The organism is Campylobacter suis (genome assembly GCF_905120475.1).
GTDB lineage: Bacteria > Campylobacterota > Campylobacteria > Campylobacterales > Campylobacteraceae > Campylobacter_A > Campylobacter_A suis.
This window is the reverse complement of record NZ_CAJHOE010000001.1, coordinates 807,073-864,291: the sequence shown is the minus strand read 5'-3', so window position 1 is coordinate 864,291 and position 57,219 is coordinate 807,073. Positions and strand designations below refer to the sequence as shown.

The window sequence follows — 57,219 nt, the reverse complement described above, 5'->3', positions numbered from 1 at the left end:
CAGCTAGAAGACGGCACGGATAAAAGAGTAAGACAGGGTGCATTATTAAAATTATATAAAAATTTAGACTGGGGCGGTTTCTTGCTTATTATTATTCCTTTTTCTATATATTATGATTTTTTACATTATATTTTAATATTGATGATGTTAGTAAGTTTTGCCATGTTGCTATGGACTTTTATGTTTATATATAAACAATCTATTTTATTTTCAATAAATTTCAAACAGTGAGAAAAGCTTTATGAATTTTAGTGTCTTAATGTCTGTATATTTCAAAGAAAATGCTGAGTTTTTAAATAGGGCGATGGTTAGCATTTGGGATGAGCAAATACTTAAACCAAATCAAATAGTTTTAGTAGAAGATGGTAAGCTTACAGATGAGCTGTATGACGTAATAACTAAATGGAAAAACAAGCTTGGAGAAGTGCTAGCTATCAAAACACTAAAAAAAAACATGGGGCTAGGCGATGCTTTAAATAAAGGTCTTGATGAGTGCAAATATGAGCTTGTTGCTAGAATGGATAGCGATGATATATCGGCGCCAAGTCGTTTTGAAAAACAAATTTCTATTTTTAAAAATAATCTAGATATTGATATTTGTGGTAGTTGGATTAGCGAATTTGATAGCGATGAAAACGAAATTTTATCTTATCGTAAACTTCCACAAACCCATGATGAAATAGTAAAATTTGCAAAAATAAGATCACCCATAAATCATCCAAGTGTAATGTTTAAAAAGTCAGCTGTCTTATCAGCTGGAAGCTATCAAAAAATGATATTTTTAGAAGATTATTATTTATGGGTTAGGATGATTATGAATGGTGCGAAATTTTATAATATTCAAGAAGCTTTGGTAAATATGCGAGCTGGCACAAGTCAACTAAGCAGACGAAGTGGCTTAAGGTATGCAAAATATGAATTTGCTCTTTTAAAAGCCATGAAAAATTTGGGATTTTTGAGTAGTTTTGAGTTTATAAAGATGGCAATTATAAAAATACCGCTTAGACTAATGCCAAAATCTATACTAAAAAATGTATATAAGTTGCTCAGGTCTTAGAAATTATTGCCCTCTCTTACCAAATACAACAAGTACGGTTTTTACAATGGTAAGAATTTCTAACCAAAGCGACCAGTGCTTTATGTAGTATAGATCATACATTAGTTTTTGTTTTGTATCATACGCATTTGCACCATATGGGTAATTTACCTGAGCCCAGCCAGTGATGCCAGGTCTTACGAGATGTCGTTCGTTATAATATGGTATCTCTTTTTCATATTCATTTACGAGTATATTCCACTCAGCGCGAGGTCCAATTAAGTGCATTTCGCCATTTAGTATATTTTTATACTGCGGGATCTCATCAATACGAGCCTTGCGCATAAACTCGGCAAACTCAAACACCCTTTCATCGCCTTTTTGCGTATATGGGTTGTGATGCGAATTTTCATGCATTGTCCTAAATTTATAGCATTTAAAAATTTTAGCATTTAATCCAACCCTATTTTGAGCGAAGTACAGCACCCCCGGTGACTGCTCATCTATCTTTTTTTTGACATAAAATTTTATAAAAAAATGTACTATCAAAAGAACAAACGCTCCAGCATAGTCTACCGCTCTTTTTAAAACCAATTCAAAAGTATTATATGGTCTTATATCGTTTAAAAATTTCAAGTCCCTATCGTCATCAGGTATATAGCATTTTTTTAGGTATTTATCTAGCAACTTTTCTATTGTTATAATACGTATTTTTTTATGCTGATGGCGAAATTGAAGCAGTGTTAGATACTTTATCATCTTAGGATCGACGGTAGCTTTTGTGTTTATGATGAGATATTTATACGATCTTGTGCTTATTAGTGTTTCTATATCTTTTCGCACATCGCGCGAGCTTCGGCCAGTAATTTTCACAAAGTCAATTTTTTTAAATTTTACATTTAGTCTATCTATATCTAACTGATCAAATTTATATTTATTACCAAGAATTATCAAAGGCAAATCATACCACCATTTATTTTTTAAGCATTATTTTACTATAATTAAACTTAAATTATTAGTTAATAAAAGGAGGTATTTATGATTGAAAATCATAATCAACAAGCTACTTATCAAGATGATGAAATAGATATATTAGAATTGTTTAAAAAAGTATGGAGATATAAAAAATACATATTAACTATTACTTTTATTTTTGCTACATTATCGTTATTTTATACATCAATAAAAATTCCAATGTATAAAGCTTCAGCACTTGTTGAAATTGGATATTTTAAACATGAAGATACTATGGAAAATATACAATTAGCTAATGCTGATGATGTGGTGCGTAAATTGCAATTTTTAAAAAGCGATAGTAACTTGGAGTATAAAATTACAGCAGTTAGAGGAAAGCGAAATTTCTTAAATATAGATGTTTTTGCTATATCTAATGATATTGCTAAGGCAAAAATATATGAAATAGTAAATAATCTATCAGACGAGCATAAAAATAAACTAAGTGTTTATTTAGATAATAAAAAAATCAACTTAGCAGATGTAGAGCGACAAATAAAATTTTTAAAAGATTATAAAATAGTTGAAAAACAAGAGCAAATAGAGTATATTAAAAATACTCAGTTGCCACGTATAAATCGCCAAATAGCGTATATGCAAGAAAAAACCATACCAGAGGCAAAACGTGCCTTAATGGCAATTGACGATATTGTTTTGCCTAGTATAGAAAAATCATTAGAAATAAACAGTGATAAAATGGCAAGATACAAAAAAGAGTTAGAAAATTTACAGATACATGATAAAGATAGTATGGATAATATTTTGCAAAAACAAATGCTAAAACAAGGTATATATTCTCAAATTTCAAGTATTGAGCAAAATTTATTATCTTTAGAGGGGCAAAAATACGCTCTTTTTTCACAAACTAAGCCAAATGCTCAAGATAGACTTGATAGACTAATAAATATAGACTTAGAAAATCTAAACTCAGAAAAAGACACCATCATGAACGACAAGCTTCTTACTCTTCAGAGAGAGCTTGCCACACTTCAAACTGAAGAGTTAAATAAATTACTAGACCAAAAATCTCTCATTGAACTTAGCCTAAAGCCGTATAACTATCAAAACACAGCCATAGTCTCAGATATAGCTATCTCTGAGCGACCTGTGAAGCCAAGAAAGGCTATAATACTTGCTATAGCGGCACTTGCCGGACTTATGATGTCGGTATTCGGTGTTCTAGTTTATGATGTCATAAGAAATAGAGCTAGAAAAGATATTTAGATTTTTAAAATAGTTAGAATGACAAAAAGGTCGGAGAGCCCGACCTCATTTTTAAATTTTTCCGCCCTCAACTACAAGTGACTCAGGATTTACGCTATCGCCATATACTGGTTTTAGTGTAGCGTCGTATGCCTTATGAAAGAAATTTTCTTTTCCAAGCGTTTCAATCTCTTTGTTTAGCCACTCAAGTAAAACTGTATTTCCTTTTTTTACAGCTGGCGCAATAACATCAACATCGCCAAAAGCTTCTATGCCGACCTTAAAGCCAGCATTTTCCTTGACCCATGCAAAAAGCATAGCATTATCGTGAGCAAGTGCCACACCACGCTTATCAAGAAGCGCTGCAAAGGTTTCTGTGTTGTGGTCAAATTTTAAAAGCTCGATTTCTGGATGATTTTTAGTAAAATATGCATCCGCTGTCGTACCTTTATTTACGATAAGCTTCTTGCCTTTTAGCTGTGCTATATCGGTTATAAGCTCGCCCTCTGGGCTAACAAGACCTAGCGAGACCTTCATATATGGTAGTGCAAAGTCAACCACTTTTGAGCGCTCAGGTGTTTTTGTAAAATTTGCAAGTGTGATGTCAACTTTATTTGCTACTAGGACTTCAGCTCTGCTGGCGGCTTCAACTAGCTCAAATTTTACCTTGTTTTCATCGCCAAGCAAATCCTTTGCGATGCGCTTTGCAAAGTAGATGTCATATCCTTGGTTTTTGCCATCCTTATTGACATAGCCAAACGGTGGCTTGTCACTAAAAACACCGATACGAACGAAACCTTGTTCTTTGATCTTGGCTATCGCGTCAGTTTGTGCGCTAGCAACTTTGTCATCACCACAACCCGTTAGAAAGACGGCGGCGAATAGTGCCAAAAATGAAAAAAATGCTTTTCTCACTCTTTCTCCTTTGTTTTGAAATAGGACTATTTTTATATTAAATTTTTACTAAAAGTTAGTTGAAATTTTTAGCTTTTGTTTGAATTTGCTCGTTTTGTGAGTAAATTCAATGTTTTTTGCCTAAAATGCCTTTGTTTTTGGGATTTGACTTAAATATTGACATAGATTTTTTACTCTCTTTTTTTGGTTTTGCAACGGCAAAATTTATCATAATGGCATTTTCTTCAACCATGATCTGCACTATACCAGAGAGCTTAACGCTAACAACAGAAGCAAAGTCATTTGCCCCAAAGCCAGCTTCAAAGCTTAGCGTATCTTGTGTGAGTTTTGCGCTCTCAAAAGTATAGCCACCAAGTGCAAAAACTATGACTTTGTGCGAAAAAGAGGCTGCTATTTCATCTGGTAGGGGCGGATCAAAGCTTGTTAAGTCAAGATTTGCAACGATGGCAAAGTCTGTGCCATTTTGCAGTAAAAAATCAACACATTCATACACATGCATTTTCATTAAAAGTGCGAATTTTTCGTTATTTAAAAGCTCATTTAGCATACTGTCTCCTCAAATTCTTTTAACATTTTTTCTATCTCTTTAAGGCCTATTTGCCGAAATTTTTCATCATCTATGTCAAAACCAAACATTCCCACAAGCTCTTGCGGGCTTTTACTTCCTCCACTGGCTAGAAATTTTGTGTAAATTTCTACAAAATTTTCACACTTTGCACTCTTGTAAAGTCCAAAAAGCGCAAGCACTAAAAGCTGTGCATAAGAGTAGGCATAGCAGTAAAATGGCGTATGGATAAAGTGTGGTATATAACTATGCCAAATATCGTAATGCTCGCACAAAACAACACTTTTGCCAAACATTTTTTGACTCTCTTCTCGCCAAATTTTATTTAGCACTTGGCTTGATATCTCGCCTTCATGGCTATGCACTCGGCGCTCAAAGGTTGTAAAGTTTATTTGACGGTAAAGCGTGGCAAATATATCTTCTAGTTTGCCAGCGAGTAAGGCTTGTTTTTCTTTGCCACTAAGCGTATTTTTAACATAGTCAAACACAAGCATCTCACAAAAAACTGAGGCTGTTTCTGCTGTGGTTAGCGGCGTGTCCGAGTTTAGGTAGCCTACGCTGTAGCTTAAATTTTGATGTATTGCATGTCCTAACTCATGTGCAAGTGTAAAAAGATCCCTTCGTTGGTTAGTGTGATTAAGCAGCACATAAGGGTGGGCGTCAGCAGAGCCTGGGTGGCTAAAAGCTCCACCACGCTTTGAATCACTCGGATAGACATCTATCCAGCCTTCGTTAAAAGCTTGATTTGCTATTTTGCCAAATTTAGTACTAAATTTATTAAAAGCATCAAGCACTATCTCTTTACTTTTTTCAAATGAGTAGCTCTCGTTTTTAGCTTCTAAAGGAGCATATCTATCATAGTCGTAAAGCTCGTTAAAGCCTAAAATTTCGCGCTTTTTATTATAGTATATATGAACTAGGTTAAAGCTATTTTCACTGGCCATTATAAGAGCATCTACGCTTTTTTTTGTGATTTGATTATCAAGATGGCGTGGCGCTTCTGGAGAGCTAAAACCTCTTAGCTCACAATCAGTTTTTAAATCAGTTTTTATCATATTATAGATAAAAGTTAGTAGGTGTTGATGGCGTGAAAGCTCAGCTGAAAGCGACTCTGCAGCGTCTTTTCGTACGCTTCGATCAGCATCATGAAGTTTGCTTAAAATTTCTTCTTCGCCTAAATGTTCGCCACGAAACTCAAATTTCATTGCACTCATGCTCTCATCAAAAAGCCTAGCAAATGCCTGGGCTCCAGTACTTGCCGTGCGCAGCAAGACCTCTTCTTCTTTTATGCTTAGTTGATGTGGTTTTTGTTTTTGTAAATTTTGCAGATAGTAGGTATGGTTTAAAGAAGCACTTATGAAGCTGTTTTGTTTGCTTTCATCAAGCTTGTTAAACTCAAGCTCAAAAAAGAGTAAGCTTTGCTGGGCTTTAGTGCAAAGCTCTTCAAATTTTGCATAAAATGCACCTTTTTTAGTATCTTTGGCAAATACCAAAAATGCGTATGTCATTATCTTTGATATATCGGCATTTAGGATCTCATAAAGTTTAAGTGCTTTATTAAAATCTTCTGGCGCTAGAGCATTTAGTTTGCTTGAAAATTTCTGTGAAAATTCTGCGCAGTTACTTATGGTTGTCTTGCTAAAACTCTCAAGTTCATCAGTATTTTTAAAAAGTGGAGTTAAGTCCCAAGTGTTCATCATGTAAAATCCTAAAAAATTATTTTTAGTATTTTACACAAAGTTATTTAAAAAAAGAGAATTTAGCCCAAAGTAGGGCTAAATTTAATCCTTTATCGTTTGACTTGCAAAAGCTGTAAAGACGACATCAGATGAGCTGTTTAGGGCTGTTTCTACACTATCTTGAACGACGCCTATTATAAAACCAACGGCAACAACTTGCATTGCTATGTCGTTGTTTATACCAAAAAGTGCGCATGCAAGCGGGATAAGTAGTAGTGAGCCACCAGCCACACCAGAAGCACCGCAAGCACCAATGGCCGAGATAAAGCTTAAAAGCACAGCGTCACCAAATGTAACGCTGACATGATTAAGAGAATTTACAGCAGCCAGCGCAAGCACAGAGATAGTAACTGCTGCGCCACCCATATTTATCGTCGCACCAAGTGGAATAGAGATAGAGTAAAGCTCTTCTTTTAGCCCAAGTCTTTTGCAAAGTGCCATATTTACAGGTATATTTGCTGCTGAGCTACGCGTAAAAAATGCGGTTATAGCACTCTCTTTTATAGATGTTATAATGATAGGGTAAGGGTTTTTGCCAGTTATCAAAAAGCCAATGAGAGCATTGATAACAAACGCACAAAATAGCATTGTGCCAACTAAAACTACGATAAGTTTTAAGTATCCAGCAAGAGCATCAAATCCTGTTTCATAAATGCTTGTAGCAACAAGACCAAAGATACCAAAAGGAGCAAGGCGGATAATAAAGCGAACTATTTTTGTTACACCATCGCTTACATCTTTAAATAAATTTTTTGTCTCTTTTGTGCAGTTTCTCATCGCGATACCGCCACCAACAGCCCAAGCTATGATGCCTATATAATTGCCAGTGCTTAGGGCGGTAACTGGGTTTTGAACTATTTTAAAGATAAGATCTTTTAAAACATCAACAACATTTTGAGGTGCCCCAAGTTCGGCAGCATTTACATTTTTAAGGATAAGCTCAACTGGAAATAAAAAGCTAACGCAAACAGCCGCTACAGAGGCTAAAAGTGTACCTAAAAGATAGATAAAAACTATCTTTCCCATGCCTTTTGCTTCGCCAAATTCTTTCGTGATAATCGAAGTTGCAACAAGAACAAATACAAGAACTGGAGCGATAGCTTTAAGCGCTCCAACAAAAAGGTTTCCAAGTACTGCTATGCTACTTATAACTTTACCTGCAAAAGCTGCTGCTTGTTCACTAGCACCAAGCTGTGAATGAGCCCAAAAACCAATGATAAGACCAAGTGTGATACCTACTAAAATTTGAATGATCATATTGCCGTCAGCATAGCGTCTGGCTAAGTTTGAAATAGCATTCATGTTTAACCTTTGTTTTAAATTAGTTGCCAAAAGTATAGCGAAAAAAAGCAGAATTTTATATTTTTAATAATTGATTAATAAAAATTTCAACTACAAATGTTACAATTATGCAATTTTTAAGAAATAAAGAAGGAAATTTTAATGTATTTATTTACCTCAGAAGTGGTTAGTCCGGGACATCCTGACAAGTGCGCCGACATTATAGCAGATAGTATCGTGGATAAAATTCTCACCCAAGATCCAAATGGCAGGGTCGCAAGCGAGGTCTTTGTCGCTGGTAAAAATATAATCATAGGCGGAGAGATAAACTCAAAAGTTGCCTTATCCTATAAAGACTACGAATACATCGTAAAAGACGCTCTTGCTCACATAGGCTATAACGGCAACCCATACTTTACAAAACAGCAGTGCTTGCATCCAGATGATATCGAAGTTAAGGTTTGTATAAATCAGCAAAGCCCAGATATAAATCAAGGTGTTGATCAACAAGACGGCGAAATAGGGGCTGGCGATCAAGGTATAATGTTTGGCTTTGCAAGTTGCGAGGCAGATGAGTATATGCCAGCGGCTATCACTTATGCAAGAATGCTTTGTGATAAGGTTTATAAATTTGCAAAGGAAAATCCCGATAAGCTAGGCGTGGATATAAAAACGCAGGTTACAATTGATTATGGAAATAAAGATAACTTTGAAAGTTGCCGTCCGCAAAGCATACATACTATCGTTGTTTCTGCTCCTTGTGTTGAGAGTATGGATATAGCTACACTTAGGGCTTTAGTGCAAAATTTAATCGATGAAGCAGGCTTGCCAAAAAGCCTTTATAATAAGGAAAAAACGATAATTTACATAAATCCAACTGGCAGATATGTAAATCACAGCTCACTTCACGATAGCGGCTTAACAGGCAGAAAACTTATCGTAGATAGCTTTGGTGGATACGCTCCGATAGGCGGGGGCGCTCAGTCTAGCAAGGATTATACAAAGGTCGATCGTAGCGGACTTTATGCGGCTAGATATATAGCTAAAAATATCGTTGCAGCAGGGCTTGCTAAAAAATGTGTCGTGCAGCTAAGCTATGCTATCGGCGTGGCAAAGCCAACTTCTGTGAGTGTAGATACGATGGGAACGCATGTACCAAGCGTTGATGATGATAAACTATCAGCATTTGTGATGGAAAATTTTGCCCTAACTCCGCGTTGGATAACGCAAAAATTTGCATTAGATCGTCCGAGTGAACAGACATTTTTATACGCAAAAGTAGCTGCCAAAGGACAGGTTGGAAATGCAAAATATCCTTGGGAAAAGCTTGATAGCGTAGAAATGTTTAAAAAACTTGCTTGAGCTAAAATTTTAAAATTTAACCAAAAATTTTTAAAACACCTTTGCTTGCCTTCTAAAAATTAGGGGGCAAGCTATAAATTTATAAGCAGGCTCTTAATGCAAAATTCTGTCACACAAGAAACAGCAGACAAAAGCTTTATAAGATAAGCCGGTTTAGAGCCCAAATTTTCCTTTAAGCAGACTTTGTTTTGGAGCTATAATCTCTGAGTTAGAGCCATTTACGCTGTGATATATCGTTTTGCCATACTTTGTAGCGTAGTATTTTAGTAAATTTCTTTGTAAAATAGGCTGTGTCGAAGGTAAAATTTTATGCAAAAACCAGCCGTTGTTTGAGATAGCAAACATAACATCAAACTCTCCTTTATGAAGCTCATTTGTAGTGGCCTCATAGCAGATGGCGTTACGAATTTTTACACCTTTAATCTCATAATCACTAACTTTTTTTGCTGTTGCAAAGTCGCTAGCTCCGTCATAAAATAGCTTGTTTATAAAATTTTTAGCAAATTTTGGCAATGGAATTTCTTCGCCAAAAGGTACTAAAATATGCTTGTCAAATCGTAACATTTCGCCATCTTTAAACAAAAATGCGGAATTAAAATTTTGTTCATTTTCATGGGCTAGTGCACCTGAGATGATGGCTATATCTTTAGAAAGCTCAAGCAGTCTTTGTCTTAAAAATCGCTCGTGTGTGATAAATAAAGGAAGTGCGCTTTCTGGCAGAAGTATGGCATCTTTTTTTGCCGTTATAGCCTGTTGTATGAGGGCTAAAATTTCATCTACTTGCTCGTTTTTTAGGTCTTTGTTCCAGCGATTTGTCTGCTCTATTTTGGTGTTTGTAAGCTCAAGTGAAAATGGCAAATTTGCACCACTTGCACTTTTAAACTGCAAGGCACATACAAAGCATAGTAAGATAGCTAAAAGTTTAAAGGCGCCCTTTAAATAGCTTGCCAAAATAGCTGCCAAAAATACAAAGCCAAGTCCTCGAACGCTTGGCTCAAAAGCCCCTAAAACAAGCGTAGCTTCAAGGTTAAACCAGTTAAATCCAAATGGAGCAATATAGCTAAAAACAAAGAGCAAAATAGCACGCAAAGCCACAAAACTAGGAAAACTAGCTGCTAAAAATATAAGCCCATAAATAAGCGAGATACCCAAGATAACAACTGGCATAAGCCATGCAAGATCGTAATAGATAAAGCTAAAGCTAATCCAGTAAAACCACAAAATTCCCGTGAAAAATCCAGCCCAAAAAAATCCAGCCCTATCTAAATTTATAATGATATAAATGCCTAAAAATGTTAAAAATGGCGAGACAAAACTAAGCCAAAAATTCTCAAAAATGGAAAAATATATAAAATTTGCCAGCAAAAATGCTCCAACAAAGGCTTTTATTATCTTTTTAATGCTAAAATACGGGGTTAAAAATTTTATTTTAAGGAACCCAAATGCAAGAAGGAAATTTTCTAGCTTCATTACTACCTCTCATCGTGCTTTTCGCGATATTTTACTTTTTGGTTATCAGACCACAGCAAAAGCAACAAAAACAACACGCGGCTATGATCGCAGCCCTAGAAAAAGGCGATAAGATCATAACAAGTGGTGGACTTATCTGCGAGGTGGTGAAACCAGAAGATGATTTTATCAAAGTAAAGCTTAACGATGATGTAATCGTGCGAATTTCTCGTGATTTTGTCGCTAGAAAGATCGAAGCCTAAGATATGCGAAGCGCAAAAATAACATATCGACTGATAATTTTTATCGTCGCGATTGTTCTTGGACTTGGCTTTTCTTTGCCATCATTTTTGCAAACTGAAAATGGGGCAAAAGTGAGCCTTGGACTTGATTTGCAAGGTGGTTTGTATATGCTTCTTGGTGTTGAAACTGAAGCTGCGGTTTATTCAAAAATGAAATCAGTTGCCGGAAGTATCAACTATTATGCAAAAAAAGAGGATATTTTAGTTGATAAGCTTAGGGCAAAGGATGAGATTGTAAGCTTTAGTATAATTGACAGCGATGACGCCACTAAGATAGATAAAATGCTAGCTGAAATTTCAGGTCTTGATATGCAAAAAGATGGGCTAAGCTACACTGTAAAACTAACCGAGGAAGAGCGACAAAAGACACTTGAGTATGCAGTTTCTCAAGCTGTTGAGACCATTAGAAACAGGCTTGATCAGTTTGGCTTAGCAGAGCCAACAGTCGCAAAGCAGGGCAGTGATAATATATTAGTCGAGTTACCTGGCATAAAAAGCGAAGCTGATGAGGCTAGAGCTAGGGATCTTATAGCTAAGGCAGCACACTTGCAGCTTATGGCAGTTGATGAAAAGCGTCAAGATCAGGCACATACTATGAGTGCAGCAGATGCCGAAAGCTACGGAAATACCATATACCCAGATATAAAAAATGATAAGATAAAATATGTCCTAAAAAGCGTTCCAGTTCTTGATGGATCAATGTTAACAGATGCAAGAGTGGCTTTTTCTCAGCAAAATAACCTACCTATTATAAATTTTACCCTAAATTCAGAAGGTGCTAGAATTTTTGGTGATTTTACAGGTGAAAGTGTAGGAAAACGCCTGGCTATCGTGCTTGATGGCAAGGTTTACTCTGCACCTGTGATAAATGAGCGCATAGGTGGTGGTAGTGGTCAGATAAGCGGTGGTTTTACTGTTGAAGAGGCCCATGATGTGGCGATAGCACTTCGCTCAGGAGCACTTCTTGCGCCCGTAAAACTTCTTGAAAAGCGCAGTATAGGACCGTCATTGGGTGCTGAAAGTATTAATAAAAGTATGACTGCGCTAGCTGGAGCCTCTGTTTTGGTTGTTATATTTATGGTGCTTTACTATGGTTTTGCTGGAATTTTGGCAAATATAGCCCTTGTAGCAAATATATTTATACTTACGGCTGTTATGGCGCTTTTTGGTGCTACACTAACACTTCCTGGCATGGCTGGTATAGTTCTTACTGTCGGTATGGCAGTTGATGCCAATGTTATCATAAACGAACGGATGCGCGAGATGATGCGCGAGGGTGCAAATTTGCGCCTTGCGATACAAAAAGGCTATGAAAATGCAATGAGTGCCATCATTGATTCAAACATCACAACGCTCATAACCGTTGTTGCCCTTTATGCTTACGGGACGGGACCTATTAAAGGTTTTGCAGTAACAATGAGCATAGGTGTTCTTACTTCGATGCTTACGGCTATTTTGGGTACTCATGGCTGCTTTGATTTCCTTGCGGATAGGATAGAAAAAAGTGGCAATACAAGATTTTGGTTTGGATATAAAAGGGGTTAGGCGTGCAAATTTTTACAAAAGCTAAAGTTTATGATTTTATGAAGTTCAGATTTGCTTCGCTTAGTCTGTCTGCTATTTTGTTTTTTGGTTCAGTTTTTTTACTTTTAACAAAAGGTTTAAATTACGGTATAGACTTTTCTGGCGGTACTTTGATACAAGTAAAATACGAGGGTGTTGCTCCACTTGATAAGATAAGAGAGACTCTTTTAAAAAGTGAAAAGTTAAAAAATGCAAATGTAACAGAATTTGGTAGCGAACATGAGGTGAATATTCGTTTTTCTGGCTCAGATTCAAGTGTGAGTGGCGACATTGGTGCAGAAGTTAAGGAACTTTTAAAAGAGACTGGAAATGTTGAAATTCGCCGTGTGGATATAGTTGGTCCAAAGGTTGGTAGTGAGCTTAGAGAAAAAGGCTTAATGGCTATCTTAGTTTCATTTGGCGCAGTGCTTATTTATATCACGCTTCGTTTTGAATGGCGTTTTGCTGTGGCTGCTATCATATCTGAAATTCACGATGTTGTCATAACATTGGGTGCTATATCGCTATTTGCTATAAATGTAAATTTGGATACATTAGCTGCCATACTTACGATACTTGGCTATTCGCTAAATGATACTATTATCATTTTTGATCGCATTAGGGAGGGCATAGTAACAAGCAAGCGTAGCGATATGATAGATGTTATCAATGAAAGCATATCGGCAACACTATCAAGAACTATACTAACATCATTTACTACGCTTATGGTTGTAGCAGTGCTGTTCTTCTTTGGTGGCGATATGATACATGACTTCTCTTTTGTGTTAATAGTAGGAATTTTGATAGGAACTATAAGCTCAGTTTATATAGCAGTACCATTTCTTATATGGTTTAAATTTAATATTGAGCAATATAGAGCTAGACTTGCTGAGAAGCAAAAACAGCAAAAAGAGCGTGAGCGTGAGCGTGCAATGTTTGAAAAAGGTGTAGTGTAAGGAGTTTTTATGAATTGGGGAAAAGTTTTTTATATATTTTTTGCTCTGATGAGCCTTACTACAACGGCTGGGTTTTTATACGATAAAAATGAGATAGCACTGTTTGTAGCAGCTAGTATAAATTTAGTCTCTACTTTGCTTAAAATCGGTGTGAAAAATATACTCTCAGCCGAGCTTTTTGCTAGCTCACTTGTTGCTGACTTGCACCTTATACCGGCATTTATCGTACTTCAAGTAAGCTCAAATATGACACTTTGCTACTCGCTTGCTATAGGCGCGCTGATAGCAAATATCTTTTCGCTTGCTCTAGTGCTTATCGAGTCAAGCAAAACTCAAGAAGAATTTTAGGAGAAAAAATGGCTGAAATTTTAAAATACGATGCCTTAAATATTGAAAAAAAATGGCAAGAAATTTGGTCGAAAAATGAGGAATTTGAGCCAAAAGATGATTATACTTTACCTAAAAAATACATCCTTTCAATGTTTCCATATCCAAGTGGACGCATCCATATGGGGCATGTTAGAAACTACTCTATAAGCGATGTTTTAGCTAGATACTACCGAAAAAAAGGCTTTAATGTCTTACATCCTATTGGCTTTGATAGCTTTGGTATGCCAGCAGAAAATGCAGCTATAAAAAACGGCACTCATCCTAGAAAATGGACTTATGAGAATATAGATTATATGATAAAAGAGCTTAGAACTCTAGGACTTTCATTTTCCAAAAAGCGTGAGCTAGCCACTTCTGACCCGCTTTATACAAAATGGGAGCAGAGCTTTTTTATAAAGATGTTTGAAAAGGGGTTGGTATATCGCAAAAGTGCGGTTGTAAACTGGTGTGAGCATGACCAGACGGTTTTGGCAAATGAACAGGTTGAAGAGGGTTGTTGTTGGCGCTGTGGTAACGAGATAGTTCAAAGAGAGCTTCCTGGGTATTATTTTAAGATAACGCAGTATGCTGATGAGCTTTTAAATGATCTGAAAAAGCTTGAAGGTAAGTGGCCAAGCCAGGTTTTAACTATGCAAGAAAACTGGATCGGCAAGAGCTATGGGCTAGAGTTTAAATTTGAGCTGGATGAAGATTCAAAGAAGATTTTAGGCGGTAAGTTTGATGGATTTGAGGTCTTTACAACTCGCCCAGATACCATTTATGGAGTAACTTATACAGCTCTTGCGCCAGAACATGGTATTGTTAAGGCGTTGCTTGAGAGTGAAAATTTAGATGATGAGAAAAAAACAAAGATCCGCACTATCTTAAATCAAAGTCCACGGGAGCGTCAAGCCAGCGCAAAAGACGGCATGTTTTTAGGTATTTATGTTCTCCATCCACTTACAAATGAGAAAATTCCAGTTTGGGTAGCAAATTTTATCTTGGCTGATTATGGTAGTGGAGCTATCATGTCAGTGCCTGCTCATGATCAACGCGATTTTGACTTTGCGAGCGAATTTGGTTTGCCTATCGTGCAAGTTGTTTGTCCAGAAGATGGAGAAAATGACACTAGTAAGGCAAATAGCGAGCCAGGCATCGCCATAAATTCGCCACTTATAGACGGACTAAAAACTCAAGATGCAAAAGAGAAAATAATAGCAAATTTTGAAAACAAAGGGCTTGGACGAAGAGTAACAAATTTCAAGCTTCGTGACTGGGGTATCTCTCGTCAGCGATATTGGGGTGCGCCTATACCTATCGTGCATTGCCCACATTGTGGAGTTGTGCCAGAGAATGAGAAAAATTTACCAGTAGCACTACCTGATGATGTAAATATAACAGGCGAAGGTAATCCTTTAGATAAGCATGCGACTTGGAAGTATACAAAATGTCCAAAATGCGGTGGTGACGCCATTAGAGAGACTGACACGATGGACACATTTGTGCAAAGTAGCTGGTATTTTGCAAGATATGCAAGTGATGAGCGGACTTGGGAAGATATGGCGCTTGATAAAGATGGTGTTGATTATTGGATGAATGTCGATCAATATATCGGCGGTATCGAACATGCTATACTTCACCTACTTTATGCGCGCTTTTTTCAAAAGGTCTTGCGAGATTTGGGCTATGTGAGAGATGACGAGCCATTTGAAAATTTACTAACTCAAGGCATGGTGCTAAAAGATGGTAAAAAGATGAGTAAAAGTAAGGGAAATGTCGTAGATCCAGATGATATTATAAATAAATATGGTGCTGATACGGCAAGGCTTTTTATACTTTTTGCTGCGCCTCCTCAAAAAGAGCTTGAGTGGAATGATAGCGCGGTTGAGGGCGCATATCGCTTTTTAAATAGACTTTGGGATAGAGCTATAAATTTAGCTCCAAGAAGCCAAATGCCAACTATAAATCATTCAAATCTTAGCAAAGAGGAGAAGTATGCTAGACTTAAAGTGTACGAAGCTCTTGTAAAGTCGCAAGATGTTTTTGCACAAAGTTTTACATTTAACACCTTAATCGCCGCTTGCATGGAAGCTCTTAATGCTATAAATGCCCAAAATAACGATGATGTAAGTGCTGAGGGATTTTATATTATCTTAAATTTACTTGAGCCTATCGTGCCACACATTGCTTGCGAACTGAGTGAGAGGCTTTTTGGTAGGAGAAATTTTGGTGAGATTAAAATTTTAGATGAAGTTTTTGTAAAAGACACTATAAACTTAGCCGTTACCATAAATGGCAAAAAGCGTGCAGAGTTTGAAATTTCAGCATCAGCCAAACAAGAAGATGTACTAAAAGAGGCAAAAACACAAACGGCAAAATGGCTTGATGGCAAGGAGATATTAAAAGAAATTTATATCCCTGGTAAGCTTGTGAATTTGGTTATAAAAGGATAAAATTTGAGGTTTTTATTAGGTTTTTTTATGGCTTTTTTGCTTATTGGTTGCGGGTATAAACCGATCTCAAAACTCACACAAGATATTATGGATGAGAGGGTTTATGTTGATGTTATAATTAGCAAAACTGAGCCAAAAAATAGTGTTTTGATAAAAGATGCAGTAAAAGAGGGTATCGTATCAAGACTACATAAAACTCTTAGTGATAAACAAAGTGCAAACACGCTTATAGAAGTGTCAAACACATCGATTAGATACCAGGCGATGGTTTATGATGAGTTTGGGTATATCTCGGAGTATAAGGTCATTTTGGGATTAAATTTTAAGACAACCTTTAAAGATGGAAAAACCGAAAACATATCAACCGTAGGCGAATATGACTTTAGTGTTTCAAGGCGCATTAGTAACATACGCTATGCAGATAGTGTCATAAGCGATACGGAGAAATTTACAGCTATCAAAGAGGCTTCAAAAGAGGCCTTTGATGAATATATATCAAAATTAGCAATAAAAGGATACAAACATGGCAGCAATTAGCGTTGCACAGATAGTTAAGGAGGCATTGGGTGAGATAAAAAATCGTCAGCTCATGCTAACACCAGAAAACTATACTGATGTCTATAATGAAATTTGTAAAAAATATGGCTTTACAACTGCTGAAAAAAAGCGCATAGAACAATACATCTCGCGTTTAGGGGCTGAGTTTAAAACTCAAGCTGCAAATATGAACATAAGCAGCATTGATGAGTTTGTGGCTTTTGTTACAGCTAGACTTAATCGCTCATCGCAAAGTGGTGCAGCTAGCGTTGATGATGATAAAGGATATAAGTCGCTAAATGCGTTTGCACGCCGTGTACTTCAGGTCGTTGCGATGCTTCATAATAAAGAGGCTAAGGCTATGGCTGAAAGGTCTATGCAAATTTTATCTAAAAAGTGCGATCCAGCTGCGCTTGATGAGGTAAGAGAGAAGTGGTTTGAGATCGTTAGTGGCTATAATGATGAGTATCTTGACTTCTTAAAGCACTATGGCGTTAAAGGCAATGAAGATCTAAAAACGATGATGGGCGAGCTTGAAAATTTCTTAATGCTACAAAACGATAACGATATGTTAAAATCATTTGTTGAGCTTGTTGGCATTATGCTTGAACCATCTATCACAAAAGAGCTTGACGATGAGATAGCTCAGATAAATACTAGCATTTCAAAAAATCCTATGGAGATAAACTCACCAAACATAAAAGATGAGATAAAAAATTTAGTTGCTCGTCGTATCGAAACCGATAAAAATGAAGTAGCTCAGAAAATTTCATCGCTTAATAGTGTTTTAGGTAGTATCGGAAGTAGAATTTCAGAGCTTGCAAATACATCACGAGATAGCACTGCTAAGATGCAGGGCATTAAAAGTGATATTGCCGAGATAAGCCTTGATACAAATAGCTTTGAACAAGTAAAAGAGATGCTTTTTAATATAGCAAATGCACTTGAGATAGAAAGCCGTGAGCTGGGAGCTGAGATGAGTAGCAAGCAGGCAACTATATCAGAGCTTCAAGAGCGTATAAATTCTCTTGAGCAAGAGCTTGAAGAAGCTAAGATAGAAAGCCGTGAGGACTTTTTGACAAAGACGGCGACTAAAAGAGCACTTATGGAGGAGCTAAGGCGAATCGAAGAGGCTTACAGAAGATATGGGACTGATTACTCTGTTTGTTTTCTTGATATCGACTTCTTTAAAAAGATTAATGATACTTATGGGCACGACGCGGGTGATGTTATACTTGCCACGGTTGCAATGATTTTTAAGAAAAACATAAGAAAGATTGATTTTATCGGCAGATATGGTGGTGAAGAGTTTATCGTCATACTTCCAAGCACAAGTCAAGGCGAAGCGGTTGTGTTTGCTGAAAAGATAAGACAAACTATCGAAAGTTTTAAATTTATATATAAAAATGAGCGTATAAAAGTTACTATAAGTGCTGGAGTTGCAACTAGGAGCCTAAGTCTAAGCGATATGTCTACTATAGAAAATGCTGATAAAATGCTTTATCATTCAAAGCAAAACGGAAGAAATCAGGTATCGCCAAAAAACTAACTTTATGAAGCTAGAGAAATTTTTAGAAGGCAAACCGCTCTTTTATAAAGAGATCGATTATACCCGCATGCCTCGTGCTTGGCAAAGCATTAAAAGTAAATTTAAACCGTTTAAGGTTATTCATGTTATAGGAACTAATGGCAAGGGTAGTACAGGGCGCTTTTTGGCTCAAATTTTACATGCAAATGGCAAAACTGTTGGGCACTATACAAGCCCGCACATCTTCGAGTTTAAAGAGCGCTTTTGGCTTAATGGAAGTATCGTTAGTGATGAAAATTTAGAGCTAGCTCACCAGAGGTTACTAGAAATTTTGCCAGATGAGTTTAGGGTAAAAACTAGCTATTTTGAGTATGCTACACTGCTTGCGGCTACTTTATTTGAAGGGTGTGAGTATTTTGTATGCGAGGCTGGAATGGGCGGCGAGCTTGATGCTACAAATGTTTTTGAAAAAAAACTTAGCCTTTTTGCTCCGATAGGACTTGATCATATCGATGTTTTAGGTGTTGATCTAAAGGCTATAGCTACTACTAAATTTAAAGCCATAAATGCCAATGCACCAGCTATTTTAAACGATAAAATGGACAAAATTTGCTCTGATATAGGTTTTATGATAGCAAAAAATTTAGGTGTAAAAATAGACTTTGCAAGTCAAATTTTAAAAAATGATGATAGAGATAGTATAAAAAAATACGCTCAGATTTTTGAGCTACCAGAGTTTTTAACTTCTAATCTCACGCTAGCAGCCGCAGCCGCAAAGATACTTTTATCAGAATTAAATATAACAAATCTTGGCAGGCTTGATATTAGGGGCAGGTGTGAGCAGCTTGCACCAAATTTATATATTGATGTGGGACATAACGAGCTTGGAGCGCAGGCTATTGCGCAAAAATTTGATGGTAAAAAAGTTTGTCTTATCTATAATGCATTTGCCGATAAGGACTTTTATGCGGTTTTATCTACTTTAAAAAATATCATAAAAAATGTAAAAATCATCGACTACGACGGACATGGTCGTGAGCTTGGCGGGCAGAGATTAATAGTGGCTTTAGATAACTTAGAGCTTAAATTTAGCCATTTTGATGATATGGATATGGATAAAATTTTGCAGGCAAAAGATGATGAAATTTATCTAGTTTTTGGTTCGTTTTATCTTGTAGAGGCGTTTTTAAGGCGATATAATGCAAGAGAAAGTTTATGAATATTTTCTTGGCAAAAATAGCACTGATATTTTAATTTGCCAAGATGATAAAAGTGCCAGAGAGTGCGCCGATGCAGCGTCTTTGGCTGGGCTTAAGACATTTGTTTTGCCAGATTTTAGGGCTAGGTTTGGCGATGATTTGCGAAGCTTTAACGAAGAGCTTGTGGATATTAGCAAAATTTTAAGTGATTATTACAAATGTAACGATAAAAAACTCATCGTCTCGCCATATTCAACACTCTTAAACCCACTTCCATCAAGCTTGCAACTAAAGAGCATAACGATAAATTTTGGCGATAAAATAGACATAAATGCCTTGTGTGATGAGCTGCTTTTTTCTGGATATGAGATAGTTGACATAGCTGAAAGTAGGGGAGAGTTTAGCGTTCGTGGCGAGGTGATAGATATTTTTAGTCTAAATCATGATGAGCCAGTGAGAATTTTGCTCTTTGATGATGAGGTTGAGAGCATTAGAAACTATGATATTTCAACACAGATAAGCTCAAAGGCTGAGCTTGAAAGTATTGAAGTTGTGCCATTTTTGGCTAAGCTTAGCAAAAATGAGTATGAAAAAGCAAATGAAAAACTCCAAGATATAAATACAAATGCTATCGTTAGTGACTTAAATTCCCTTGGTTTTTGGGCGATAGATGGTTTTGAAAACTACCTTGAGAAATTTCACTGTGTTTTAGCGCAAGAGATTAAAGAGATAGACGATGAGCGTGATTTAAGTGTATTTAAAAATTTTAGCGTCCTTCCCCAAGCAAAGGAATTTAAACCACTTTTAGCAAGCCCAACTTCTGATTTTTTTGAGATAAACAAGCACAAAGATATAACCGTTTTAGCTCGCAACGAGTCGCTTTTTAGCGCTTTAAATGTTGGCAACGAGAATGTCAAATTACTAATTAGCCCGCTTGTTGTAAATTTAACTTCGCCAACAAAAGTCATTATATCATTAAACAAGTTTAGTAAAAAAACAAGAGCCAAAAAGGCTTCGCTTGTAGTTGATGAGCTAAAAGTAAATGATTATGTTGTGCATGAAGAGTATGGTATCGGTAAGTTTTTGGGACTTGAAAAGATTACGGTTTTAGGGGCTACGAAAGAGTTTGTGGTTATTGCCTATCAAAACGATGACAGGTTACTTTTGCCAGTTGAAAATTTAAACCTTATAGACCGCTATATCGCCGTAAACGGATCAATCGCCGTACTTGATAGACTTGGAAAAGCAAGCTTTGCTAAGATAAAAGAAAAAGTACGCGAAAAGCTGTTTTTAATAGCCTCCAAAATCATCGCCATGGCAGCCCAGCGTGAGTTAGTACAAGGACTTGTGATACAAAAAGATGACGCGCAGTATCTTAAATTTCTATCTCGAGCTGGCTTTGAATACACGACTGATCAACTTACAGCTGTTGGTGAAATTTCAGATGAGCTAAAAAGCGGTCGCGTGATGGATAGACTGCTTAGTGGTGATGTTGGCTTTGGCAAGACCGAAGTTGCTATGAATGCTATTTTTAAATGTGTACTTTCTGGCTTTGTGGCTCTATTTTTTGTGCCAACAACGCTTCTTAGCTCGCAGCATTTTAAGAGCCTAAAAGAGCGTTTGGCTGAGTTTGATATCAAGGTTTTTAGGCTTGATAGGTTTAGCTCAGCTAAACAAAAGGCTGAGGTTACAAAGGCTTTAAGTGATGGCGAGCCTTGTGTTTGTGTCGGTACGCATGCTTTGCTTAGTCAAAAGGCAAAAAATGTAGGACTTATCGTTGTTGATGAAGAGCATAAATTCGGTGTAAAACAAAAAGAAAAATTAAAAGAGATTTCATCAAATTCGCATGTTTTAAGCATGTCTGCTACGCCTATCCCTAGAAGTTTAAATATGGCTCTTTCAAAGATTAAAACCTATAGTGTGCTTAAAACTCCACCAAGCGAACGCCTTGATGTAAGAACTAGCGTAAAAGAGTGGGATGAAAAGATCATAAAAGAGGCGATAATGCGCGAGATGAGGTGCGGCGGACAGGTATTTTATATACATAATCACATCGCAGACATAGAGCTTTGCGCTAAAAATTTACGCAAAATCCTACCAAATTTAAGAATTTTGATACTTCACTCAAAGATAGACGCGAAGATAACTGAAGAGGAAATTTTAAAGTTTGAAAACGGCGAATATGATGTGATGGTTTGTACTAGCATCGTAGAAAGTGGCATACATTTGCCAAATGCAAACACTATGATAGTTGAAAATGCCAACAAATTTGGTATCGCAGACCTTCATCAGCTTAGGGGTCGTGTTGGCAGAAGTAATAAGCAGGGCTTTTGTTATTTCTTGGTTGAGGATAAAAATGAGCTTACGCCAGAAGCGCTAAAGCGACTTGTTGCACTTGAAAGCAACTCAGCACTTGGCTCTGGAAGTGTGCTTGCTTATCATGACTTAGAAATTAGAGGTGGTGGTAACATTATAGGTGAGGCTCAAAGCGGACACATTGAAGCGATAGGCTACTCACTTTATCTAAAAATGCTTGAAGATGAGATAAACTCACTTCTTAATCAACAAAGCGTAAAACTAAACAAGATAGATTTAAAGCTTAGTGTAAATGCCTTTTTAAACCCTGAATTTATCCGAGAAGATCGCTTAAGACTAGAGCTTTATAGACGGCTTAGTAAGGCTGTGAATGTAAACGAGGTTTATGATATAAGTGGCGAGATAGAGGATAGATTTGGCAAGCTTGATAGTTATACAAAACAGTTTTTAGATATTATAATCATCAAAATTTTAGCACTAAAACATGGCTTTAAAGCCATATCAAATGCTGAGCAAAATATAGTTTTAACAAACCAAAAAGATGAAAAGATAAGATTAAAGTCACGAAGCAAAGATGATGATGATGTGATTGGCGAGATAATAAGCCATTTAAGGAGTTTAAAATGATAGACTGGACTAGGGAGTTTGCAGCCATTTGGCGATCTAGCAAAGCACAGCTTGTGCCTGTGAAAGAGATTGATTTTGTTGATATTGATGATCTTATCGGTCTTCAGACTCAAAAAACTCAGCTTATACTAAATACACAGAATTTTATAAATGGAAATGAGGCTAACCATGTTTTGCTTTGGGGTGAGATGGGATGTGGCAAGTCTAGCCTTTTAAAGGCAGTTTTTACCAAATTTTATAAAGAAAATCTCCGTCTTATCGAGATCGCGTCTGATGAGTTTAAAAATTTGCCAGATATTATCGATGAGCTAAGGGAGCAAAATAAGTTTAAATTTATCATCTTTTGCGATGACATGAGTTTTGAAAATGGTAGCGCAGACTATAAGTTTTTAAAGCCACTTATGCAAGGTAGCATATCAAAACCTCCTAAAAATATCCTAGTTTATGCCACTTCAAATCGTCGCCATCTAGTTAGTGAAAGGCAAAGTGATAATGATGGAGTGATTGTAAAAGATGGCGAAATTCACTACGGCGATACAGTTAATGAAAAGATGTCGCTTGCCGATAGATTTGGTCTTTGGATAAGCTTTTATCAAGGAAATTTTGCCGAGTATCTAGATATCGTTGATCACTATTTTAAAAACGAAAATGTAGATAAAGAGATTCTTCATGACCTAGCAAAAAGCTATGCGACGCTTAGAGCAAGCCGTAGTGGTCGCACCGCAAAGCAGTTTTACTTACTTTATAGGGATAAAATTTCAAAGGATAAATAATGAACTCAACCCATCTTTTTTCTAGCTTATGTCAAGACTTTGATGGTGAAAAAAGCTTGCTTGTTTGGCCTGGAGAGGGTAGCTTTGAAGTTGTTGTGGGTGCTATATTGGTTCAAAATACAGCGTGGAAAAATGTAGAGAAAGCTTTGCAAAATTTGCGCATAAAAGAGGCTTTAAATTTAGAAACTATCTTAAAAATGAGCAGCGAAGAGCTTGCGCTTGCCATAAAGCCAAGTGGTTTTTACAACACAAAAGCCAAGCGACTTCACACACTTTGTAGGGCTATAAAGTTAGAATTTGGAAGTTTTGAAAATTTTAAAACCAGCGTTAGCCGTGAGTGGCTGCTTGGCATTAAAGGTGTTGGCGCTGAGACTTGCGATGCGATATTAGCTTATGCGTGTGGGCATGCAGTAATGGTTGTTGATACTTATGTCTTAAGGATATTAAATCATCTTGGATATGAGTTTGAAAGCTACGACGAGGCTCAGGAGTGGCTTATGGACATTGATGTGGTAAAAATTTCAGAGCTTATTGGAAATACTAATGAGGCTGAAATTTTTAAAATTTATCATGCACTTGTGCTTGAGTTTTGTAAAAAACATTTTAAAGGAAAGCTACTTATTAAAGGAAAGCTACTTAGTGACGCGGGGCGCGAGAGACTTAGGTTTTAAAAGGGTTGGTTTAAGGTTTAATATTTTACGATAAATTTACTATAAAATTTAAGGAGCAAATATGATATATGATAACATTATCAAAACCATCGGTAATACACCAGTCGTAAAGCTTGATACAAATTATGATGAGGCTCAGATTTATGCCAAGCTTGAGTATTTTAACCCGGGCGGTTCGGTAAAAGATCGTATAGCACTAAATATGATAATGCAGATGATGCAAGATGGCAGGCTAAAAGATGGTGATACGATAGTAGAGCCAACTAGTGGAAATACTGGTATTGGGATCTCTATGGTAGCGGCTGCTCTTGGTTTTAAGGTTATTTTGTGTATGCCTGAAAGTATGAGTATTGAGCGTAGAAAGATAGTTGCGGCCTATGGTGCAAAGCTTGAACTTACTGAGGCTGCAAAAGGCATGAAAGGTGCTATCGCAAGAGCTAGTGAGTTGGCAAGCCAGCCAAACCACATCATGCTAAGTCAGTTTGAAAATGCTTACAATCCACAAGCGCACGAAATTTACACGGCAAAAGAGATAATGGCTGATTTTTCTAGTCTTGATGCTTTTGTGGCTGGGGTAGGTACTGGTGGGACTTTAAGTGGCGTAGCAAAGGTACTTAAAGAAAATGGATACTCAACGAAAATTATCGCAGTTGAGCCAGAAGCATCACCAGTTTTAAGCGGAGGAAGTCCAGCTCCACATAGAATTCAGGGCATAGGTGCAGGATTTGTGCCAGGGACTATGGATCTTTCATTAGTTGATGAGATAGCTAAAGTAAGTAATGAAGATGCGATGGCTGCGGCTAGACATATCGCAAAAAGTTGCGGGATATTGCTTGGTATTAGTAGTGGTGCAGCATATGTGGCAGCAAAAAGGATAGCTGCTGATCTTGGCTCTGGCAAAAAGGTGTTATTTATCGCTCCTGACACCGGCGAGAGATATCTAAGCACTGAACTTTATGGAGCATAAATGAAAATTTTAGACAGAGTAAAAGAGGCGGTTAGGGTAGTTCGCGAGAAAGATCCATCGGTGCAAAACTGCTGCACTCTGGCTATACTTATAAATACGCCTGGCATTCACGCTTTGGCTTTTTATCGTATCGCGCATAAATTTTATAAGAGCGGGCATCCATTTTTAGCCCGCTTTATCTCGCAGATGGCGCGGTTTTTAACTGGTATTGAAATTCATCCTGGCGCAAAGATAGGTAAAAGATTTTTTATTGATCATGGTATGGGTGTTGTTATAGGCGAAACAGCTGAGATAGGCGATGATGTTATGCTTTATCACGGAGTTACTTTGGGCGGGACTGGCAAGGAGTGCGGTAAGCGACATCCTACTGTTGAAGATGGGGTGGTTATCGCTGCTGGTGCAAAGGTTTTGGGGGCTATAACTATAGGCAAAGGTTCAAAGATAGGTGCAAATTCTGTAGTTTTAAAAAATGTTCCGTCCTATGCTACAGCAGTTGGTATACCTGCTCGTATTGTGCGTTTAGATGGCAAACTGCCGCCAGAGCCTGAATACAGCATTTAGGTGCTAAAAACTATAAAAAATTTTAAATTTTATGCTACAATGTTTATTTTAAAGGATACAAAATGAATATAAAGCATTTGTTTTTGGCTATTTTTCTCCTTATTTTTGCTGGTTGTTCTCATGGCGGCATGCCATCAACTCCGCAAATTTCTGTAAAAAGCACGATGCCTGTTTTTATCACTCAAAATTCCGATCAAAATATAACAAAAACCGATACAAACGCTACAAAAACGCTGTATATAAAATTTAAAAACTCATCAGGACAGCCTAATAACTTAGAAAAAACTATTGCGACAAAGCTAGAGCCTTTGGGCTATATACAAATTTCTCAAATGCAAAAAGCAGACCTTGTCATACTTGGAGATCTTTTAAGTTTGGAGCGCTATGAGCACAGGGAGCGTGCTAGACCTAGGATGTTTATGAGCATGGGATATGGCTGGGGTAGGCGCTGGAGTGGACCTAGTATGAGTATGGGTATGATGATGCCGTTTTTTTACGATGACTGGGATGATTTTGACCGTACGGAGTATTATGTATACCGCGGTCTTGTGAGTGTTTTGATACAGACTAATGGTAATGAGCAACGCACAAATTTAGAGGTTCAAAGTGAGCGAAATCTCTACTCGCCAAGCTATATTATGCCATATATTGAAGATAAGATCGCTACGCAGATTTTAAATTTTTTCTACTAAAGAGCTAAGATGTAGATAAATGAGAGCAAAAGAAAGTTAATCATACTTTTTATCACATCGATGATTTTGTTTGGTGTAGCGTATATTGGACGAAAATACTATGATATGGGCGCAAGCACCGTCTTTACGATGTTTGTGGCGACCGTGTGCCTTGTGGTTTGCATTATAAAACTTTATCAAATAAATTTTATTTTGATAGAAAGTGATGGATTTGTCATAACAAAAGGAAAGAAAAGCTTAAAAATAAATTTTAAAGATATAGATGATGTTGGTATAAAAGCTATAGGTCAAAAGCAAAAAGCAGAGGTTTTGATGATAAATTTTAAGAAAAATAAGCTTAACATACAACAAGTTTACGGCTTTGCGCAGCCACTTGGTGAAAATAAGCTTATCATTTTTGATAGATATGAGCTTAGTAAGGATAAAATTTGTGAAATTTTAAAGAAAAAACTTAAAGAATACAAAAAAATCTAGCTAAAATTTATCGGGTCAATATCAACATCGCAAATCTCACTAACACAGATATTTGCCACTTTAAGTAGTGCATTTGGGTTTTTTGAACGAAGTAAAATTTCATATCTAAATTTATCGCCTATACGCTCTATAGCACACTTTCCATACCCTATGATACTAAGCTCAAGTTGTTTTTGTAAAAGAGAAATTTGCTCCACACATCTATTTGTTTCAAGCTGTGCGGTCTGCTCACTTTTGTGTGATACGATAAGCCTTAAAAGCCTATAAAAAGGCGGATATAGCTCTTGCCTAAACTCAAGCTCATCTTGTAAAAATTTATCATAATCATGCAGATAGCTCTCAAAAAACTCACGCTGTTTAGTTTGCAAAACAACCCTGCCAGCCCCAGCCCTGCCAGCCCTGCCAGCTACTTGCATAGCAAGTGCTAGCGTACGCTCTCTAGCTCTAAAGTCGGGGTATGCCAAAAGCTCATCTATGCCCATTATCACGGCTAGATCGACATTGTGGTAGTCATGCCCTTTGCTTAGCATTTGCGTACCAATAAGGATATCTATCTTTTGATCGTTAAAATCCTTAAGTGCCGTGACTAGCTTTTTTTGTGTAGTTATCTCATCACGGTCAAATTTTGCTATCCTAGCATTTGCAAATTCACCGCTAAGTTGCTCAAGTAGTTCGCTTGTGCCTATCTTTTTTGCCTCTAAAAGCTCGCTACCGCATTTTTCGCATGAGCTTGGCACGGGGGTTTTGTACTCACAGTATTGACATTTTAGTAAATTTTGACCTTTATAAAAACTCATGCCAACACTGCAAAATGGGCATTTTACGATATTTCCACACTCTTTGCATGAAATGTATCTAAAATTTGCCCGTGTTGGCAGGCAGATGATGGCTTGTCGTTTGTTTGCTAGCGTTTGTGCTACTTGCTCTTTTATGTTTTGTGTAAGCCCAGTTTCGCTCTCATCATATACAAAGCTTTTTTGTGAGCCAAAAAAACTCCCTTTCATGCGAAAAGTAGCCTGTTTATAAAATGTGCTTACACTTGGTGTTGCACTGCCTAGAACTAGCTTTATTTGTGTTTTGCTGTTTAGAAAAAGAGCTAAGTCGCGGGCGTTATAGTGTGGGCGTGAGCCAGTATTTTTGTAGCTGTCATCATGTTCTTCATCGATGATAATAAGTCCAAGTTGCTCAAGTGGTAAAAATAGCGCCGAACGCGCCCCTGCGATAAGCCAAATACTACCATCAAGCAAGCCTTGTAAAATTTCATCCTTTTGTTTAGAGCTTACTTTTGAGTGCCAAGTCGCCACACTTTTACCAAAATATCTCTCAAGTCTTGTTTGCATTTGTGGTGTGAGTGAAATTTCTGGCATTAAGAAAAGTGCCTGTTTTTTCTCTTGCAATACCTTTTGTATGGCACTTATATAAACCTCACTTTTGCCACTCCCAGTATCGCCAAAGAGTAGGGCAGTTTTGTTAGACTGTATGAAATTTAAGGCGTCTTGCTGGATATGATTTAGCTTGGGCACAAGAGTACAATTTGTTTTTTTAGCTACTTTTTCTACATCTTTAAAAGGCTCAAAAAGCCCCAAAGAAACGCCAAGTTCGCAGGTATAGTAGTGGGCTATAAACTCAGCTAAAAGGCGCTGGGTATCGGTCAGCTTTTGTGGTAGAATTTCTGTTATGTTTGTTGTCTTAAAGCTTGGTTTATCGCATTTTTTTACGATCACACCTTTTGTATCTTTGCCTTTTATGGGTGCTAAAACACAAGTAAACTCATCAATATCCTGCTCGCTTTCATATGTAAGCGGAGCTAAATTTTTGCCAAAAAAGCTAACAAGGTAGTAAAACATGGCTATTTTAACATGCTGCAAAGACCGCCACTAACGCAGGCAAAACTACCATTTGTCTTATCATATTTGAAATTTGCTATACTATTTTTGTATTTAAAAACATAGTTTTCATCACCTTCTCCTACCTTGCTCCAGCCCTCTTTGCCGTTTGCATCAACTATGCCAATGGGTAAAACCGCACTAAAGAGTAGTTGGGTGCTTTGAAGTGTTTGTGGGTAGTTTGGGTTTGCACTAAGCAGTGTTTGGGAGTATTGTGTGCTTATGGCTGATTGGATGGCGGCTATCTCAGATCTTGTTTTTATGATAATGGCGTCATCTTTGCTGACAGAAATTTTTGGCAACATAATACCTGCCAAAATGGCTATAACAACCACCACAAAAACTAACTCTATCATGCTAAAAGCGCGCCTCATCAGCTTCTTTTTAGCCTTTTATCTATCTTTTCTATTAGCGATAACATAGTGCTTTCATCTTCAAAACCGTCAAAACTTTTTTGAACGAAAAGGTCAAGCATCTCTTTTGGATTTAGAATTTTTTTATTATTTCTAAATCCACCAAAATCACGCTCAAGTGTATTATAAAAGTCGTCATCATCTATCGTGATAACATAATCGCGAGATGCGATCGTGAGCGTGATCTCTCTTCTCATGGTTACTTGCTAAGAACTGCTTCAATCTTCTTAAGAACATCGTCTGCTTCGTTGTTCTTTTTGTTTAGCTCCTCTTCAAGGCGCATGATCTGATTTGTCTTAGCTTCATTTTGTGCTTTTAGGGTTACGATCTGGTTGTGAAGCTCTTCGTTTGCCTTTGTTAGCTCATCAAATTTTGTAAGTAGGTCATTTACTTTACCTGTTAGTGTGGTTAGTACTTTATCGTCTTCAAACATTTTTTGCCCTTTGCGTAAAATTTAAGTGCGCATTTTAGCATATCGGGGCTAAAAATTTCATAAGTTTAATCAATTCTTTGCTAGAATGTGTAAAATTTTACAAGGAATTTTATGGGTTTAGACTACTATATAGATGAAAATGACTATCTTAGATATCACACTTACATCTTACAAACAAATAACAGCTTTAAAAAATCGATGTTTTTTACTTTTGCCACTATTTTGGCCTCATATGCGTTTTTAGTCTGGTTTTTTTATATAAATTTTGGCTTTTCGCTTGGTTTTTACGTATGTTTGGCATTCATTTTAACACTACTCATATATTTTATAAAAACATATAAAAAAAGATATGAAAAAAAACTACAAAAATACATCAAAAAAGCCTACGACACTAGTGTTAAATTTTCACTAAAACTAAACGATGATGAGATAGTTGCTAAGCTAAATAATGAGTTTAAGTTAAAAACTGATCTTGTTACAAAACTTGTGCAAATTCCACAAAATTTCTTCATACTTTTTAGGGATTTAAACTCAAAACAAGAGCTTGGCATAATCTTAAAAAATGATGAAATTTCAGCTAAATTTATACAACTCATAGCTCAAAAAACGGGCTTAAGCATTAAAAAGGAGATTTGATGTCAGAGTTTGAAATATCAAGCAAATTTTCCCCATCCCCCGATCAGCAAAACGCCATTGATGGCATCGTAAAAAGCATAAAAAATGGCAACAGATACAACACGCTTTTAGGCGTTACGGGTTCTGGCAAGACCTTTACCATGGCAAATGTGATAAAAAATCTCAAAATGCCAACGCTAATCATGACACATAACAAATCCCTAGCAGCTCAGCTTTATAGTGAATTTAAGGGCTTTTTCCCAAACAATCACGTGGAGTATTTTATCAGCTATTATGATTACTATCAGCCTGAGGCCTACATACCAAGAAGCGATCTTTACATCGAAAAAGATAGCTCTGTAAATGACGAGCTTGAGAGGCTAAGGCTATCCGCCACGGCAAGTCTTTTAAGCTTTGATGATGTTATCGTGATAGCCTCGGTTTCCGCAAACTACGGACTTGGTGATCCAAGCGAGTATCAAGGCATGGTGCAGTACCTAAATGTAGGCGATGAGATAAGCCAAAAAGCACTCTTAAACCGCCTTGTTGATATGGGATATACAAGAAATGACGCCTACTTTGACCGCGGGAATTTTAGAGTAAATGGCGATGTGATAGACATTTATCCGGCTTACTGGGGCGATGAGGCGTTGAGGGTTGAGTTTTTTGGCGATGAGATTGAAAAAATGTATCATTTTGAAGTGCTTGATAATAAACGCTTAAAAGATGTGAGCAAATTTACTCTGTATGCCACAAGTCAGTTTATCGTGCGTGAAGATAGGCTAAAATCAGCGATAAAAGGCATCGAAGCTGAGCTTGAAGAGAGGCTTAAATTTTACAAAGATGAAAACAAGCTGGTTGAAATGCAACGCCTAAAACAACGCGTAGAGTTTGACCTTGAAATGCTTACAAGCACCGGCATTTGCAAGGGCGTGGAGAATTATGCAAGGCACTTAACGGGGCTAAAACCGGGCGAGACACCATATACGATGTTTGATTATTTCTCGCTTTTAAATGGTGGCGAGTTTTTGGTGATAGTCGATGAAAGCCACGTGAGTTTGCCACAGTTTCGGGGCATGTATGCGGGTGATAGAAGCCGCAAAGAAACGCTTGTGGAGTATGGCTTTCGCTTGCCATCAGCCCTTGATAATCGCCCTTTGAAATTTGATGAGTTTATCAATAAAAATGCAAATTTTTTGTTCGTTTCAGCCACGCCAAACGAGCTTGAGCTTGAGCTGAGCAGAGGTCATGTGTATGAGCAAATTTTACGCCCAACCGGTCTGCTTGATCCACTCATCGAGCTAAAAGATAGTGATAATCAAGTAGAGGCGTTACACGATATGATAAAACAAGTCGTTGAGCGAAATGAACGCGTTTTGATAACCGTGCTAACTAAAAAAATGGCAGAAGAGCTAACACGCTACTATACCGAGCTTGGCATTAGAGTAAAATACATGCACTCAGACATCGACGCGATCGAGCGAAACGAGCTTATACGCGGACTTCGCGGTGGTAGCTATGATGTGCTGGTTGGCATAAATTTGCTCCGCGAAGGGCTTGATCTGCCCGAGGTTTCGCTCATAGCCATAATGGACGCTGATAAAGAGGGCTTTTTACGCTCACGAACGAGCCTGATTCAGACTATGGGGCGTGCAGCGCGAAATGTCAATGGCAAGGTCGTGATGTTTTGCAAAAAGGTAACAAACTCGATGCAAGAAGCCATCGACATAACGAGTGCAAGACGCAAAATGCAAGATGAGTATAACAAAGCAAATAACATCACGCCACGCTCAGCTTCAAGAAATATCGAAGAGAGCTTACATGTCGAAGATGAAGGCGAGGTTTATAGAAAGGGCAAAAAACTAGAAAAAATGCCAGCTAGCGAGCGAGCTAAGCTTGTAAAAGAGCTAAGAAAGCAGATGTTTGAAGCGGCAAATGCGCTAGAGTTTGAAAAAGCGGCTGCGTTAAGAGATGAGATAGCAAAGCTCAGGGATTTGTGAAATTTCAGTAAAACCAGAGTGTGTAATAACACTTAAAATTTGATAAATTTTTTAAGCAGCTGGTCTAAAACCTGGGATTTATTTGAAATTTTAGTCTAAAAGTAATAAGTAAAATTGCATAAAAACTCTTTTAGTTGGTTGTAACAAGAAAAGCTACATATAAAATTTTAGACATATAGAGTTTGTTTTAGCAAATGTTATAACCACTAAAAATCGGATAAAAATCTTTTGGACTGGTACTTTATATGACAATAGGTTTTTCTATCAAAACTATTTTTTATAAATTTCATAATTTGATAAAAATACTAAGCTTGATTTTGCAACTATGCAATGCTAGGAGTGCGTGCTATGGGCGCAAATTTCGCATTCACAGCGCAAGCTAAATCGTGTGGCGCAAGGCATAGCTGTTTACCACGCACGCCAGCTGAGATTAAAATTTGCTTTTGCAAAAGCGCCCTCTCATCTATAAATGTCGCAAAGCGCTTTTTCATAGCTATCGGCGAGCACCCGCCCCTTATGTAGCCAGTCGTTTTTTCAAGCTCTTTAAGTGTTAAAAGCTCACATCTTTTATGTCCGCTTACGCTTGCAAGTGCCTTTAAATCAAGCTCTAAATCCCCCTGAATACAAGCTACTATATACTCTCTTGTACCTACTTCACAGACTATGGTTTTGTAAATTTTTTCAATGCCTATGCCAGTTGTTTGGGCTAGATGAATGGCACTTAAATCACTCTCATTAACCTCATACTCAAACATATCATAAGAAATTTTAAGCCTATCAAGAGCTCTTGCGGCGTTAGTTTTATGGATCTCTTTTTTGCTCATTTTGTTTTATTGATCGCCTAAAGTATGTAGTTAATGCATTCAATGCAAATGGTCTATCTTTCTGATTTAAGGCTTATTAAGACGCCTTCTATCATCTTTTTTATATCCCCGTCAAGTATCGCGTCCGTTTGGCTATATGCCTCGCCACTTCTAACATCTTTAACTTGTTGATAAGGAAAAAGCACATAAGAGCGTATCTGATGTCCCCAGCCTATCTCGCTTTTTTCGACACTGTCGCTAGCTGCTTGTTGCTTTTCTAGCTCAAGCTCATAAAGGCGAGACTTTAGCATTTTTATCGCAGTTGCTCGGTTTTTGTGCTGGCTTCTGTCATTTTGGCACTGCACGACTATGCCTGTTGGCACATGTGTTATGCGTATGGCGCTTTCTGTTTTATTTACATGCTGACCGCCAGCCCCGCTTGCTCGGTAGGTGTCTATTTTAAGGTCTTTTTCTTCGATCTCTATCTCTATATCATCATCTATCTCGGGGCTTACCATGACGCTTGTAAAGCTAGTATGCCGTCTTCCAGCACTATCAAATGGACTAACTCTAACAAGGCGGTGTATCCCATTTTCTGCTTTTAAGTAGCCATAGGCATTCTCGCCCTTTACTATAAAGCTTACATCTTTTAATCCAGCCTCTTCGCCCTCTTGAAAGTCAAGCGTTTCGACCTTAAAGCCTTCTCTTTCACAAAATCTTAAATACATGCGATACAGCATGCTTGCCCAGTCATTGCTTTCAGTGCCGCCAGCTCCTGGATGGATAGTAACGATAGCATTTTTACCATCATCTTCGCCGCTAAGCAACATCGAAATTTCAAGGCTAGTTATCGCGTCTTCAAGCTTATTTGCTTCGGCAAAAAGTGAATTTATAGTCTCTTCATCATTTTCGGCATTGGCTAGCTCATAAAGATCTCTTGCGTCAATAACCGCGCTATTTGCTTTGTTAAATTTTTCAAGCATATTTGTTATCTTTGTTTTTTCTTTGCCAAGTGCTGTTGCGCGAGATACATCTTGCCAAAAATTTACATCTTGCTCAAGTGTTGAAATTTCATCCAAACGAGCTTTTATCTCATTTGGCTTTACGATAGCGCCGATATTTTGGGCTTTTGTTGTTAGTTTTTTAAGAAGTTCTGTGTATTCGTATGCGTCCAAAATTTGCTCCAAATTTTATATTTTGGTGCGATTATATCATATTTAATTTATACTGATTTTAAACTATCTGGTGAAAATTTTTCTAAGTGTTGGGATAAGGATAAATCTATCAATAATACTAATAAACATCTCAGAAATTTTACCTTGATTTAAAAGCCTTAGCTCGTTTGTTATATCTGGTGCTGGATCGTTTAGTAGCACTTTTAGTTTGGCTTCTTCTAGTTTTAGTTGCCTTGAGTTTTGTTTTGTCTCAAGCATAGAAAGAACCAAGCTTAGCTTTTGCTTTGTCATTTGACTTTGCATTTTGCAACCTTGTAAAGTATGAATGAGATTAAAAAAGCTAAACCAGAAGTGGCAAAATAGCCATTAACATCGCCTAAAAATTTAGCAAAAAACAAATTTGCCCCAAGCAATAAAAAAACAAAGCCAATAACTGCCAGCACTGCAACTACGCATTTTATCAAAAGCGCGTCGGCGCTCGCGGTAAAGCTTTGTCTAATATCAGTCGCTTGCGCCTCTACAAGCTCGACGACTGATACTATAAACTCAGATAGGCTTGCCATTATTTTTTAAGTATCCAAGCGAGTAAAAAGCCCATGCCAGCAGCTACCGCTACACTTTTGATAGGATCATCTTTTATGGCTTCATTTACGCTATCAACGCTACCTTTTCCTCTTAGTTTAATCTCATCAATATACTTTTTAAGCTCATCTGCGTTTAGTGAGTCTAGGATTTTATCCTTGCTCTCTTCAGCTTTTGTACTGCCAAGCTCTTTTAATGACTTCAAAACATCTTTAAAGTCTGACTTTAGCGCGTCTATATCCTTTTTTATACTCTCTAAATTTACCTCTTGTGCTGCCATTTTGACTCCTTTTGAGTGAAATATATAAAAGTAAGTTTAGTCTTTTATAGTTAATGCTCGCTTAATAAGCCAAATTTTTAGCACTAAAATATAAAATTTATCAAAATTTATACTTACCATCTATATCCGGCCACAAAGCTACCGCTATAATAGCCATCTTTAAAATTTGTTTTTGCCCCAAAATTTACCCCAAACTAAGCACTTTTATAGATACTTCAACTCCAGTTTGAAGTATAGCGTAGGTTGTTTTTCTATTGTTTTTGTTTGATATTATGAACTTTGCATTGTGATTTTAAAAAGTGTTTAAGGCGTTTTGTTTCTGTTTTAAAATTTTTAATGTCTGTTTTTTGCTCTTTTATGATATCTTTTTTATTGATAGCTCGTTTTGTCATTTCGTGTTTTTGTTTTAGTGTTAAAAGGTTTGAACTTATAGAAGGTTCGTTTGAATTATATATGAAATTTAATCAGCAGTTCAACGCTTTTTTGCTAAAATATCAGGCTAAATTTTAGATAAAAGAAGAGAGATGAAAATTTTAAGAACAACTAATGAGTTACGCGAATTTGTCTTAGAAAATGCCTGTGAGATAGGATTTGTGCCAACTATGGGTGCACTTCATGATGGGCATTTAAGCTTAATAAAGCAAAGCGTGGGTGAAAATGACATAACGCTTGTTTCTACTTTTGTAAATCCAACACAGTTTTTGCCTGGCGAAGACCTTGATAAATACCCAAAACAAGAGGCTTCTGATATAAGTATCTGTAAAAATGCTGGCGTAGATGTGATGTTTATCCCAGCTGTAAGTGAAATTTATAGTGAATTTGAGCCACTTATCTTAGCTCCTAAAAATTTAGCTGAAATTTTAGAAGGCAAAACTAGGCCAGGTCACTTCGATGGTGTTTTGCGAGTGCTAACAAAACTTTTTCACTTGGTCTGTCCAAAGCGAGTTTATATGGGCAAAAAGGACGCCCAGCAGCTTGTAATCGTGCAAAATATGGTAAAAACGATGTTTTTTAACACTCAGATCGTGCCTTGTGAAATCATGCGAGATAGTGATGGTCTGGCACTTTCAAGTAGAAATTCCTATCTAAATGAGGCACAAAAAAAAGAGGCATTAAAGCTTTCAAGATCGCTTTTTAAGGCAGATGAGCTGGTGAGAAACGGTGAGTTAAATGCAAATGAGATAAAATCAAAAATGAGCGAAATTTTATCGCCGCTTGAGGTTGATTATATAGCTATTGTTGATAGAAATTTTGCTGAAATTTCAGAAATAAAACTAAAAAATACGATAATCTTAGTCGCCGCAAAGGTGGGTAAAACAAGATTAATAGACAATTTATGGATATAAAAATGGCACATAAAAATAAAAAATCAACTCAAACATTAGAGTCAAGAAGTAAAAAAATAGGTAAACTTCACCTAGTCTCCCTTGGATGCAACAAAAACCTAGTCGATAGCGAGATAATGCTTGGTAGGCTAAGCAACTACGAGCTAACGGATAAAATTTCAGACGCCGATGTCATCATTGTAAACACCTGTGGATTTATCGCTTCAGCAAAAGAGGAGAGTGTGCGCACGATCCTTGAGATGGCAGAGGGCAAGAAAGAGGGCTCGACGCTAGTTGTGACTGGCTGTTTGATGCAGCGCTACCGCGAGGAGCTGATGAGAGAACTTCCCGAGGTTGATCTATTTACCGGTGTGGGCGATTATGACAAGATAGATGAAATTTTACTAAAAAAGCAGAATTTATTTAGCCCTGATGTGTATTTGCAAAGTAGCGAGGAGCGCGTAATAACAGGCTCAAACTACCACGCTTACATCAAAATTTCAGAAGGGTGTAATCAAAAATGCAGCTTTTGCGCGATCCCTACGTTTAAAGGTCGCCTAAAGTCACGTTCGCTTGAAAATATCGTAGCCGAGGTGAAAAGTCTGGTGGCAAAGGGCTATTATGACTTTAGCTTTTTATCGCAGGATAGTAGTTCGTGGATGAGAGATAACGGCGTAAGTGATGGACTTATCTCGCTAATAGACGCGGTTGAGCAGATAGATGGCATAAAGAGCGCGCGCATACTTTATCTATATCCTAGCACGACCACAACAAAGCTGATTGAGCGCATAATCGCCTCAAAAGTATTTCACAACTACTTTGATATGCCAATACAACACATCAATGATAAAATGCTTAAGATAATGAAACGAGGCAGTGGAGAGAGTAAGCTAAGAGAGCTTTTAGTGCAGATGAGAGCGGCGCCAAACTCGTTTTTACGCACAGGTATCATCGTGGGTCACCCAGGCGAGGGCGAGGCTGAGTTTGAGGCGCTTTGCGAGTTTTTAGGTGAGTTTAAATTTGATAGAATTTCAGCCTTTGCATACTCACGCGAAGAAGATACTGACGCGTATGAGATGGAGCAAGTCGCCACTAAAACGATCTCGCAACGCCTAAACAAGATAGAAAAAATCATCAAAAAAAGCATAAATGAAAGCTTTCAAAACTGTGTAGGTAAGAGCGTGATCGCTAGCATAGAGGGCGAAAGTAGCGAAGGTGAGATGTTTTTTGGTGCGAAGATGGATATCTGGGATAAGGATATAGATGGTGAAATTTTGATAAACGAGAGCGAGATAGATGACCTTGAAATGGGCGGGCGATATGTCTGCGAGGTGAGTGAATGCGTCGATAGCAAGCTCGTCGCAAAGGTCGTAAAAAGGGCGTAGCTTGATAAAACTGCCACAAGAGTGCTTAAAAATTTTAAAAGGTAGTAAAAATTTGCTTGCATTTTCGCACGGCACGGATAGCACGGCTTTGTTTTATCTGCTGTGCGGACACGGGGTGGAGTTTGATCTGGCTATGGTTGATTATAACCTGCGCACACAAAGCAAGGATGAGGTCGCTTCGGCTAGGGCGCTAGCTAGGGAGTTTGGCAAGGAGATTTATACACACTCTGTGTTTTTAGAGGGTGGAAATTTTGAGAGCAGGGCAAGGCAGGTAAGGTATGAGTTTTTTGCTAAAATTTGTGCCGAGCATGGCTATAAAAATGTCATTTTAGCTCATCAGCTTGATGATAAATTTGAGTGGTTTTTAATGCAACTTGGGCGCGGTGCTGGGCTAAATGAGCTTCTTGGGATGAATGAGTGTGAGCAAAGAGAGCAGTTTTGCCTAGTTAGACCCTTGCTTAAGGTGAGTAAGGCTGAAATTTTAAAGTATTTGCAAGACTCGCAGATAAAGCACTTTTTAGACGCTAGCAACAGCGATGAAAAGTATGCGAGAAATTTTATACGTGCAAATTTTAGCGAGGCGTTTTTAGCAAAATTTGGCGCTGGAGTGGCAAAGAGCTTTGAGCTTTTAGACGCGGATAAAAGGCGCTTGGAGCCAAAAGTAGCGCACCTTGGGGATATGGTTTATACCGTGCAAAATGATCAAAATGCTATGCGCGGTGTGGATAGGGTGGCAAAGATGCTTGGTGTTTTGCTAAGCGGGGCTCAAAGGGCTGAGTGTGAGCGGTGTATATCGGCAAAGACTGACTGTGTTTTGACTGGGCGTGTGGCTGTGGGGTATGGTGATGATAAGCTTGTCATAACGCCGTTTTTAAAGGTAAAAATGGATAAGACCTTTAAAGAGCAGTGCCGAAAGGGCAAAATTCCACCGATAAACCGAGGCTATTTATATAAAAAAGGTGACTTGCACCAGCTTCTGTTTTTATAAAATTTTATAAAAAACTTAATCCTTATAAATGATAAAAATAGGATATATTTTAATAAACATGCCAATGCCAAGCTGCTAGCTTGCGCTAAAAACTTGGTTTTTGCCGTTATTTTTAGCCATATATACGGCTTTATCTGCCTCTTTTAGTAGCTCTTCTTTATTTTTCATATCAGCTTTTGCGCTAGCCACTCCGATACTTGATGAACCTAGCCAACATCCACTTTCGCACTCAACATGAAGTTTTATTATCTTTTTGTATAGCTTATCAGCTAGTTTTTTCGCACCGTTTATATCTGTCTTTGGGCATATTATCAAAAACTCATCTCCGCCATTTCTACATACAACATCATCGGTTCTGACTCCAAATTTTAGTGTTTCTGAAAATTCTCTTAAAACTTTATCTCCAGCATCATGACCGAAGTTGTCATTTATCGTTTTAAAATTATCAAGATCAAGCATGATAATCGAAAATGGCGTATCATCACTTACAAATTTATCCCAGCATTCGCTTAATACATCGCTCATGTGCCTTCTGTTTGAAAGACCTGTTAAAAGATCTGTCATGGCGATATGTTTTAGCTTTTTATTTGCCTCTTCAAGCTCTTTTGTGCGTTGCTCAACCTTTTCCTCAAGCGAGGCTTTAAGGGCTAAAAGCTCTTCATTGTATTTCATTAAAACGCCAAAAATTCCATTAAATGACTTTACAAGGGTGTCTAGCTGCTCGTGATTTACTCCGCTTACCTCCTCGTATGCTTTTTCTGATGTATATCCTGATTTTATAAGACGAATTTGAGCGGACATATTTTTATCGATACCAAGTATATGAAATGTCAGCCACTGCACCAAAAAGTCAAGCAACTCCTTTGCCTCTTGTTTAATATTTTCTGGGTTTAAATTTTGATACTTTTGTGATACTTCTTTGATAAAAATTTTATGCGCACTAAGATGCTCTTTTGCGTGCCTAATATCAACACCGCTCTCTTTCATTATCGTTTCTTCATTTTTAAAATGATATTTAGTGTATTCAAGTAAGTCAGCAAAAATAGGCGCAAGATCTTGTAAATTCGTGCTTTGTAAAGCCAGTTTATTGCCAAGAGTATTGATAATCTCTACCAAATAACGATGCTCGGAATCGACTTGATTTATATTTGTTTCAAATTCTTTTCCCCATGCAAATACTACTTGTTGCGCTATAGACACTCCTTTTTGTAGTGTTTTGGTTTATAATATATTTATAATATGTTAGAGTATCTAATTTTACCTTAAACTTACATATAAATATTTCTATTTTTAAAAATTTAAATTAAAGCTAGTAAAAACTTGACAAATAAAAAAGATTTTTGTATAATCCCAACTTCAATTTTGATTTTGTCTTGTTAGCTCAGTCGGTAGAGCATCTCACTTTTAATGAGGGGGTCGTTGGTTCGAATCCAACACAGGACACCATGGTCGCTTAGCTCAGTTGGTAGAGCGCCACCCTTACAAGGTGGATGTCATAAGTTCGAGTCTTATAGCGACCACCATTTTAGGTGCAGCGGTAGTTCAGTTGGTTAGAATGCCGCCCTGTCACGGCGGAGGTCGCGGGTTCGAGCCCCGTCCGCTGCGCCACTTTTGTCTTGTTAGCTCAGTCGGTAGAGCATCTCACTTTTAATGAGGGGGTCGTTGGTTCGAATCCAACACAGGACACCACTTTTTTGGGTTTATGACCCTTTCGTCTAGTGGCTCAGGACTCTACTTTCTCTATGTAGAAACAGAGGTTCAAATCCTCTAAGGGTCGCCATTTTTTTTAATTATTATTAGGTTTGGTCGCTTAGCTCAGTTGGTAGAGCGCCACCCTTACAAGGTGGATGTCATAAGTTCGAGTCTTATAGCGACCACCATTTTAGGTGCAGCGGTAGTTCAGTTGGTTAGAATGCCGCCCTGTCACGGCGGAGGTCGCGGGTTCGAGCCCCGTCCGCTGCGCCACTTCTTAAACTTTCAATATGGATTTTATTTCAAAAATTTTATGTTTTTCCTAAAATTTAGTTTTTTTGTTGAGCTTAATCAATGTTTCGTTAAAATTTCAAGAGTATAATTGTCTGAAATTATTTTCAAAGGGTAATATATGAATTTTTTTGATGGATTTACTGAATTTGATGCCGATGGCGCTACGGTTAAATTTTATAAAAAAATAGACCAAGATATAACGATAATTGGCTTTGACTCACGCTCTTGTGTTCCACCTGAGCCGATGGTAAATGCTATGGTTGCGCTAAATTTTGTAAAAGATAAACATACAAAAGTTGTAATGATAAACCATAAATTCCCGGCCGGACTTATCCCAAAAATAAAGTCAAATTTTAACATAGAGCGTGAAAATTTAGATGCAGAGCAGGTTAAGTTAACTTTTAGCCTAAAAGATGGTGCTGGCATAAAAGAGTTTGACACAAAGCAAGTTTGCCACGGATAACTCATGCTTTTAAATACATTTGCGCCACCATTTAGATTGGTCGGTGGTTATTTTATAGCTGGAGTTTTGTTTTTGCTTTTAAGCATTTTTGCTTTTTTTAAAGCAGACTTTGACACGCTCACAGCTTTTAATACGGCTGGTTTTATACATATTTTTTTAGTTGGCTTTGTGATGAGTATTATTATCGGAGCACTATATCAGCTTACTTCCGTAATTTTAGAAAGCCCGTTTTTTAGCATCAAGGGCGCATTTATAAATTTATTTATTTTTTGCGCTGGTACTATACTTTTAAGTTTTGGTATGATAGGTGCCAAAATAGGGCTTTTGCATGCTGGTGGAGCACTGCTTTTTATCTCACTTTGTTTTTTTGGCGTGACATACTTTTTGAGCTTTTTTATAAGCAAAAAACGCTCATTTGCGCAAGTTGCGCTACTTATATCTAGTGTTTATTTACTTGTTGGCATTATGCTTGGTTTTTTGCTTGTAATGGTTTTTGCGGGAGCGGTGAGTTTAAATTTTGAAATTTTACTAAGACTGCATGTTTATTTTGTATTAGGCTTTGTGTTTTTTATTATCGTTGGCGTGGCTAGCGTTTTGCTACCTATGTTTGCACTCTCTCATAATGTGAGTTTTTTGGCTAGTAAAATTTCGCTTTGTCTTTTTGTGTTGGCTGGAGTTTTACTTTGTTTTGAGTTTGAGATTTCACTTTTGCTTATTGCCTTAAGTTTTTTTGCTTTTATCTTTCAGGCAGGACTTATAATCAAAAAGCGTGTGCGAAAGGCGTGGGATTATTGGAATTTAAATGTTGTTTTATCGCTAGTTTCGTTAGTGGTAGCCTGTGTTTTTGTCTATTTTGGTAGAACAAATTTTGCTGTTTGGCTTTTGATATATGGATTTTTATATCCTTTTATAGTAGGACATCTTTACAAGATAGCGCCATTTCTTATCTGGTATCACTATGTTTCGCCTTTTGTAGGTAAGGCAAAGGTGCCTTTGTTAGATAATATGATACTTAAAAAGCCAGCTTATGCAGCACTTTGTTTTAACATTTTAGCACTTATCGCTTATGCTTTTAGTGCAAATTTGGCGGTTTTATTTTTAACTATAAGTATTTTTTTGGTGGCATTTAATATGTTAAATTTCTTTAAATATACAAAATTTGGAGCAGAAAATGAGAGATAAAATCTACGCAGAACTAAGTACGATAGTTGATCCTGAGGTTGGCTTTGATATAGTGTCTTTGGGGCTTATATATGATGTTGAAGTGAGTGGCGATAAAGGTAAGGTGACGATGACACTTTCTACTCGTGCTTGTCCACTTCATGAGCTTATCCTTAGCTGGGTAAATGACGCTGTGCTTAGAGTTGATGGTATAAATGAGTGTGATATAGATCTTGTTTGGGAGCCAGAATGGAACATCATGATGGCGAACGAGGCTGTTAGAAAAGCACTTGGAGCGTGATGTGGCTGACGGGAAACTCCCGCCAGTTTTAACTCTCTTTTAAGAAATTTGTAGCAACTAGATCGACTTTGGCTTTGTCGGTATCTTTTTTGAGTGATTTGTAAATTTTTCCCATATAGTTTTCTAAAATTTCATGGTTATTTATACTTTTTCCATCACTTTTTACCTTTATATATTCACCACTTTCATTTAGTTCAAAGGCAAGCTCGTTATCACTTAACTGAAGCTCCAAAAACTCTAAAAGCCGTTCTTGTAAGCGTTTATCAAGTATGGGACTCATAAGTTCTAGTCGGCGCTCCAGGTTTCTTGGCATCCAGTCGGCGCTTGATATATAAATTTTTGGCTCTGCATGTTTGAAATAAAATATACGAGAGTGTTCTAAGTATTTGCCTACTATCGAGCGGACTTTGATATTTTCGCTTTTTCCAGTTACGCCAGGTCTAAGGCAGCAAATCCCACGCACAAGAAGATCTATCTGAACACCAGCATTTGAAGCTATGCTTAGCTCTGTTATAAGGTCTGAATCTACTAAAGCGTTCATTTTTGCGATTATCCTACCATCTTTGCCTTTTGAGGCTTCGGTGCGAATTTTTTCTATGATACGCTCTTTTATTTGAAGCGGAGACATGCTCATAGTTTGTAGGCGACGGTTTTTGTTGTATCCTGAGAGGATATGAAAAAAAGTTGTCGTATCGTTAGCAAATTCCTCACTGCTTGTAAACAAGCTAGCATCGGTATAAATTTTTGCCGAACTACTGTTGTAGTTGCCAGTGCCAATGTGCATATAAAACCTTAGTTTGTCTCCAGCTTGGCGTATAACTTGGCTTACTTTTGCGTGCACTTTAAAGCCAGTTATGCCATAAATCACATGCGCTCCAGCTTCCTCAAGTGCCTTTGCCCAGTGCAAGTTGTTCTCTTCATCAAAGCGTGCTTTAAGCTCAACCATTACTGTTACTTGTTTGCCATCACTTGCTGCATCTATTAGGCTTTGTATGATGGGTGAGTTTTTATCAACCCTATAAAGTGTCATGCGTATAGAGATGACCTTTGGATCTTTGCTGGCTTCTTTGATAAATTTTACCACAGGATCAAAGCTTTCATATGGGTGTAAAAGCAGGGCGTCTTCTTTGTCTATCGCATCAAACATACTGATATTTTCGCCAAATGGCGGAAGAGTTTTTGGTACATAAGGAGGTAGGTTAAGATGGCTAAAATCCTTGTTTGAGGCTATTTGCCAAAGGGCGTTTAGGGTTAGTGGGATATTTGAAAAGTAGATATCTTTATGGAAAATTTTCATGTGTGAGTTTAAAAACTCAAGTATATCCTCATCTGCATTTTGAGCGATTTGCATACGCACAAAAGCCCCTTTTCTTCGTAGTTTTAAGCCCTGTTCTAGCATCATCATAAAATCATCTGCTTCCTCTTCTTCGATGACGATGTCAGCATTTCTTGTTATCCTAAAAGCACACGAGCTTAGTAATTTGTAGCCTGGGAAAATTTCTTCCGCATGACGCTCTACTATCGTGTGAATTGGAACATAGACATTTTCACTAGCTTGAAAAAACCGAGGCAAGGCACGCGAAATTCGTATCATTCCATATTTTAAAATTTCTGGATGTGTATTATCGGCTAATTTTACCGCAAGTGAAAAGCTCAGGTTGTTTAGGTGCGGAAACGGATGGGTGGCATCAACTGCTATGGGGACAATGACTGGTAAGACATTTGAGAAAAAATACTCATCGCATTTTGATTTTAGCGTATCTGTAACTTCGTTATAATCTTTTATAAAAAGTCCAGAATGTTCAAGTTCGGTCTTTGTTTGTTTATAAATTTGCTCGACCTTTAGCTGCTCTTCATGCAAGTAGCGCCGAATTTCTCTAAGTTGCTCTAGTGGGCTTAGCTCATCGCTACCACTTGCAGTGATACCAGCGGCAAAAAGCTGTTTTAACCCAGCAATACGAATCATATAAAACTCATCAAGGTTTGTCGAGTAGATCGCTAGGAATTTTAGCCTTTCTAAAAGGGGTAAATTTTTCTCACATTGAGCCAAAACTCTGCTGTTAAAGCGAAGCCAGCTAAGTTCCCTGTTTATAAATAGGCGTTGAGCCATATTTTATCCTTTTTATTTTCATTTTATCTAAAAAGCACTAAAAATATAAGAAAATTTTGCAAAAAATGATAAATTTGGATAAAATAGCATAGTTTTAATAAAAAATGAGGTTTTTATGAGCGATTATGTCTTACTTGTTGGAATTTTTATAGTTTGTGTCGTGGTTTTTGCGATACTAAAAAAGGTCTCTTTTTAAGCAGACCTTTTTGAATTTTGATAAATATTGCTTTATCAAGGTTTTTTAGTATCAGACATATTTTGCTTCGTCTGGTTTGTATTTACTTTTTATAACTCTTTTTGTTAGGCGTATGCCAGCGGCTGTTCCTATAACCAAAAGTCTTGTTCCTGTACCTATGAGTGTTTCACCGTTTGGCATAGCTGTAAATTTGCCATTTGCGTCTGAAATGCCTACGACATCAGCATTTGTTATCTCCCGAAGTCTTGTCTCTTTTAGCCTCTTAAACCTTACCCAAGAGTATTCTGGAACTAAAATTTCCTCTATGTCGATAGGCGAGTCTTTTTTGTATAAAAATTGCTCGAGCAAATTTTCCATATCTGGACGCACGCTGATAGCGCTAAGGCGTTGCGCAACAAGCTTTGATGGACTTACAACACTATTTGCACCAAGCTTTTTCAGTCGCTCAGTATCGCTTTCATTGTCAGAGTTTGACATCACAAAATATGGCTTATATTTATCCCTTTTAAGCTCTTTTTCGTATAGCCTAACCGAAGCTATTAGGGCGATATTATCAGCGATATTTGAGCTTAAAGTTATTAGCCCTTTTGCACTTGAAAGATGAGCTTTTAAAAAGGCTGTTTGAGTATGCGGCTCAGCTTTGATAAAGTATGGATAGCGGTGTTTTTCAGCTAGTTCAGCTATATCATCTCTGTCGTCAATAACTACAAAGGGTATGTGATTTTCACGAAATTGCTGACTAAGCTCGATCGTATAGAGATTGTGATAACAAATAACGAAGTGGTTTTTTAATCTTGCAATCTTATAAAGCATGTGTCTTTCCTTTAAGACGCTAATAAGTGCGCCCTTTTTTAAGACTTCTACCAAGATACCTATAGAGAAGGTAAATGTTAAAAATCCTAGTAAGATAAATACGATAGTAAAAATTCTACCAGCCGTCGTTATCTCTGAAACTTCGGTAAAACCGACGGTTGTAAATGTCATCCCGGCTTGATAGACGGCATCCATAAGCGTAAAGTTGCTTGTAAAGATGTAGCCTAATGTGCCAAAGAGCATCATTAAAACAACTGAAATAAGCGGTAATCTAAATGGTCTTAGCTGTTCGTAGAGTTCTGTGTTGAGATTTATTTCTGGCTTGCTTGTGCTTTGCCATTGGAGGAATTTTTTTAGCCTTGTTAAAAAAGCCATAAATTCCTCTTTTTATGCCTTATTTTGACTGTTTTTTCATTGTTCTTAGAGTTGAAGCGACTACTTTCACTCTCATTGTACTACCATCTTCTAATGTTACACGGATAGTTCTAAGATTTGGCAAAAATCTTCTTTTAGTTTTGTTGTTGGCATGGCTTACATTGTTGCCTACCATAACGCCTTTGCCTGTTATATCACATCTTCTTGACATATATCTTCCTTAAAAACAAAATTTTTGGCTGATGATAGCGAAATAAACCAAAAAAAACGCTTAAATATATAAAATTTATATAGTTGATTTTTTATCAAATAAAAGATACAATGCGGCATAAATTATCAAATAAAGTTTGAGCGAGTATGTTGGATAAAAAAGATATAGAGCAAATAATCGCAGAATTATCTAAAATTTCTGATAATATAAATAAATATAGTAGCACTTTAAATCAGGAGAATTTAGACGGTTTTGCAGATTTTGTAACCAAAGATAAAAATTTCGCCGCCTTTTTCTTGGCTGTTCTTCGCTCGGCTGATTTTGGTGATATTGCGGTACAAAATGGCAATCCAGCAGCACTTATGAAGAGTATGGATAAGCAGATAATGAGTGCCATTGTTGTGCTTTATTGTGTGTTATTAAAGATACCTAAAAATAGAAAGATAGTAACCCTTAGCGCGATAAAACTTGTTGAAACAAATGCAAAACTTCTTGTGGAGTGGAAAAAAATTCTTAAATTTTTAGGCAAATATGACCAGATAAATTTAAATCTTGTTTGCTATACATTTATAGTAGTTTTTATGCTTGAGCATGCCTTTGAAAAAGAGGCAGAAAGGCTTGGTCAGATACTGGCACTTTCTGATATGAGCTACTATGATGCATTTAAAAATTTATACGATATTGACATTTTTGAAGTTATTTGCACTCTAGCTGGTTTTGATACTAAAAAAAATAGTGAAATCTTACAGTATTTAAAGATGTTGCTTCTTTATAGGTTTGGTAGGCCAGAGTATGCAAATTCAAACTTAACTAAAATTTTAAGCTTTAGCAAAAAACCTAGCTTACAAGATGCGGCACTTTTTAAAAGGGCACTACAATGAAATTTACATTTTCAGATGGTATTGTGGTGCTTAGGCCTGTTGGGTTTTTGGATCTTACAAATGATGACTGGCTAGATGATGAGGATGTGGCACTTATTGTTGCTAAAAATACAAAATGTATGCTGCTTTCGTTAAAAGAAGTTGTGCTGTTTTCTCCTGGCTGGATGACTTTTATAATTGATAAGTTAAAAAATTTAGCCAAGCAGCACGATATAAGCGTGGCTATTTGTGATTATGATGGGATTATGCACGATTTTTTTATAAAAAGCTGTGCAAAGTTTATAAATTTCTCACTTTTTGCCAGTGAAGACTTGGCTAGACTTTTTTATTCACAAAAATTTTATGATGTAAAAAGTGGTGAAATTTTGCTTTATAACGAGCGTATCGAGCAGCGAGAATTTGTTGCTTCAAGGCTTGGTGAGCTTGGATATGAGTTTGGTTCATTTTCTGATAGAGATGAATTTTTAGCTAGAAGCAAAGATGCAAAATATATTGTAGACTCAACTACACACCTTACTGTGCAAAAATTTGATTTTAAAGTTTGTTTTAAAGATGGAGTCGTTATCTATAAAATAAATGGTATGATAGATACTGAATTTATTAATAAATTTGATACCATTTATCATGAACAGCTACTTGTTTGTGGGTTTGAATATTTTGTTTTTTGGGTAAATATGTCAGTAGGACTTAATGCTCATGGTGCAAATTTTATGTTAAAACTTGCGAAAAATACCGCCCAGTACGGTGGCTTAGTTTGTGTTTGCGGTGTAAAAGAGCAAAACATGTCGACTGAGCTCGTGATGAGTTTGTATTCGGCTGGAATTTTACTTTATCAAAATATCGGTGATTTTTTTAATGATGATACAGTTTTATATCGTTCAAAAAACGATACACACGAGTTTTTGGCCAGAAGTGTGACTAAAAATATTATCGACATTTTGCCGTCTGTTATGGGCATAGTGGCTGATGTGTTTGTACCGTTTTATAAAGATCAAATATCTTTGGCAAATACCAAAATAGCGACCTTGCCAGTTTTTGAAAGCGAGATGGTTTTTGGCTGTGCTATATTTTATGAAGAGCTTGGTATGAGATTATTGGTTGGCATAAAGCTAGAAAAAATGCAGGCTATTTGTGCTTTTTTTGGTGAAAATTCTAGTGAAAAAAGCTCTATCGTTAGCTCTTATACAAAAATTTTTAGTATAATAACGGATAAAATTTTATACTTTTTAATGTCAAAAGGTATAAAAGCTAAGCTTGGCATGCCTAGGATTTTTATACAAAATTTCTTTTATGATGATAAAACCAAGGGAGCGCTTTCTACGATAAAAAGCGCAGATGATGAGCTTGGAGTGATATTTTTAAGTAGATAAAAAGGAAGATGATGTATGTAGCACCGAGTATTTTGTCGGCTGATTTTGGAAATTTGCGTGCTGAGATAGAGGCTATTTGTGAGGCTGGGGCGGATTTGGTTCATATTGATGTTATGGATGGGCATTTTGTGCCAAATTTAACTATTGGACCAGTTGTAGTAAATGCCGTTGCAAAGGTGGCAACAAAGCCACTAGATATACATCTAATGGTTCAAAATAACACATTTTTTGCAGATCTTTTTTTGCCGTTAAAGCCTAAATTTTTAACATTTCATATAGAAGAGGAAAAGCACCCTTTGCGGCTAATCGATCATATACGCAAAAATGGGGTCAGTCCTGGCATAGTCTTAAACCCGCACACTCCAGTTTCAAGCCTTGAATACATCATAAATGAAGTAGATATGGTACTTTTAATGAGCGTAAATCCAGGCTTTGGCGGACAAAGTTTTATACCTAGCGTGCTAGATAAGATAAGGCAGTTAAGAGCGCTGATAGATAGTAAAAATGCAAAGTGCCTTATAGAGGTTGATGGTGGGGTTAATGGGCTAAATGCTCCTGAACTTGAAGAGGCTGGCGCTGATATACTTGTAGCTGGAAACTATATCTTTTCATCAAATTCTTATGCGGAGGCGATCCGCGCGATAAAGCTTGAGTTTTGAAGAACTCATTTGAAAATTTACTCTCACTTCTTGCAAACAAAGACCTAGGGTACGAAGAATTTACACAAAAAGCATCGCGAGTTAATGAGCTTGATGAGCTCTTTGATGTGAGCGATATTGATATGTGGCGTATGCTTGGGCTTGATGTTGAAAAATTTGCAGGAAAAGTAGAGTTAAAAACAAGGCTTCGTCCTATATGTGAGCAGGAATTTTGCGTGGTAGATATAGAAAGTACGGGCGGAGTTACTCATGGTCAGATTATCGAGCTTGGAGCGGTTAAGCTAAGAAATGGCATTGAAACAGCTCGTTTTTCAAGCTTTATCTTTGCGCCAGAAGTCCCTGAAAATATCACAGAGTTAACTGGTATAAGCACGCTTGATCTTGTTGATGCGCCAAGTCTTAGGTCTGTAATGGAGCGGTTTCGTCTATTTTTGGGGAGCGCCATCTTTGTGGCGCATAATGTAAATTTTGATTATGGATTTGTGGCAAAATCTATGAAGGAGTGCGGATTTGGTACACTTTTAAACAGAAAGCTTTGTACGATCGAGCTAGCAAGGCGTACCATAGCTTCAGAGCGTTATGGGCTTAGTGTTTTAAAGGATAAATTTAATATACAAAGTGAACATCATAGGGCGCTTAGTGACGCCTTGTCTGCTGCTGAGATATTTAAAATTTCACTTTCTCTTTTGCCACAAAATGTAAAATATACCGAAGATCTTATAAAATTTAGTAAAATGGCCCCAAATTTGCGCATAAAAACTGTTTGTAATGAAGATAAATCTCTAGTTTAGTTTACTTTTTCTGACCATAAACTTTAATGTTAAAAGTAGTGAGAATTTTTTCGCCTTCGCCTTTCATTTGTATAGGAAACTCCGCCTTTATTATGCTTTCGTACTGCTTTAAGGCTTCTAGAAAGTCATAAAATTTTTGCGGTGTTTTTATAGAGGTCACAACGCTTAACTCATACAAGAAAAACTCATGCGTACTGCTTGCATCTGGGATCGGTGTCAGCTTTACATTGTCAAAAAATTTAGATGCAAACTGGATAAATTTCGTTTTGTCAAACATCGTGTCATAAGACTTGATGATAAAGACATTTCCCTCTTTTAGCCCCTCAAGCTCTTTACTTTTTTTATCATGAATACGCTTTACTTTTGAGTAGGCACTCATCACGGAGCTATTTTGTTGTGTTAGCTTGCGGTACTCCTTGATGTTTGGTATGATAAAGCCAAATATCATAATAAAGCAGATAATGATAAAAGCAAGTATAAAAAGCAAAAGCTTTACAAGGTCTATCTTTTCTAGGCTCGTATCTCTTTTACTCATTATAACCCTCTGATTTTTCTAGCTTATTTGTACTAACAAAGCCGTACCAGCCATTTTTTATCTGATAAAAGCTTGTATTTGAAGTTGTAAATATTGATCTTAATGGCGAGGCTAAAAGTTGGTTAAAGACATCTTTTGTTGGCGTTACGCCTCTTATTATAAGCGATGTTCTATCCATTGTAACCTCTTCTAAGGTTATGCTATCAGGCACTAGGTCATAAAGGTTATGAAGGCTTTGTTTTAAAAGGTTGTTTGAGCTATAAATTCCTTTGGCAGCCTCTATTTTAGCAGTCAAATTTGCATCCAGCTCGTCTATATGATTACTTTCTTGAGTAAGTCTAATCTGCTCAGATGTATAGTTTTGTATACGCTGCGCTATATCGTAATTTTTGTATATAATGAAAAAATTTAGCACAACAAGTAAAGCAAAAAGAACACCTATTAAAAATAGCCAAAGTCGGCTAAAGGTGCTTAGTATCGGTCTTAGCTCAGGTTTTATGAAACTGTAACTCATAGTTGTAACTCTTCACACATAAGGTCATTCATAATATGCAGGGTATCAACTGGATATACCGCAGTCTCGACTAAAAGCTCAGCTTGTAGGTATTGCAAAAATGTTGCACTTGTTTTAGCGTTATCAAATATAATGACTTGCTCGACAAATGAGCCATTATAAAGTGGGTTTTTATAAAATTCCTTTATCGCTGAGGTAATATATTTAAACATATTCATGTCTTTACCAAATATTGTAACAGAGACCGCCACATCGCTTGAAGCAGGCATATTTATGTCGTAGTTTAGATCCTCAAATTCCTCTTGTTTAAAGCCATCATCAAAAAGCTCATCAAGGCTTTTGAAATCATCAAGAGAATTTATCTCCTCCTCTTCTTTGATGATTAGATCTTCAATATCTGAAATTTTTTCCTCTTTAAAAATTTCAGTTGGCGTTTGCTGCTCTATCTTGTCGATTTTGTAAAATGTCGCGAATTTTAGCTTTTGATCGCTCACTATGGCTATAGCTGCACTATCTTGATGGTTATAGATATAAAGGGTGGTTTTTTCAGAAATTCCACGCTTTAAAAGTTGCGTATAAAGTAGGGCGATAGGCGAGTAAAGCAAATCTATGCTTTGTTTGCCAAATGCATCACGAGCTTTTGAGATACCTAAAATATCAGCATAAATGCTAAACTCATCAGCTATACCAAGGCTCGTTACTCCGTCATTTTTTATATTAAATTTTTTAAATTCATCCATTTTTAGGGTTGGAAGCGCACCTTGAAAGCTATCATTATAAAAAAGTGCGATATATACTGCGTAAAAGCTATCTTCTTGGCGTTGCACATATAGCTTTACTTTGTCATCGATATTGTATGGGTCTATGTCTGTAAATTTTGCGTTTAGAGTTTTTATGACCTTGCCATTTTTAAAGACACGCCCATAAAATACGCACTCCGTCCCCTCTATCACAACGCTTAGAAAAAGGTTAGAAAATAGCCTACGAATAGAAAAAGCCATACCGCTCCAAAGGTTAAAAATTTGTTTATATTATCCAAAAACGCATTAAAAAGAATTAAATTTAACCATTATTTGCCCAAATTTTCAAGTAAAACGCATGCTTGTTTATATTCAAGCTCGCAACTTTTCTTAAAAAGTTCAAGCGCTTGGCTAAAATTTTGTCTATCTTGCACATAAACTAACATAGCTTGATTATAGCACCCAACGCCATCGTTACTAGCGCAACCAAGCTTATAATAAGCAAGTGCTTTTTGGCTATCTTTTTTCTCATCTATCAATCCGTGTTCATAAATTTGCCCTAAATTTGAGCAAGCAGTAGCTAGCCCAAGATCGCAAGATAGTGCATAAAATTTCGCAGCTAGTTCAAAATTTTTAAGGCTTGAATGAGCGACAGCCACATTGTTGCAAATCACGCTATCACGCTCATCTTCGCATTTTTGCTCATTTTGTTTTAGCTCTAGTTTAGCCTTTTCTTCTAAAATTTCTTCATCACTTTTTATAATCCCAAATGTCAAAATGCTTTGCCACGAGCATCCACTAAAGGCAATGAGACAAAAGAAAAGAGTTATAAACTTAAGTTTCATTATCTAATGCCCAGCTTTATCCCAAGTCGCTTCATATGAGAGCAGGCACGCTCAAGACCACGGTAGCAAGCAACTTTATAAATTCCATGTGCTCTTGCTTCATCTTTTGTAACCCCAAGTCCTAGCTCATACATCGAACCGATACTCGCACAACTTGTTATGTCGCCAAGATCACAAGCATTTTTATACGCCTTGTGTGCCTCGTAGTAATCTTGTTTGACATATTCGCCCTTGCGGTAGATATTTGCTAAATTATAGCAAGACAGCGAGCCTCCGTTGTTGCAAGATGTTTTATAGATATCTATGGCTTTTTGTGGGTCTTTTTTTGTTCCTTTGCCATTTTCGTACATGTTTCCAAGGTTGGCGCAGCCTATCTCAACAGCACCATCACATGACTTTTTGTAGGCTTGAAAAGCTAGCTCATTTTCGCTTAAAAATTCATAATTTACCCCAAGGTCGTTGCAGGCTTTCATATCGCCTTGCTCGCATTGTGGCAAGAGTAGGGTGACGGCATTGCGTGATACTTCTATTTTATCTATAGGTTGTTTATCTTGGGTAACATTTTGTTCTGGTTGAGTCTCTTTTAAAGGCTCATCTGCCTCATGCTCTTGTGATGTTTGCTCAGTTGGTATAGTGCTTGGAGTTTGCTTAGTCCTTGCATCATAGACATTTGTCAAAGAACATCCGCTAAATAGTAAAAATATAAAAAGGGTTAAAAATTTTTTCATCTATTTTCCTAAAATATAGTAAGTTTTCTCGTTTACTTTTTCAAGGCTTAGCTTGTTTTTCTCAGCCCATTTTGCAATAATCTCATCAACCGCACTCTTTATCTCGGCAACAGTGGCTGTATTTTTTATCTTTAGCCTATCAACTGAACCGCTCATGGCAACAAAGCAAAGATGTGGCTTTAGATGATCACTTAATGCTATAACGCTTTGTGCGCTCAATCCATCGGTGTTGTTAAAAATTCTCTCAAGTTTTGACAAATTTGCCTCATCGTTGTTGTAGCCAAGTTGTGTTAAAAGTGCAATTCTATCCATTTTTGTTCCTTTGGGTGAAATTGTTTTTATAATTATATTGAGTTAATATCATTTTTATCTTAAATTTGCTTTTTAAATTCTATTGATTTAAGATTTTTTAGATAAAATTTGCCAAATTTTAGTAAGGTTTGCGATGAAAAATTTTATTATTTTTATCTTTTTATTAGTTTTTTCTGGCTGTTTTATGGTTCAAAAAACCCAAGATGAGCTTGTGCAAGAAGATATTTTAGAACAAACTGATCCAAAAATAGCCGAGCTAAAAGAGGCTTTTAAGCTTCATGAAGATAAAAAATATGCCAGCGCACTTAATATCTTTAAACATAAGGCTGATAGCGGAAATGATGAGGCTATGTATATGATGGGTGTTTATAATATCAAGGGCTATGCTGGCAGTCGCGACTATGCAGCAGCCCTTCATTACTTTAAACTGGCTGGATTTAATGCAAATGCAAAGGCACTTCGCATGGCTGGATATATGTATGAAAATGGTATGGGGACAAAAAAGATCACAAAAAAGCGGTTAGATATTACGAACTGTCAGCACAAGCTGGCGAGATGCTTGCAAATTTAAGTCTTGGCGAGTTTTATCTATTGCAAGGTGAGAAGGATAGGGCTGGGGAGTATTTTACCAAAGCTTGCATTGGTGGCGTGAATGAGGCTTGCGCAAGATAGATTTAGCTCTAAAGTTTGTAGCGGTTTTTAACCACCTTAAAATATATCGCTCCAGCAAAAAAGAGCAAACCCATAAAAATCGTAATGCTAAAAAGTGAAAATCCAAGCTCAAAAAGCGTGCCTATGCCAACTGAAATAGCCGCACTTGTGCCCAAGAAAAACATATCATTATAAGCGATAACTCTACCATAAAATTTCTCATCACAGTGCTGCTGAACTAGCGTATATGTATAGCTCCAAAGGGTAGAGGTAAAAAAACCAGCACAAAACATACCGATAAAACCAAGATAGAAATTTTGTTGCAAGATCGCCCAGATTATTATGCCAGCCCCATGGCCTATATAAAAAAGATGGACATTTTGGTTGTTTATAAATTTACTCAAAAACATCGGAGCAAACATCAAAGCAAGCGCACGAGAGGCGTTTGTAAGCCCGATGACTAGTGCTGTGCTTAAAATTCCTTTATATGTATTATCGGCTAAAAGTGCTATGAGTGCATCATAGGCGGTTATGCCAACAAAGGCATGAAGCAAGATAAGGTGTAAAATAAGGCGGTTTTGTTTTATGTAGGTAAAGCCTTCGGTTAGCATTTTTAAGACTGATTGGTGTAAATTTGTGGTGATATTTGCGATATCTAGCTTTAAAAGTAGCCAAAATCCAAACAAATAAAGCACAAAATCAAACACAAACGCGCTTTTTACGCCAAAAAAATGTATGTAAAAGCCAGCAAGACCCATGCCTGCACTATAAGATACTGCCCAAATTATAGAGTGTATCTCATTTGCAAGTTTTAGCTCGCTTTTGGTGAGAATTTTTGGCAGTAAGCTCATTTCAACTTGAAAGTATATCCCGCCAACTCCCATACGCAAAAATATCAGTGTTAAAAGCAACCATAAAAGTTCAAGGGTATCGATAAAAACAAGCATTAAAACGCTTATGGCTTCAAAAAGTATCATCACTATAAGCATAGGTTTTGCTTTAAAGCGATCGATTAAAACTCCGCTAAAAGGAGCTAAAATAATGCCCGGAACAAAAGCCATGGCTGCACTTATAGTTATAGCCCAAACTGGAGCTTTTAGCTCGATAAGCATAGTAAAGATACCAGTATGCGAAAACCATGCACCAAAGTAGCAAATAAGCTGGATAATGCTTATAAGCATAAAATTTTTATTTGTTTTTAGTAAATTTATATATGCGTTCATTTGTTATAGCCAGTTTATAGTAATACTTTTTATCTTTGCGTCTAGCGGGATATATTTTGATTTTTTGCTAGTATTTTCTAGTTCAAAGATAATATTTTCAGGATCTATCTTGATAAAAATTTTATCTTTATTTATAAAAGTTTGCTTTATTTTGTAGGCATTTTTTAGCTCACTAAAGCTAGAGCCTACTCCTATATGTTTTGTGGTTTTAAAATTTTTATTTTGTGTTTTTATGGTTGAAATTTTATTATTAAATATAGTATAGCTTAAAATTTTTGAGTTTGCGTTGTAGATATCATAGCTTGCAGCATCTTTTTGCTCTTTATTTCGCTTTATGTTTTTTGCACCAAAGATTTTGATGATATCTTGATGGCTTGAGTTTTTATTTAGTTTTCCTACTGAGCCTTTACTTATCGTCCAAGTTATATCAAAGGCTGTAAAGCTGGCATTTTTAACGAAAGCTTTTTGTTTTAAAAATAGAAATTTATCATCTTTAAAATAGTAAATACCATCTCTAAATTCAAGCTCTTTTTCTAAAATTTCACCATCATTTTTGGTTATAAAAACTATCGCCTTGTCATTAAATGGGGTAAATATGATGGTTTTGCTTTCATTTTTATATCCTTTTACATCTTTTACCGGGTAAAGTTTTGTATAAAATTCCCCGTTTTTAGAGACGATGTGATCTTTATGGGCTGTAAAATTTTTACCATTTAAAAAAATTTCATTCATCTTATGTTTAAATACTCCACTTTCTTGTTGAGCGGTTTTTAAGTTTTCAAGGATAAATGTATCATTTTCTTTTATGATTAAAAGCTCGCTAGTTTCGCTATTTACATAGCTTCCAAAGTATCTGAATTTGTAACTTTTTAGCTCATTATTTTTTGAAATTTTAGCTGGACGAATAGGTATATTCAAGTCTTGTTTTATTAAATTTTGAGCATTAGAAAATAAAAAAAATATAAAAATAAGTAAAATTTTACGCATTATTTTACATATTATTTTACGCGTTTATAGCTATTTTTGCTATTTTGCACATTAGTTAAACTTTTTTCATCACTGTCTAAAGGGATTAATTCATTATTTTTTATCTTAAATTTTTGCTGCTCTTTGTAAAGATTTGTAATGGTTAAAATGTCATTTTTTATTTCATAGACTCCGCTTTGTTGCTCTTTTTCATTATCTGAAGTTTGATAAGCGTATTCAAGGTTAAATTTTTTATCTTCTGTGAGCACCAAAATAGCGTCTATACCACTGCAATCAGCACAAACAAGTGTGGCTTTATAAGTTCCTGCAACAAAGGCATTTTGGCTTAAACATTTACCATTTGTATCACAAATTTTTGGCTCAGGTGAGCTTATTGCACATCCTGTAAACAATAAGGCAAAAAATGTAAGCGACATTTTGGTGGTTAGTTTCATTTTAAATTCCTTTTAAAAGATGAAAATTTGTGATATGATAACAAAAATTTTATAATAAGGAAGTAAAATGCAAGTAGATGAGTCAGTTGTCGTATTTTTGGTAGTTTTGGTAATCTTGCTTATAGTTTTTTTAAAAAGTGCTATAAAGATAGTTTCCCAGTCTGATATCTTAATCGTCGAGCGACTAGGTAAATTTCACAGTGTTCTTGATGGAGGTTTTCACATCATTATCCCGTTTATTGATCGCATTAGAGAGACTATAACTATAAGAGAGCAGCTTGTTGATATAACAAAGCAGCAAGTTATCACTAAAGATAATGTTAATATCAGTGTAGATGGTATCGTCTTTTTAAAGGTTGTTGATGGCAAAATGGCGCTTTATAATGTTGAAAGTTATAAGCGAGCTATCGGAAATTTAGCCATGACAACGCTTCGCGGCGAGATAGGGGCTATGAATCTTGATGATACTTTAAGCTCAAGAGATCGTTTAAATGCA

The 57,219-nt window shown here is 36.8% G+C and carries 61 protein-coding genes and 7 tRNA genes (2 of these 68 cut by a window edge); 40 read left to right on the top strand and 28 right to left on the bottom strand.

From position 1 onward, the window contains the following. Together LQV35_RS04540 and LQV35_RS04535 are read left to right on the top strand one after the other, a co-directional pair. Positions 1-231, top strand: partial view of a CDP-alcohol phosphatidyltransferase family protein gene (locus LQV35_RS04540; protein ID WP_230056661.1) — the final stretch only. The gene continues 510 nt to the left of window position 1, outside the view; 231 of the gene's 741 nt are visible here — the last part of the coding sequence; its start codon lies beyond the left edge, outside the window; it ends in the stop codon at positions 229-231. Positions 232-241: 10 nt separating this feature from the next. Next, positions 242-1,057, top strand: coding sequence for a glycosyltransferase (locus tag LQV35_RS04535; protein ID WP_230056660.1), 816 nt, complete (start codon positions 242-244; stop codon positions 1,055-1,057). A 3-nt stretch (positions 1,058-1,060) separates the two neighbouring features. On the opposite strand, the gene LQV35_RS04530 is transcribed toward LQV35_RS04535, so the two are convergent. Further along, positions 1,061-1,990, bottom strand: a complete 930-nt coding sequence (locus LQV35_RS04530; protein WP_230056659.1) for a sugar transferase — start codon at positions 1,988-1,990, stop codon at positions 1,061-1,063. Between the two features lie 84 nt (positions 1,991-2,074). On the opposite strand from LQV35_RS04530, the gene LQV35_RS04525 reads away from it, so the two are divergent. Further along, on the top strand, positions 2,075-3,274 hold the full coding sequence (locus LQV35_RS04525) for a Wzz/FepE/Etk N-terminal domain-containing protein (protein ID WP_230056658.1): 1,200 nt from the start codon (positions 2,075-2,077) through the stop codon (positions 3,272-3,274). Positions 3,275-3,325: 51 nt separating this feature from the next. On the opposite strand, the gene LQV35_RS04520 is transcribed toward LQV35_RS04525, so the two are convergent. From LQV35_RS04520 to sstT, 4 genes are all read right to left on the bottom strand, one after another. Next, entirely contained in the window at positions 3,326-4,168 is an 843-nt protein-coding gene (locus LQV35_RS04520) for a cysteine ABC transporter substrate-binding protein (protein WP_230056657.1), read from the bottom strand. Between the two features lie 106 nt (positions 4,169-4,274). After that, complete coding sequence (locus tag LQV35_RS04515; RefSeq protein WP_230056656.1) at positions 4,275-4,715, bottom strand: hypothetical protein; 441 nt, start codon at positions 4,713-4,715, stop codon at positions 4,275-4,277. Then, entirely contained in the window at positions 4,709-6,430 is a 1,722-nt protein-coding gene (locus LQV35_RS04510) for a M3 family oligoendopeptidase (protein ID WP_230056750.1), read from the bottom strand. The genes LQV35_RS04515 and LQV35_RS04510 overlap by 7 nt, the downstream gene beginning before the upstream one ends. An 84-nt stretch (positions 6,431-6,514) precedes the next feature. Continuing rightward, a complete protein-coding gene (gene sstT / locus LQV35_RS04505) occupies positions 6,515-7,774 on the bottom strand; it encodes a serine/threonine transporter SstT (RefSeq protein WP_230056655.1) in 1,260 nt (419 codons plus the stop codon). A 141-nt stretch (positions 7,775-7,915) separates the two neighbouring features. Between sstT and metK the strand changes: the two genes are divergently transcribed. Then, on the top strand, positions 7,916-9,115 hold the full coding sequence (gene metK / locus LQV35_RS04500; protein WP_230056654.1) for a methionine adenosyltransferase: 1,200 nt from the start codon (positions 7,916-7,918) through the stop codon (positions 9,113-9,115). 153 nt (positions 9,116-9,268) lie between these two features. Here metK and LQV35_RS04495 read toward each other — a convergent pair whose 3' ends face one another. Next, on the bottom strand, positions 9,269-10,585 hold the full coding sequence (locus tag LQV35_RS04495; RefSeq protein ID WP_230056653.1) for an apolipoprotein N-acyltransferase: 1,317 nt from the start codon (positions 10,583-10,585) through the stop codon (positions 9,269-9,271). Between LQV35_RS04495 and yajC the strand changes: the two genes are divergently transcribed. The 15 genes from yajC to LQV35_RS04420 all read left to right on the top strand — a co-directional run bounded on the left by yajC (position 10,558) and on the right by LQV35_RS04420 (position 26,552). Further along, positions 10,558-10,827: a preprotein translocase subunit YajC gene (yajC, locus tag LQV35_RS04490; RefSeq protein WP_230056652.1), complete on the top strand. Its 270-nt coding sequence runs from the start codon at positions 10,558-10,560 to the stop codon at positions 10,825-10,827. The genes LQV35_RS04495 and yajC overlap by 28 nt on opposite strands. A 3-nt stretch (positions 10,828-10,830) precedes the next feature. Further along, entirely contained in the window at positions 10,831-12,411 is a 1,581-nt protein-coding gene (secD, locus tag LQV35_RS04485) for a protein translocase subunit SecD (protein WP_230056651.1), read from the top strand. Positions 12,412-12,413: 2 nt separating this feature from the next. Continuing rightward, on the top strand, positions 12,414-13,385 hold the full coding sequence (gene secF / locus LQV35_RS04480; protein WP_230056650.1) for a protein translocase subunit SecF: 972 nt from the start codon (positions 12,414-12,416) through the stop codon (positions 13,383-13,385). A gap of 9 nt (positions 13,386-13,394) precedes the next feature. Then, the gene (locus LQV35_RS04475; protein ID WP_230056649.1) at positions 13,395-13,733 is read left to right on the top strand and encodes a DUF6394 family protein; all 339 of its coding nucleotides are present in this window, start codon (positions 13,395-13,397) and stop codon (positions 13,731-13,733) included. 8 nt (positions 13,734-13,741) lie between these two features. Then, complete coding sequence (gene leuS / locus LQV35_RS04470) at positions 13,742-16,207, top strand: leucine--tRNA ligase (protein WP_230056648.1); 2,466 nt, start codon at positions 13,742-13,744, stop codon at positions 16,205-16,207. A 3-nt stretch (positions 16,208-16,210) separates the two neighbouring features. Continuing rightward, the gene (gene lptE, locus LQV35_RS04465) at positions 16,211-16,744 is read left to right on the top strand and encodes an LPS assembly lipoprotein LptE (RefSeq protein WP_230056647.1); all 534 of its coding nucleotides are present in this window, start codon (positions 16,211-16,213) and stop codon (positions 16,742-16,744) included. Beyond that, entirely contained in the window at positions 16,731-18,293 is a 1,563-nt protein-coding gene (locus tag LQV35_RS04460) for a GGDEF domain-containing protein (RefSeq protein WP_230056646.1), read from the top strand. Before lptE ends, LQV35_RS04460 begins: the two co-directional genes overlap by 14 nt. Positions 18,294-18,297: 4 nt before the next feature. Further along, on the top strand, positions 18,298-19,491 hold the full coding sequence (locus LQV35_RS04455; RefSeq protein ID WP_230056645.1) for a Mur ligase family protein: 1,194 nt from the start codon (positions 18,298-18,300) through the stop codon (positions 19,489-19,491). After that, on the top strand, positions 19,472-22,414 hold the full coding sequence (locus LQV35_RS04450) for a DEAD/DEAH box helicase (RefSeq protein ID WP_230056644.1): 2,943 nt from the start codon (positions 19,472-19,474) through the stop codon (positions 22,412-22,414). The genes LQV35_RS04455 and LQV35_RS04450 overlap by 20 nt, the downstream gene beginning before the upstream one ends. Beyond that, positions 22,411-23,187, top strand: a complete 777-nt coding sequence (locus tag LQV35_RS04445; RefSeq protein WP_230056643.1) for an ATP-binding protein — start codon at positions 22,411-22,413, stop codon at positions 23,185-23,187. Before LQV35_RS04450 ends, LQV35_RS04445 begins: the two co-directional genes overlap by 4 nt. Beyond that, positions 23,187-23,858, top strand: coding sequence for an endonuclease III domain-containing protein (locus LQV35_RS04440; RefSeq protein WP_230056642.1), 672 nt, complete (start codon positions 23,187-23,189; stop codon positions 23,856-23,858). Before LQV35_RS04445 ends, LQV35_RS04440 begins: the two co-directional genes overlap by 1 nt. Before the next feature lie 61 nt (positions 23,859-23,919). Beyond that, positions 23,920-24,825, top strand: coding sequence for a cysteine synthase A (cysK, locus tag LQV35_RS04435; RefSeq protein ID WP_230056641.1), 906 nt, complete (start codon positions 23,920-23,922; stop codon positions 24,823-24,825). A 6-nt stretch (positions 24,826-24,831) separates the two neighbouring features. After that, positions 24,832-25,386: a serine O-acetyltransferase EpsC gene (gene epsC, locus LQV35_RS04430; RefSeq protein ID WP_230056749.1), complete on the top strand. Its 555-nt coding sequence runs from the start codon at positions 24,832-24,834 to the stop codon at positions 25,384-25,386. Between the two features lie 62 nt (positions 25,387-25,448). Next, positions 25,449-26,078, top strand: a complete 630-nt coding sequence (locus LQV35_RS04425) for a complement resistance protein TraT (protein WP_230056640.1) — start codon at positions 25,449-25,451, stop codon at positions 26,076-26,078. Positions 26,079-26,144: 66 nt separating this feature from the next. Further along, a complete protein-coding gene (locus LQV35_RS04420) occupies positions 26,145-26,552 on the top strand; it encodes a molybdate transport repressor (RefSeq protein WP_230056639.1) in 408 nt (135 codons plus the stop codon). Here the strand turns inward: LQV35_RS04420 and LQV35_RS04415 are convergent. The 4 genes from LQV35_RS04415 to LQV35_RS04400 are packed head-to-tail and all read right to left on the bottom strand — an operon-like array spanning position 26,549 to position 29,284. Continuing rightward, complete coding sequence (locus LQV35_RS04415; protein WP_230056748.1) at positions 26,549-28,399, bottom strand: primosomal protein N'; 1,851 nt, start codon at positions 28,397-28,399, stop codon at positions 26,549-26,551. The two genes, LQV35_RS04420 and LQV35_RS04415, sit on opposite strands and share 4 nt — an antisense overlap. Before the next feature lie 2 nt (positions 28,400-28,401). Beyond that, entirely contained in the window at positions 28,402-28,812 is a 411-nt protein-coding gene (locus tag LQV35_RS04410; RefSeq protein WP_268250084.1) for a type II secretion system protein, read from the bottom strand. Beyond that, positions 28,812-29,048: a hypothetical protein gene (locus tag LQV35_RS04405; RefSeq protein WP_230056637.1), complete on the bottom strand. Its 237-nt coding sequence runs from the start codon at positions 29,046-29,048 to the stop codon at positions 28,812-28,814. The genes LQV35_RS04410 and LQV35_RS04405 overlap by 1 nt, the downstream gene beginning before the upstream one ends. 2 nt (positions 29,049-29,050) lie before the next feature. Beyond that, the gene (locus tag LQV35_RS04400; protein WP_230056636.1) at positions 29,051-29,284 is read right to left on the bottom strand and encodes a hypothetical protein; all 234 of its coding nucleotides are present in this window, start codon (positions 29,282-29,284) and stop codon (positions 29,051-29,053) included. A 111-nt stretch (positions 29,285-29,395) separates the two neighbouring features. Here LQV35_RS04400 and LQV35_RS04395 point away from each other — a divergent pair, with 111 nt between their 5' ends. Next, a complete protein-coding gene (locus LQV35_RS04395; RefSeq protein WP_230056635.1) occupies positions 29,396-29,920 on the top strand; it encodes a hypothetical protein in 525 nt (174 codons plus the stop codon). Then, positions 29,920-31,899: an excinuclease ABC subunit UvrB gene (uvrB, locus tag LQV35_RS04390; RefSeq protein WP_230056634.1), complete on the top strand. Its 1,980-nt coding sequence runs from the start codon at positions 29,920-29,922 to the stop codon at positions 31,897-31,899. The genes LQV35_RS04395 and uvrB overlap by 1 nt, the downstream gene beginning before the upstream one ends. A 323-nt stretch (positions 31,900-32,222) precedes the next feature. On the opposite strand, the gene ybaK is transcribed toward uvrB, so the two are convergent. From ybaK to LQV35_RS04365, 5 genes are all read right to left on the bottom strand, one after another. Next, entirely contained in the window at positions 32,223-32,723 is a 501-nt protein-coding gene (gene ybaK, locus LQV35_RS04385; RefSeq protein WP_230056633.1) for a Cys-tRNA(Pro) deacylase, read from the bottom strand. Between the two features lie 53 nt (positions 32,724-32,776). Then, positions 32,777-33,877, bottom strand: coding sequence for a peptide chain release factor 2 (gene prfB, locus LQV35_RS04380; protein ID WP_230056632.1), 1,101 nt, complete (start codon positions 33,875-33,877; stop codon positions 32,777-32,779). A gap of 63 nt (positions 33,878-33,940) precedes the next feature. Then, on the bottom strand, positions 33,941-34,180 hold the full coding sequence (locus LQV35_RS04375) for a hypothetical protein (protein ID WP_230056631.1): 240 nt from the start codon (positions 34,178-34,180) through the stop codon (positions 33,941-33,943). Then, positions 34,165-34,440 (bottom strand): hypothetical protein, encoded by a 276-nt coding sequence (locus LQV35_RS04370; protein WP_230056630.1) that lies wholly within the window; start codon positions 34,438-34,440, stop codon positions 34,165-34,167. The genes LQV35_RS04375 and LQV35_RS04370 overlap by 16 nt, the downstream gene beginning before the upstream one ends. Further along, positions 34,440-34,739, bottom strand: a complete 300-nt coding sequence (locus LQV35_RS04365) for an ElaB/YgaM/YqjD family protein (protein ID WP_230056629.1) — start codon at positions 34,737-34,739, stop codon at positions 34,440-34,442. Before LQV35_RS04365 ends, LQV35_RS04370 begins: the two co-directional genes overlap by 1 nt. Before the next feature lie 524 nt (positions 34,740-35,263). Between LQV35_RS04365 and panC the strand changes: the two genes are divergently transcribed. Genes panC through tilS form a run of 3 tightly spaced genes read left to right on the top strand, consistent with a single transcriptional unit; the run spans position 35,264 to position 38,437 of the window. Continuing rightward, entirely contained in the window at positions 35,264-36,085 is an 822-nt protein-coding gene (panC, locus tag LQV35_RS04360; RefSeq protein WP_230056628.1) for a pantoate--beta-alanine ligase, read from the top strand. Between the two features lie 56 nt (positions 36,086-36,141). Continuing rightward, entirely contained in the window at positions 36,142-37,449 is a 1,308-nt protein-coding gene (gene rimO, locus LQV35_RS04355; RefSeq protein ID WP_230056747.1) for a 30S ribosomal protein S12 methylthiotransferase RimO, read from the top strand. A gap of 1 nt (position 37,450) precedes the next feature. Further along, positions 37,451-38,437 carry a tRNA lysidine(34) synthetase TilS gene (tilS, locus tag LQV35_RS04350; protein WP_230056627.1) on the top strand — a complete coding sequence of 329 codons (987 nt, stop codon included), beginning with the start codon at positions 37,451-37,453 and terminating at the stop codon, positions 38,435-38,437. A 75-nt stretch (positions 38,438-38,512) separates the two neighbouring features. Here tilS and LQV35_RS04345 read toward each other — a convergent pair whose 3' ends face one another. Next, positions 38,513-39,637: a GGDEF domain-containing protein gene (locus LQV35_RS04345; RefSeq protein WP_268250083.1), complete on the bottom strand. Its 1,125-nt coding sequence runs from the start codon at positions 39,635-39,637 to the stop codon at positions 38,513-38,515. Positions 39,638-39,807: 170 nt separating this feature from the next. Between LQV35_RS04345 and LQV35_RS04340 the strand changes: the two genes are divergently transcribed. The 10 genes from LQV35_RS04340 (at position 39,808) to LQV35_RS04295 (ending at position 42,348) form a co-directional block, all read left to right on the top strand. Beyond that, positions 39,808-39,883 (top strand) — tRNA-Lys (locus LQV35_RS04340). 1 nt (position 39,884) lies between these two features. Beyond that, positions 39,885-39,960 (top strand) — tRNA-Val (locus tag LQV35_RS04335). Between the two features lie 8 nt (positions 39,961-39,968). After that, positions 39,969-40,045: transfer RNA gene (locus tag LQV35_RS04330), tRNA-Asp, on the top strand. Positions 40,046-40,050: 5 nt separating this feature from the next. Then, a tRNA-Lys gene (locus LQV35_RS04325) sits at positions 40,051-40,126 on the top strand. A gap of 15 nt (positions 40,127-40,141) precedes the next feature. After that, positions 40,142-40,217, top strand: a tRNA-Glu gene (locus LQV35_RS04320). A 24-nt stretch (positions 40,218-40,241) separates the two neighbouring features. After that, positions 40,242-40,317, top strand: a tRNA-Val gene (locus LQV35_RS04315). 8 nt (positions 40,318-40,325) lie between these two features. Continuing rightward, positions 40,326-40,402 (top strand) — tRNA-Asp (locus LQV35_RS04310). Positions 40,403-40,541: 139 nt separating this feature from the next. Continuing rightward, positions 40,542-40,886, top strand: a complete 345-nt coding sequence (locus LQV35_RS04305) for a hypothetical protein (protein WP_230056625.1) — start codon at positions 40,542-40,544, stop codon at positions 40,884-40,886. 3 nt (positions 40,887-40,889) lie between these two features. Continuing rightward, positions 40,890-42,068, top strand: coding sequence for a peptidase M50 (locus tag LQV35_RS04300; RefSeq protein ID WP_230056624.1), 1,179 nt, complete (start codon positions 40,890-40,892; stop codon positions 42,066-42,068). After that, positions 42,058-42,348, top strand: coding sequence for a metal-sulfur cluster assembly factor (locus LQV35_RS04295; RefSeq protein WP_230056623.1), 291 nt, complete (start codon positions 42,058-42,060; stop codon positions 42,346-42,348). The genes LQV35_RS04300 and LQV35_RS04295 overlap by 11 nt, the downstream gene beginning before the upstream one ends. 28 nt (positions 42,349-42,376) lie before the next feature. On the opposite strand, the gene LQV35_RS04290 is transcribed toward LQV35_RS04295, so the two are convergent. The 3 genes from LQV35_RS04290 to rpmB form a co-directional block, all read right to left on the bottom strand. Further along, positions 42,377-44,458: an RNA degradosome polyphosphate kinase gene (locus tag LQV35_RS04290; protein ID WP_230056622.1), complete on the bottom strand. Its 2,082-nt coding sequence runs from the start codon at positions 44,456-44,458 to the stop codon at positions 42,377-42,379. 247 nt (positions 44,459-44,705) lie between these two features. Further along, positions 44,706-45,842 (bottom strand): potassium channel family protein, encoded by a 1,137-nt coding sequence (locus LQV35_RS04285; protein ID WP_230056621.1) that lies wholly within the window; start codon positions 45,840-45,842, stop codon positions 44,706-44,708. 19 nt (positions 45,843-45,861) lie between these two features. Continuing rightward, a complete protein-coding gene (rpmB, locus tag LQV35_RS04280) occupies positions 45,862-46,053 on the bottom strand; it encodes a 50S ribosomal protein L28 (RefSeq protein WP_230056620.1) in 192 nt (63 codons plus the stop codon). Between the two features lie 149 nt (positions 46,054-46,202). Between rpmB and LQV35_RS04275 the strand changes: the two genes are divergently transcribed. Genes LQV35_RS04275 through LQV35_RS04260 form a run of 4 tightly spaced genes read left to right on the top strand, consistent with a single transcriptional unit; the run spans position 46,203 to position 49,754 of the window. Then, the gene (locus LQV35_RS04275) at positions 46,203-46,934 is read left to right on the top strand and encodes a hypothetical protein (RefSeq protein ID WP_230056619.1); all 732 of its coding nucleotides are present in this window, start codon (positions 46,203-46,205) and stop codon (positions 46,932-46,934) included. Continuing rightward, positions 46,931-48,304 (top strand): hypothetical protein, encoded by a 1,374-nt coding sequence (locus tag LQV35_RS04270; RefSeq protein ID WP_230056618.1) that lies wholly within the window; start codon positions 46,931-46,933, stop codon positions 48,302-48,304. The genes LQV35_RS04275 and LQV35_RS04270 overlap by 4 nt, the downstream gene beginning before the upstream one ends. Before the next feature lie 11 nt (positions 48,305-48,315). After that, entirely contained in the window at positions 48,316-48,963 is a 648-nt protein-coding gene (gene rpe, locus LQV35_RS04265) for a ribulose-phosphate 3-epimerase (protein ID WP_230056617.1), read from the top strand. Further along, positions 48,960-49,754, top strand: a complete 795-nt coding sequence (locus LQV35_RS04260; protein ID WP_230056616.1) for a 3'-5' exonuclease — start codon at positions 48,960-48,962, stop codon at positions 49,752-49,754. The genes rpe and LQV35_RS04260 overlap by 4 nt, the downstream gene beginning before the upstream one ends. 1 nt (position 49,755) lies before the next feature. Here the strand turns inward: LQV35_RS04260 and LQV35_RS04255 are convergent, their stop codons facing one another. The 6 genes from LQV35_RS04255 to LQV35_RS04230 form a co-directional block, all read right to left on the bottom strand. Beyond that, complete coding sequence (locus LQV35_RS04255) at positions 49,756-50,289, bottom strand: hypothetical protein (protein WP_230056615.1); 534 nt, start codon at positions 50,287-50,289, stop codon at positions 49,756-49,758. Beyond that, entirely contained in the window at positions 50,282-50,803 is a 522-nt protein-coding gene (locus tag LQV35_RS04250; protein ID WP_230056614.1) for a hypothetical protein, read from the bottom strand. The genes LQV35_RS04255 and LQV35_RS04250 overlap by 8 nt, the downstream gene beginning before the upstream one ends. Then, positions 50,800-51,804, bottom strand: a complete 1,005-nt coding sequence (locus tag LQV35_RS04245) for a hypothetical protein (protein ID WP_230056613.1) — start codon at positions 51,802-51,804, stop codon at positions 50,800-50,802. Before LQV35_RS04245 ends, LQV35_RS04250 begins: the two co-directional genes overlap by 4 nt. A 68-nt stretch (positions 51,805-51,872) precedes the next feature. After that, a complete protein-coding gene (locus LQV35_RS04240; RefSeq protein ID WP_230056612.1) occupies positions 51,873-52,388 on the bottom strand; it encodes a tetratricopeptide repeat protein in 516 nt (171 codons plus the stop codon). Further along, positions 52,388-53,116 (bottom strand): tetratricopeptide repeat protein, encoded by a 729-nt coding sequence (locus tag LQV35_RS04235; protein WP_230056611.1) that lies wholly within the window; start codon positions 53,114-53,116, stop codon positions 52,388-52,390. Before LQV35_RS04235 ends, LQV35_RS04240 begins: the two co-directional genes overlap by 1 nt. Then, positions 53,117-53,428: a type II secretion system protein gene (locus LQV35_RS04230; RefSeq protein ID WP_230056610.1), complete on the bottom strand. Its 312-nt coding sequence runs from the start codon at positions 53,426-53,428 to the stop codon at positions 53,117-53,119. 133 nt (positions 53,429-53,561) lie between these two features. Between LQV35_RS04230 and LQV35_RS04225 the strand changes: the two genes are divergently transcribed. Next, a complete protein-coding gene (locus tag LQV35_RS04225) occupies positions 53,562-53,999 on the top strand; it encodes a tetratricopeptide repeat protein (protein ID WP_230056609.1) in 438 nt (145 codons plus the stop codon). 109 nt (positions 54,000-54,108) lie between these two features. On the opposite strand, the gene LQV35_RS04220 is transcribed toward LQV35_RS04225, so the two are convergent. The 3 genes from LQV35_RS04220 to LQV35_RS04210 are packed head-to-tail and all read right to left on the bottom strand — an operon-like array spanning position 54,109 to position 56,723. Further along, a complete protein-coding gene (locus tag LQV35_RS04220; RefSeq protein ID WP_230056608.1) occupies positions 54,109-55,302 on the bottom strand; it encodes an MFS transporter in 1,194 nt (397 codons plus the stop codon). Between the two features lie 3 nt (positions 55,303-55,305). Beyond that, on the bottom strand, positions 55,306-56,289 hold the full coding sequence (locus tag LQV35_RS04215) for a hypothetical protein (RefSeq protein ID WP_230056607.1): 984 nt from the start codon (positions 56,287-56,289) through the stop codon (positions 55,306-55,308). Between the two features lie 11 nt (positions 56,290-56,300). Then, entirely contained in the window at positions 56,301-56,723 is a 423-nt protein-coding gene (locus LQV35_RS04210; protein WP_230056606.1) for a copper resistance protein NlpE N-terminal domain-containing protein, read from the bottom strand. Between the two features lie 67 nt (positions 56,724-56,790). On the opposite strand from LQV35_RS04210, the gene LQV35_RS04205 reads away from it, so the two are divergent. Further along, positions 56,791-57,219, top strand: partial view of an SPFH domain-containing protein gene (locus LQV35_RS04205; protein ID WP_230056605.1) — the 5' portion only. Its footprint extends 486 nt past the window's final position; the window shows 429 of its 915 coding nt (coding positions 1-429); it begins with the start codon at positions 56,791-56,793; its stop codon lies off the right edge, out of view.

Bases quoted from the DNA above. Each gene is read 5' to 3' on its own strand.
- LQV35_RS04535 (WP_230056660.1), top strand. From the start codon at position 242: ATGAATTTTAGTGTCTTAATGTCTGTATATTTCAAAGAAAATGCTGAG.
- LQV35_RS04525 (WP_230056658.1), top strand. From the start codon at position 2,075: ATGATTGAAAATCATAATCAACAAGCTACTTATCAAGATGATGAAATA.
- LQV35_RS04515 (WP_230056656.1), bottom strand. From the start codon at position 4,715: ATGCTAAATGAGCTTTTAAATAACGAAAAATTCGCACTTTTAATGAAA.
- LQV35_RS04510 (WP_230056750.1), bottom strand. From the start codon at position 6,430: ATGAACACTTGGGACTTAACTCCACTTTTTAAAAATACTGATGAACTT.
- sstT (WP_230056655.1), bottom strand. From the start codon at position 7,774: ATGAATGCTATTTCAAACTTAGCCAGACGCTATGCTGACGGCAATATG.
- metK (WP_230056654.1), top strand. From the start codon at position 7,916: ATGTATTTATTTACCTCAGAAGTGGTTAGTCCGGGACATCCTGACAAG.
- yajC (WP_230056652.1), top strand. From the start codon at position 10,558: ATGCAAGAAGGAAATTTTCTAGCTTCATTACTACCTCTCATCGTGCTT.
- LQV35_RS04495 (WP_230056653.1), bottom strand. From the start codon at position 10,585: ATGAAGCTAGAAAATTTCCTTCTTGCATTTGGGTTCCTTAAAATAAAA.
- secD (WP_230056651.1), top strand. From the start codon at position 10,831: ATGCGAAGCGCAAAAATAACATATCGACTGATAATTTTTATCGTCGCG.
- LQV35_RS04475 (WP_230056649.1), top strand. From the start codon at position 13,395: ATGAATTGGGGAAAAGTTTTTTATATATTTTTTGCTCTGATGAGCCTT.
- leuS (WP_230056648.1), top strand. From the start codon at position 13,742: ATGGCTGAAATTTTAAAATACGATGCCTTAAATATTGAAAAAAAATGG.
- LQV35_RS04460 (WP_230056646.1), top strand. From the start codon at position 16,731: ATGGCAGCAATTAGCGTTGCACAGATAGTTAAGGAGGCATTGGGTGAG.
- LQV35_RS04455 (WP_230056645.1), top strand. From the start codon at position 18,298: ATGAAGCTAGAGAAATTTTTAGAAGGCAAACCGCTCTTTTATAAAGAG.
- LQV35_RS04450 (WP_230056644.1), top strand. From the start codon at position 19,472: ATGCAAGAGAAAGTTTATGAATATTTTCTTGGCAAAAATAGCACTGAT.
- LQV35_RS04445 (WP_230056643.1), top strand. From the start codon at position 22,411: ATGATAGACTGGACTAGGGAGTTTGCAGCCATTTGGCGATCTAGCAAA.
- LQV35_RS04440 (WP_230056642.1), top strand. From the start codon at position 23,187: ATGAACTCAACCCATCTTTTTTCTAGCTTATGTCAAGACTTTGATGGT.
- cysK (WP_230056641.1), top strand. From the start codon at position 23,920: ATGATATATGATAACATTATCAAAACCATCGGTAATACACCAGTCGTA.
- LQV35_RS04425 (WP_230056640.1), top strand. From the start codon at position 25,449: ATGAATATAAAGCATTTGTTTTTGGCTATTTTTCTCCTTATTTTTGCT.
- LQV35_RS04415 (WP_230056748.1), bottom strand. From the start codon at position 28,399: ATGTTTTACTACCTTGTTAGCTTTTTTGGCAAAAATTTAGCTCCGCTT.
- LQV35_RS04410 (WP_268250084.1), bottom strand. From the start codon at position 28,812: ATGAGGCGCGCTTTTAGCATGATAGAGTTAGTTTTTGTGGTGGTTGTT.
- LQV35_RS04405 (WP_230056637.1), bottom strand. From the start codon at position 29,048: ATGAGAAGAGAGATCACGCTCACGATCGCATCTCGCGATTATGTTATC.
- LQV35_RS04400 (WP_230056636.1), bottom strand. From the start codon at position 29,284: ATGTTTGAAGACGATAAAGTACTAACCACACTAACAGGTAAAGTAAAT.
- LQV35_RS04395 (WP_230056635.1), top strand. From the start codon at position 29,396: ATGGGTTTAGACTACTATATAGATGAAAATGACTATCTTAGATATCAC.
- uvrB (WP_230056634.1), top strand. From the start codon at position 29,920: ATGTCAGAGTTTGAAATATCAAGCAAATTTTCCCCATCCCCCGATCAG.
- ybaK (WP_230056633.1), bottom strand. From the start codon at position 32,723: ATGAGCAAAAAAGAGATCCATAAAACTAACGCCGCAAGAGCTCTTGAT.
- LQV35_RS04375 (WP_230056631.1), bottom strand. From the start codon at position 34,180: ATGCAAAGTCAAATGACAAAGCAAAAGCTAAGCTTGGTTCTTTCTATG.
- LQV35_RS04370 (WP_230056630.1), bottom strand. From the start codon at position 34,440: ATGGCAAGCCTATCTGAGTTTATAGTATCAGTCGTCGAGCTTGTAGAG.
- LQV35_RS04365 (WP_230056629.1), bottom strand. From the start codon at position 34,739: ATGGCAGCACAAGAGGTAAATTTAGAGAGTATAAAAAAGGATATAGAC.
- panC (WP_230056628.1), top strand. From the start codon at position 35,264: ATGAAAATTTTAAGAACAACTAATGAGTTACGCGAATTTGTCTTAGAA.
- LQV35_RS04305 (WP_230056625.1), top strand. From the start codon at position 40,542: ATGAATTTTTTTGATGGATTTACTGAATTTGATGCCGATGGCGCTACG.
- LQV35_RS04300 (WP_230056624.1), top strand. From the start codon at position 40,890: ATGCTTTTAAATACATTTGCGCCACCATTTAGATTGGTCGGTGGTTAT.
- LQV35_RS04295 (WP_230056623.1), top strand. From the start codon at position 42,058: ATGAGAGATAAAATCTACGCAGAACTAAGTACGATAGTTGATCCTGAG.
- LQV35_RS04290 (WP_230056622.1), bottom strand. From the start codon at position 44,458: ATGGCTCAACGCCTATTTATAAACAGGGAACTTAGCTGGCTTCGCTTT.
- LQV35_RS04285 (WP_230056621.1), bottom strand. From the start codon at position 45,842: ATGGCTTTTTTAACAAGGCTAAAAAAATTCCTCCAATGGCAAAGCACA.
- rpmB (WP_230056620.1), bottom strand. From the start codon at position 46,053: ATGTCAAGAAGATGTGATATAACAGGCAAAGGCGTTATGGTAGGCAAC.
- LQV35_RS04270 (WP_230056618.1), top strand. From the start codon at position 46,931: ATGAAATTTACATTTTCAGATGGTATTGTGGTGCTTAGGCCTGTTGGG.
- rpe (WP_230056617.1), top strand. From the start codon at position 48,316: ATGTATGTAGCACCGAGTATTTTGTCGGCTGATTTTGGAAATTTGCGT.
- LQV35_RS04255 (WP_230056615.1), bottom strand. From the start codon at position 50,289: ATGAGTAAAAGAGATACGAGCCTAGAAAAGATAGACCTTGTAAAGCTT.
- LQV35_RS04250 (WP_230056614.1), bottom strand. From the start codon at position 50,803: ATGAGTTACAGTTTCATAAAACCTGAGCTAAGACCGATACTAAGCACC.
- LQV35_RS04245 (WP_230056613.1), bottom strand. From the start codon at position 51,804: ATGGCTTTTTCTATTCGTAGGCTATTTTCTAACCTTTTTCTAAGCGTT.
- LQV35_RS04240 (WP_230056612.1), bottom strand. From the start codon at position 52,388: ATGAAACTTAAGTTTATAACTCTTTTCTTTTGTCTCATTGCCTTTAGT.
- LQV35_RS04235 (WP_230056611.1), bottom strand. From the start codon at position 53,116: ATGAAAAAATTTTTAACCCTTTTTATATTTTTACTATTTAGCGGATGT.
- LQV35_RS04230 (WP_230056610.1), bottom strand. From the start codon at position 53,428: ATGGATAGAATTGCACTTTTAACACAACTTGGCTACAACAACGATGAG.
- LQV35_RS04225 (WP_230056609.1), top strand. From the start codon at position 53,562: ATGAAAAATTTTATTATTTTTATCTTTTTATTAGTTTTTTCTGGCTGT.
- LQV35_RS04220 (WP_230056608.1), bottom strand. From the start codon at position 55,302: ATGAACGCATATATAAATTTACTAAAAACAAATAAAAATTTTATGCTT.
- LQV35_RS04215 (WP_230056607.1), bottom strand. From the start codon at position 56,289: ATGCGTAAAATTTTACTTATTTTTATATTTTTTTTATTTTCTAATGCT.
- LQV35_RS04210 (WP_230056606.1), bottom strand. From the start codon at position 56,723: ATGAAACTAACCACCAAAATGTCGCTTACATTTTTTGCCTTATTGTTT.